Annotated in this window: 53 protein-coding genes and 1 pseudogene (2 of these 54 only partly in view); 22 read left to right on the top strand and 32 right to left on the bottom strand. The window is 32.3% G+C overall.

Annotated features, from left to right (window positions below):
• The 5 genes from ACKTTV_RS16390 to ACKTTV_RS16370 form a co-directional block, all read right to left on the bottom strand.
• A protein-coding gene (locus ACKTTV_RS16390) for a helix-turn-helix and ligand-binding sensor domain-containing protein (protein WP_408031947.1) crosses the window boundary here: on the bottom strand, window positions 1-1133 show its beginning. The gene continues 1669 nt to the left of window position 1, outside the view; the window shows 1133 of its 2802 coding nt (coding positions 1-1133); its start codon is at window positions 1131-1133; its stop codon lies off the left edge, out of view.
• Window positions 1134-1237: 104 nt separating this feature from the next.
• Window positions 1238-1786: a DUF4252 domain-containing protein gene (locus tag ACKTTV_RS16385; protein ID WP_408031946.1), complete on the bottom strand. Its 549-nt coding sequence runs from the start codon at window positions 1784-1786 to the stop codon at window positions 1238-1240.
• Between the two features lie 64 nt (window positions 1787-1850).
• Window positions 1851-2351: a DUF4252 domain-containing protein gene (locus ACKTTV_RS16380; RefSeq protein WP_408031945.1), complete on the bottom strand. Its 501-nt coding sequence runs from the start codon at window positions 2349-2351 to the stop codon at window positions 1851-1853.
• Window positions 2352-2399: 48 nt separating this feature from the next.
• On the bottom strand, window positions 2400-2873 hold the full coding sequence (locus ACKTTV_RS16375; RefSeq protein WP_408031944.1) for a hypothetical protein: 474 nt from the start codon (window positions 2871-2873) through the stop codon (window positions 2400-2402).
• The gene (locus tag ACKTTV_RS16370) at window positions 2860-3369 is read right to left on the bottom strand and encodes an RNA polymerase sigma factor (protein WP_408031943.1); all 510 of its coding nucleotides are present in this window, start codon (window positions 3367-3369) and stop codon (window positions 2860-2862) included. The genes ACKTTV_RS16375 and ACKTTV_RS16370 overlap by 14 nt, the downstream gene beginning before the upstream one ends.
• 144 nt (window positions 3370-3513) lie before the next feature.
• Here ACKTTV_RS16370 and ACKTTV_RS16365 point away from each other — a divergent pair, with 144 nt between their 5' ends.
• The 4 genes from ACKTTV_RS16365 to ACKTTV_RS16350 all read left to right on the top strand — a co-directional run bounded on the left by ACKTTV_RS16365 (window position 3514) and on the right by ACKTTV_RS16350 (window position 8072).
• Window positions 3514-4926: a S41 family peptidase gene (locus tag ACKTTV_RS16365; protein WP_408031942.1), complete on the top strand. Its 1413-nt coding sequence runs from the start codon at window positions 3514-3516 to the stop codon at window positions 4924-4926.
• Between the two features lie 177 nt (window positions 4927-5103).
• A complete protein-coding gene (locus ACKTTV_RS16360; protein WP_408031941.1) occupies window positions 5104-6135 on the top strand; it encodes a helix-turn-helix domain-containing protein in 1032 nt (343 codons plus the stop codon).
• A gap of 144 nt (window positions 6136-6279) precedes the next feature.
• Entirely contained in the window at window positions 6280-7464 is a 1185-nt protein-coding gene (locus ACKTTV_RS16355) for a cytochrome-c peroxidase (protein ID WP_408031940.1), read from the top strand.
• Window positions 7465-7490: 26 nt separating this feature from the next.
• Complete coding sequence (locus tag ACKTTV_RS16350; RefSeq protein ID WP_408031939.1) at window positions 7491-8072, top strand: phosphatase PAP2 family protein; 582 nt, start codon at window positions 7491-7493, stop codon at window positions 8070-8072.
• Between the two features lie 126 nt (window positions 8073-8198).
• Here ACKTTV_RS16350 and ACKTTV_RS16345 read toward each other — a convergent pair whose 3' ends face one another.
• On the bottom strand, window positions 8199-9092 hold the full coding sequence (locus tag ACKTTV_RS16345; RefSeq protein WP_408031938.1) for a DUF72 domain-containing protein: 894 nt from the start codon (window positions 9090-9092) through the stop codon (window positions 8199-8201).
• Between the two features lie 26 nt (window positions 9093-9118).
• On the bottom strand, window positions 9119-10042 hold the full coding sequence (locus ACKTTV_RS16340; RefSeq protein ID WP_408031937.1) for a patatin-like phospholipase family protein: 924 nt from the start codon (window positions 10040-10042) through the stop codon (window positions 9119-9121).
• 136 nt (window positions 10043-10178) lie between these two features.
• On the opposite strand from ACKTTV_RS16340, the gene ACKTTV_RS16335 reads away from it, so the two are divergent.
• The 3 genes from ACKTTV_RS16335 (at window position 10179) to ACKTTV_RS16325 (ending at window position 15565) form a co-directional block, all read left to right on the top strand.
• Complete coding sequence (locus ACKTTV_RS16335) at window positions 10179-11222, top strand: WD40/YVTN/BNR-like repeat-containing protein (protein WP_408031936.1); 1044 nt, start codon at window positions 10179-10181, stop codon at window positions 11220-11222.
• Between the two features lie 76 nt (window positions 11223-11298).
• Complete coding sequence (locus tag ACKTTV_RS16330) at window positions 11299-14250, top strand: amidohydrolase family protein (protein ID WP_408031935.1); 2952 nt, start codon at window positions 11299-11301, stop codon at window positions 14248-14250.
• Between the two features lie 19 nt (window positions 14251-14269).
• Window positions 14270-15565 carry an amidohydrolase family protein gene (locus tag ACKTTV_RS16325; RefSeq protein ID WP_408031934.1) on the top strand — a complete coding sequence of 432 codons (1296 nt, stop codon included), beginning with the start codon at window positions 14270-14272 and terminating at the stop codon, window positions 15563-15565.
• Between the two features lie 151 nt (window positions 15566-15716).
• On the opposite strand, the gene dnaK is transcribed toward ACKTTV_RS16325, so the two are convergent.
• Both dnaK and ACKTTV_RS16315 read right to left on the bottom strand, forming a co-directional pair.
• Window positions 15717-17624 carry a molecular chaperone DnaK gene (gene dnaK / locus ACKTTV_RS16320; protein ID WP_408031933.1) on the bottom strand — a complete coding sequence of 636 codons (1908 nt, stop codon included), beginning with the start codon at window positions 17622-17624 and terminating at the stop codon, window positions 15717-15719.
• Between the two features lie 132 nt (window positions 17625-17756).
• Window positions 17757-18362 carry an NUDIX domain-containing protein gene (locus ACKTTV_RS16315; protein ID WP_408031932.1) on the bottom strand — a complete coding sequence of 202 codons (606 nt, stop codon included), beginning with the start codon at window positions 18360-18362 and terminating at the stop codon, window positions 17757-17759.
• Between the two features lie 7 nt (window positions 18363-18369).
• On the opposite strand from ACKTTV_RS16315, the gene pyrE reads away from it, so the two are divergent.
• Window positions 18370-19029, top strand: a complete 660-nt coding sequence (gene pyrE / locus ACKTTV_RS16310) for an orotate phosphoribosyltransferase (RefSeq protein WP_408031931.1) — start codon at window positions 18370-18372, stop codon at window positions 19027-19029.
• 12 nt (window positions 19030-19041) lie between these two features.
• The gene (locus tag ACKTTV_RS16305) at window positions 19042-19431 is read left to right on the top strand and encodes an SRPBCC family protein (protein ID WP_408031930.1); all 390 of its coding nucleotides are present in this window, start codon (window positions 19042-19044) and stop codon (window positions 19429-19431) included.
• A gap of 2 nt (window positions 19432-19433) precedes the next feature.
• Here the strand turns inward: ACKTTV_RS16305 and ACKTTV_RS16300 are convergent, their stop codons facing one another.
• Window positions 19434-20165, bottom strand: coding sequence for a biotin--[acetyl-CoA-carboxylase] ligase (locus ACKTTV_RS16300; protein WP_408031929.1), 732 nt, complete (start codon window positions 20163-20165; stop codon window positions 19434-19436).
• An 85-nt stretch (window positions 20166-20250) separates the two neighbouring features.
• Here ACKTTV_RS16300 and rsfS point away from each other — a divergent pair, with 85 nt between their 5' ends.
• The 6 genes from rsfS to ACKTTV_RS16270 all read left to right on the top strand — a co-directional run bounded on the left by rsfS (window position 20251) and on the right by ACKTTV_RS16270 (window position 24984).
• Complete coding sequence (gene rsfS, locus ACKTTV_RS16295) at window positions 20251-20619, top strand: ribosome silencing factor (RefSeq protein WP_408031928.1); 369 nt, start codon at window positions 20251-20253, stop codon at window positions 20617-20619.
• A 25-nt stretch (window positions 20620-20644) separates the two neighbouring features.
• Window positions 20645-22579, top strand: a complete 1935-nt coding sequence (gene ftsH, locus ACKTTV_RS16290) for an ATP-dependent zinc metalloprotease FtsH (protein WP_408031927.1) — start codon at window positions 20645-20647, stop codon at window positions 22577-22579.
• 13 nt (window positions 22580-22592) lie between these two features.
• The gene (locus ACKTTV_RS16285) at window positions 22593-23180 is read left to right on the top strand and encodes an LUD domain-containing protein (protein ID WP_408031926.1); all 588 of its coding nucleotides are present in this window, start codon (window positions 22593-22595) and stop codon (window positions 23178-23180) included.
• Window positions 23181-23183: 3 nt separating this feature from the next.
• Window positions 23184-23978: a phosphatidate cytidylyltransferase gene (locus ACKTTV_RS16280; RefSeq protein ID WP_408031925.1), complete on the top strand. Its 795-nt coding sequence runs from the start codon at window positions 23184-23186 to the stop codon at window positions 23976-23978.
• A 20-nt stretch (window positions 23979-23998) separates the two neighbouring features.
• A complete protein-coding gene (locus ACKTTV_RS16275) occupies window positions 23999-24271 on the top strand; it encodes an acyl-CoA-binding protein (RefSeq protein WP_408031924.1) in 273 nt (90 codons plus the stop codon).
• Between the two features lie 83 nt (window positions 24272-24354).
• The gene (locus ACKTTV_RS16270) at window positions 24355-24984 is read left to right on the top strand and encodes a YceI family protein (protein ID WP_408031923.1); all 630 of its coding nucleotides are present in this window, start codon (window positions 24355-24357) and stop codon (window positions 24982-24984) included.
• Window positions 24985-25024: 40 nt separating this feature from the next.
• Here the strand turns inward: ACKTTV_RS16270 and ACKTTV_RS16265 are convergent, their stop codons facing one another.
• The 3 genes from ACKTTV_RS16265 to ACKTTV_RS16255 all read right to left on the bottom strand — a co-directional run bounded on the left by ACKTTV_RS16265 (window position 25025) and on the right by ACKTTV_RS16255 (window position 28878).
• Window positions 25025-25825, bottom strand: a complete 801-nt coding sequence (locus tag ACKTTV_RS16265; protein WP_408031922.1) for a class I SAM-dependent methyltransferase — start codon at window positions 25823-25825, stop codon at window positions 25025-25027.
• A 48-nt stretch (window positions 25826-25873) separates the two neighbouring features.
• Window positions 25874-27424: a peptide MFS transporter gene (locus tag ACKTTV_RS16260; RefSeq protein ID WP_408031921.1), complete on the bottom strand. Its 1551-nt coding sequence runs from the start codon at window positions 27422-27424 to the stop codon at window positions 25874-25876.
• Window positions 27425-27948: 524 nt separating this feature from the next.
• A complete protein-coding gene (locus tag ACKTTV_RS16255) occupies window positions 27949-28878 on the bottom strand; it encodes an NAD(P)/FAD-dependent oxidoreductase (protein ID WP_408031920.1) in 930 nt (309 codons plus the stop codon).
• 520 nt (window positions 28879-29398) lie between these two features.
• Here ACKTTV_RS16255 and ACKTTV_RS16250 point away from each other — a divergent pair.
• Window positions 29399-32662: an agmatine deiminase family protein gene (locus ACKTTV_RS16250; protein ID WP_408031919.1), complete on the top strand. Its 3264-nt coding sequence runs from the start codon at window positions 29399-29401 to the stop codon at window positions 32660-32662.
• Window positions 32663-32746: 84 nt separating this feature from the next.
• Here ACKTTV_RS16250 and ACKTTV_RS16245 read toward each other — a convergent pair whose 3' ends face one another.
• The 16 genes and pseudogenes from ACKTTV_RS16245 to kynU all read right to left on the bottom strand — a co-directional run bounded on the left by ACKTTV_RS16245 (window position 32747) and on the right by kynU (window position 44670).
• Window positions 32747-33853, bottom strand: coding sequence for a hypothetical protein (locus tag ACKTTV_RS16245; protein ID WP_408031918.1), 1107 nt, complete (start codon window positions 33851-33853; stop codon window positions 32747-32749).
• A gap of 39 nt (window positions 33854-33892) precedes the next feature.
• Window positions 33893-34120, bottom strand: coding sequence for a hypothetical protein (locus tag ACKTTV_RS16240; RefSeq protein ID WP_408031917.1), 228 nt, complete (start codon window positions 34118-34120; stop codon window positions 33893-33895).
• Window positions 34121-34125: 5 nt separating this feature from the next.
• The gene (locus tag ACKTTV_RS16235; protein WP_408031916.1) at window positions 34126-35208 is read right to left on the bottom strand and encodes an amidohydrolase family protein; all 1083 of its coding nucleotides are present in this window, start codon (window positions 35206-35208) and stop codon (window positions 34126-34128) included.
• 26 nt (window positions 35209-35234) lie between these two features.
• Window positions 35235-35744 (bottom strand): 3-hydroxyanthranilate 3,4-dioxygenase, encoded by a 510-nt coding sequence (locus ACKTTV_RS16230; RefSeq protein WP_408031915.1) that lies wholly within the window; start codon window positions 35742-35744, stop codon window positions 35235-35237.
• 54 nt (window positions 35745-35798) lie between these two features.
• A complete protein-coding gene (locus ACKTTV_RS16225) occupies window positions 35799-36371 on the bottom strand; it encodes a hypothetical protein (protein WP_408031914.1) in 573 nt (190 codons plus the stop codon).
• A 79-nt stretch (window positions 36372-36450) separates the two neighbouring features.
• Window positions 36451-37227: an SDR family oxidoreductase gene (locus ACKTTV_RS16220; RefSeq protein WP_408031913.1), complete on the bottom strand. Its 777-nt coding sequence runs from the start codon at window positions 37225-37227 to the stop codon at window positions 36451-36453.
• Window positions 37228-37668, bottom strand: coding sequence for a GNAT family N-acetyltransferase (locus tag ACKTTV_RS16215; RefSeq protein WP_408031912.1), 441 nt, complete (start codon window positions 37666-37668; stop codon window positions 37228-37230).
• A complete protein-coding gene (locus ACKTTV_RS16210; protein WP_408031911.1) occupies window positions 37661-39103 on the bottom strand; it encodes an aldehyde dehydrogenase in 1443 nt (480 codons plus the stop codon). Before ACKTTV_RS16210 ends, ACKTTV_RS16215 begins: the two co-directional genes overlap by 8 nt.
• Window positions 39100-39792 carry a phytanoyl-CoA dioxygenase family protein gene (locus tag ACKTTV_RS16205; RefSeq protein ID WP_408031910.1) on the bottom strand — a complete coding sequence of 231 codons (693 nt, stop codon included), beginning with the start codon at window positions 39790-39792 and terminating at the stop codon, window positions 39100-39102. The genes ACKTTV_RS16210 and ACKTTV_RS16205 overlap by 4 nt, the downstream gene beginning before the upstream one ends.
• A gap of 1 nt (window position 39793) precedes the next feature.
• On the bottom strand, window positions 39794-40204 hold the full coding sequence (locus ACKTTV_RS16200; RefSeq protein ID WP_408031909.1) for a RidA family protein: 411 nt from the start codon (window positions 40202-40204) through the stop codon (window positions 39794-39796).
• 46 nt (window positions 40205-40250) lie between these two features.
• Window positions 40251-40769, bottom strand: coding sequence for a DUF1697 domain-containing protein (locus ACKTTV_RS16195; RefSeq protein WP_408031908.1), 519 nt, complete (start codon window positions 40767-40769; stop codon window positions 40251-40253).
• A gap of 28 nt (window positions 40770-40797) precedes the next feature.
• Window positions 40798-41113: pseudogene (locus ACKTTV_RS16190) on the bottom strand (GIY-YIG nuclease family protein).
• Between the two features lie 37 nt (window positions 41114-41150).
• Window positions 41151-42560, bottom strand: a complete 1410-nt coding sequence (locus ACKTTV_RS16185) for an FAD-dependent oxidoreductase (RefSeq protein WP_408031907.1) — start codon at window positions 42558-42560, stop codon at window positions 41151-41153.
• A gap of 24 nt (window positions 42561-42584) precedes the next feature.
• Window positions 42585-43025 carry an SRPBCC domain-containing protein gene (locus ACKTTV_RS16180; RefSeq protein ID WP_408031906.1) on the bottom strand — a complete coding sequence of 147 codons (441 nt, stop codon included), beginning with the start codon at window positions 43023-43025 and terminating at the stop codon, window positions 42585-42587.
• A complete protein-coding gene (locus ACKTTV_RS16175) occupies window positions 43022-43411 on the bottom strand; it encodes a DUF4345 domain-containing protein (RefSeq protein ID WP_408031905.1) in 390 nt (129 codons plus the stop codon). Before ACKTTV_RS16175 ends, ACKTTV_RS16180 begins: the two co-directional genes overlap by 4 nt.
• Window positions 43411-44670, bottom strand: a complete 1260-nt coding sequence (kynU, locus tag ACKTTV_RS16170; RefSeq protein WP_408031904.1) for a kynureninase — start codon at window positions 44668-44670, stop codon at window positions 43411-43413. Before kynU ends, ACKTTV_RS16175 begins: the two co-directional genes overlap by 1 nt.
• Window positions 44671-44809: 139 nt before the next feature.
• Here kynU and ACKTTV_RS16165 point away from each other — a divergent pair, with 139 nt between their 5' ends.
• The 3 genes from ACKTTV_RS16165 to ACKTTV_RS16155 all read left to right on the top strand — a co-directional run bounded on the left by ACKTTV_RS16165 (window position 44810) and on the right by ACKTTV_RS16155 (window position 46678).
• Entirely contained in the window at window positions 44810-45592 is a 783-nt protein-coding gene (locus tag ACKTTV_RS16165) for an IclR family transcriptional regulator (RefSeq protein WP_408031903.1), read from the top strand.
• A 5-nt stretch (window positions 45593-45597) separates the two neighbouring features.
• Complete coding sequence (locus ACKTTV_RS16160; protein ID WP_408031902.1) at window positions 45598-46164, top strand: Crp/Fnr family transcriptional regulator; 567 nt, start codon at window positions 45598-45600, stop codon at window positions 46162-46164.
• A 91-nt stretch (window positions 46165-46255) separates the two neighbouring features.
• On the top strand, window positions 46256-46678 hold the full coding sequence (locus ACKTTV_RS16155; RefSeq protein ID WP_408031901.1) for a DoxX family protein: 423 nt from the start codon (window positions 46256-46258) through the stop codon (window positions 46676-46678).
• Between the two features lie 2 nt (window positions 46679-46680).
• Here ACKTTV_RS16155 and ACKTTV_RS16150 read toward each other — a convergent pair whose 3' ends face one another.
• The 3 genes from ACKTTV_RS16150 to ACKTTV_RS16140 all read right to left on the bottom strand — a co-directional run bounded on the left by ACKTTV_RS16150 (window position 46681) and on the right by ACKTTV_RS16140 (window position 52066).
• Window positions 46681-49203 carry a T9SS type B sorting domain-containing protein gene (locus ACKTTV_RS16150; protein WP_408031900.1) on the bottom strand — a complete coding sequence of 841 codons (2523 nt, stop codon included), beginning with the start codon at window positions 49201-49203 and terminating at the stop codon, window positions 46681-46683.
• 18 nt (window positions 49204-49221) lie between these two features.
• Entirely contained in the window at window positions 49222-51123 is a 1902-nt protein-coding gene (gene serA / locus ACKTTV_RS16145) for a phosphoglycerate dehydrogenase (RefSeq protein ID WP_408031899.1), read from the bottom strand.
• 124 nt (window positions 51124-51247) lie between these two features.
• Window positions 51248-52066: a UbiA prenyltransferase family protein gene (locus tag ACKTTV_RS16140; RefSeq protein ID WP_408031898.1), complete on the bottom strand. Its 819-nt coding sequence runs from the start codon at window positions 52064-52066 to the stop codon at window positions 51248-51250.
• A 128-nt stretch (window positions 52067-52194) separates the two neighbouring features.
• Here ACKTTV_RS16140 and gcvP point away from each other — a divergent pair, with 128 nt between their 5' ends.
• The 3 genes from gcvP to ACKTTV_RS16125 all read left to right on the top strand — a co-directional run.
• Window positions 52195-55044, top strand: coding sequence for an aminomethyl-transferring glycine dehydrogenase (gcvP, locus tag ACKTTV_RS16135; RefSeq protein ID WP_408031897.1), 2850 nt, complete (start codon window positions 52195-52197; stop codon window positions 55042-55044).
• Window positions 55045-55384: 340 nt separating this feature from the next.
• The gene (locus ACKTTV_RS16130; RefSeq protein WP_408031896.1) at window positions 55385-57049 is read left to right on the top strand and encodes a hypothetical protein; all 1665 of its coding nucleotides are present in this window, start codon (window positions 55385-55387) and stop codon (window positions 57047-57049) included.
• A gap of 178 nt (window positions 57050-57227) precedes the next feature.
• A protein-coding gene (locus ACKTTV_RS16125) for a TonB-dependent receptor (RefSeq protein WP_408031895.1) crosses the window boundary here: on the top strand, window positions 57228-57671 show its 5' portion. The gene runs 225 nt beyond the window's last position; only the first 444 of its 669 coding nucleotides appear in the window; the start codon lies at window positions 57228-57230; its stop codon lies beyond the right edge, outside the window.

The raw sequence follows: 57671 nt of genomic DNA, 5'->3' as shown, positions 1-57671 counted from the left end.
ACATCCAATAAACTCCATACTTGACCTTGTGTTCCTGCGATTAACTTAAATTCATCATTTGAAGGGTATTTCTTATAAAACAGTCCCTGATTTGTTCCAAGATATAAATTACTGTCAAAAATTATCGATGTATACACAGTTCCTATTTTCCCTTCCTTTTCAGTAAATTTCTTAATTGGAACTTCTGTATTAATGTTATTCACTCCATTATCTAATCCCAACCAAACATTGTGATTTATATCTTCAAATACTGAAAGCACCGTATTATTACTCAAACCATTTTTTTGAGAAATATTATATATAAACTCTCCTCTTTCACTTAAAAATAAAACTCCATCCGATATGCTTCCTAAAGCATAGTTTCCATTTTTTAATTTCGTACTACTATATATAGTTTTATCCTTTAATAGCTTATAAGTGTTATTCCATTCCTTAACTCCATCATTATTAAATGTCATAAAACCTCTTTTATCGGTCAAAATCAAAATTTCACCTCCATTAGAGTACATATCAACAATAACCTGATTTTTAAAAACCTGATTATCTGAAACAAGTATTGCTTTTCCTTTTTCTAATTTATACAATCCTTTTCCAAACTTCTGGAAATATATTTCACTGTTAACTTCCATCAATTTTGTTATCTTAACATCTGAAGAAATTATTTTATGTTCCTTGGTTTTGGTATTGTATAAATATATTCTTTCAAGTGATTGAAATAATATCCATTCTTCGAACTCCAAAATATTCCAGAATTGCTCATCTTCCAAAACAGGAATTTTACTTTCTTTTACAAGTGACGTGTATTTTAACTCCCCGTAACCATCTCTCACCCAAAAGCCAAAGTCCATGTAAAACCCAGTAAAGATTTTATCGTTAACAACTTTTACAGACCTCATAATAGTACCATTCGGCGTATAATATAGTTGCCAACTTGCTCCATTATATTCAAGAAGACCTAAATTGTTTGCTATATAAATAGTCCCTTTTTCTGACTGACTAATGGCCCAATTTTGAGACTCAGCTTTATAATCTTCTGGGTAATAAATATTGATTAGAGGAAGTTCTTGTCCAAAAGAGTGTTTATTGTATAAAAAAAATAAAAGAAAAAAAAGTGGGTATTTGATTAATTTCAAGTCGTTTAGAATTTCTTATATACAATAATACAAATATTTTTTTTTAATTCTTAACGAAAAAAGGGCATCATAATGATGCCCCTTTTGATAAGTTTTAAGGTTCTTTATTTCTTATCGTTCAAAATTGATTTAATTTTTTTAAAGTTTACCCCGCTCTGATCTAAATTTAAATCAGCGTCTTTCAAAAGAGCTATTATTTTTGAAGGATTCATTTTTTCTCCTAAAATTCTCGCTACTCCAATACCTAACTCCTTTCCATATCCAAAAGCAATTATTTCATTGATGGCATCTGCTTCGCCTGCATAGTAAACTTTTATATTATTACCATCTTTTTTAAAGCTCATTAACTTCTTATAAGATGAATCATTAAGTATTTTCTTTAACTTAGTTTTTTCCTCTTCATAAGCACCTTCATCTGCATTCTTAGCAGGAAGTGCCGTTATGTTTACCTTCTTAACACTTTTATAAATTGCCTTGTCTTCTGCACTTAAATTTTCTTCAGCTAATTCAACAACACTGGCCGGAATATCCAATGTAACAAAACCACTCTTATCTTGACTTTCGACCAAATAACTCTGTAATGATTCCTTTTTACTGCATGAGGACACGAAAATGGTTAAACATAGTAATGATAGTATATATAGTTTTTTCATTCTTTTAATTTTTATATTCTTAAATATGGAGTTGGTATTTAACCAACTCCTTTATTTACATTTCTTATTTTTTATTCTCATTAGAGTATTTATTCGCAATCTGAGATAATTTATTCACATCAATCTCACCCGTTAAGGATACAATCACTGACTCCAATTTATTTTGAGAATCTTTCTTTTTCACAAACATCAATACTTCACTGACTAAATCTTTGTTTTTTGTTGCCTTCACATAAATCTTAACTCGTGAATCTTTGTCTTTAACTCTCATTAACTGAGTAAGGTTAGATTTACTTATTGCCGTATTAACCATAGATTCCATTTTTGAAACAACTGCATTATCACTTGAAGAGAACACTTTTAACTCATTCAAATCGTTCGCCATATTAAACACTTCCATATCTTCTGATTTTGCATCTGGAAATTTTTTAATAAGTTCAAATGCATCTTTGGTCATTATAAAAGATGAAACTTCATCTAAATCTTCTAATTTATCAAACATAGACTGTCCAAATGCTACATTCGCTGTAAAAATGAATCCTAGTATAAATAATATTTTTTTCATGACTTTCGTAATTTTAATCTTCTTGGTTTTATTATATTTTGTTTATTGTTAATTCACAGTTTCAATTACTTTATTTACTGCCTTTTCATAGGTATTAAGATATCCAATAGCTTTCTTCCCTTTATTAATGTTGTTCGAAACAGCATATAATGCTTCGTTTCCTTTGTTTAAATTGGTAGAAACCATTTGAAGCGCTTCTTTAATTTGTTCAAATTGCCTTCTTTGTTCTCGCTCTTGGTACTCTCCATACCCAATATAAGTACTGAATAACAAAACAACCGATGCTGCTACTGACAACCATTTCCAGTTCATTTTACTTGTTTTCTCAGATTTTAACTGAATGGTTTTGGTAAATGTTTCGTTTTTGCTTTGTTGAAAGTAATTAAACATGAAACTGTATTCCTCTAAGTGAGGGGCTACCTTTCCTGAAGTAAAATACGTTTGTAATATTTTTTCTTCATTCAAAGTAGTTTCAGCGTTTAAATATTTTTCTAATAATTTTTCTATGTTAGCTAACTCCATAGTTGTGTTTTTTTATTAGTTCTTGTCTTATTGTTTTTCTGGCTCTTGAAAGTGCCACCCTTACAGCAGTTGGTTTCATGTCAACCATTTTGCATATTTCATCAAATTCATATTGTTCAATATCTCTGAGTTGAATAATTATTTTTTGCTGTTCAGGTAATTTTTCAATTAGCCTATGTACTTGGTTTACTGAATCATTATTCTCTACTCTCTTATCTAACGTCGTTCCTTTTTCTTTATAATTACTGTGAACTAAAGTTAGATTACTTGCCTGTTTAGACTTTAATCTATCGAAACAATAATTTTTTGTCATCGTCATCGCAAAAGCTTCCACATTTTTATAATCGGATAGCTTTTCTTTATTCCTCCATAATTTCAAATAAAGTTCTTGTGTAGCATCTTCAGCTTCTTCTGTAGAAACTAAAAGTCTTTTTGCTAAACGAAAGACTTTATCTTTAAATGGTAGAACAGCTTTTAAAAAGTCTGATTGTTTCATTGTTGGTTGATTATTAGGTAAACTTCACTATTTTTTTGTGGGTTTACATATCTACGACGACACAGTATAAAGTTTGTTACACGATTTGAAAAAAAAATAATATTATTCATTAAATTGCGTTGTATTAGTATTAAAATGAGCAGAATGAAATTTTACAAATTACTTTTATTTTTTATTATCCTATTTGGTTTTATATCCTGCAGTAGCAAGGATGAAGCCCCTAGCGAAATCGAAATTAACGATTTTGTTTGGAAAGGATTAAATGCCTACTATTTATGGCAAGGAAATATTTCTGATTTATCGGATAGACGTTTCACTTCTGATCAACAATTATATAGTTACTTATCTGGTTTCAATGATCCTAACACCCTATTTGAGAGTTTGCTTTACCAAAGAGGAACCACTGATAAATGGTCTTGGATTGTTGATGACTATGTGGCTTTGGAACAATCTTTTCAAGGCACAACTCAAACTACAGGTATGGAATTTGGAGTAGTTAAATACCGAAGTCAAGCGGAAAATGTTTTTGGATATGTTAGGTATGTTATTCCAGGTACCGATGCTGCAGATAAAGGAATAACTAGAGGAATGATATTTAACGAAGTTAATGGAACTCAGTTAACGGAAAGCAACTATCGAAGTCTATTATTTTCAAGCGATTCTTCTTTTACCATTACAATAGCTGATTATAGTACTGGTAACCCAACCCCTACAGCCACCACAATAACTTTAACGAAAAGTAGCTATACTGAAAATCCAGTTCACATTGCCAAAACATTAGATATTAACGGTCAAAAAATTGGTTATTTAATGTATAATGGTTTTACCTCTAATTTTGATGCTCAATTAAATCAAGCTTTCGCTCAATTTAAATCAGATGGAGCTACTGAATTGGTTGTAGATCTTAGATACAATGGTGGAGGATCCGTTAGAACTGCTACTAGATTAGGAAGTATGATTACAGGACAATTTACAAATGAAGTTTTTGCTAAGCAATTATGGAACGAGAAATACATGAGTGTTGCAAATCCTGAATCTTTAATTGATAGATTTCCAAATACTATAGAAAATAATGTGGCTATTAATAGTCTTAATTTAACTAAGATATACTTTATTACAACTAAAAGTTCTGCTTCAGCTTCAGAACTTATTATTAATAGTTTAACACCATATATTGATACTAAAACGGTTGGAACAACAACACATGGTAAGTATGCAGGTTCTATAACTTTATATGATTCACCATCGTTTTATTCGAAAAACAATATCAATCCAAACCATAATTGGGCTATGCAACCGATCGTTTTAGAAATTGTAAACAAGGATGGGCAAAATCAAAAAGATGGTATTCCTCCTACTGTTGAATTAGATGAAGATTATGGTAATTTAGGTGTTCTGGGAGAAGCTAATGAGCCGCTTCTTGAAAGAACTATTCAATTAATTACCACTGGAAGCAGAGCTAGTTCTAATTTACCATTTAAATTAGAAGTGATAGATAACTCAAAATCGAACACACCTACCTATAATAACATGTATGTAACATTACATAGAAATTAATGTTTTTATTTGATATTGTTCTCATGTAAAAACATTAGTTCGTTATATAATCAGGTTTATTCTTAATTTAAAGTCAATGAGAATAAACCTGATTATATTTTTAATAAAAAACTATAAACCAACTACTACTCTTAATTATATTAAATGATAAAAACTAACTGGTAAAACCTAATTTCAATGCTTAAAACCATTCAAATTATCGCTCTTTTTCAAGGTGTTTTTTTAATTTTTATCCTTTTTCAGCACAGAAGAAAATATAAGAATATTGATTTCTATCTTTTATTAGCTTCACTTATATCCGTTTTACTGTTTTCTCTTGGCGATGATGAATATAATTTATTTGTTGACAATGCTGACTGGTTTTTCTTTCATGACCCCCTAATTATTACATGCTTTTTTTTATTTGTAAGATATCATAAATCGAATAAAAGTACTTTTCAAAAAAGAGATCTGGCGTTTTTCACTCCTTTTATATTAAGTTCTTTTTTCAATTTTCTTGAAACCTACAGCTTCTTTCACAGGAATACGTTTTTTCAAATTGTTAGCGTAATAGTTGAAGGTATATTCCTTGCTATGTTGATATATATGATTTACGATATTATTCATAAAAAAAAGGAAAAATGGTTACTCCTTTTTGTTATTCCATTAACGATTATTTTTATTATTGATGAATTCACCTATCTTTTAACTCAATCAAATGAGTCTCCCTTTTCATTAGATAGCTATGGAATTATATTGATGGCTATTTTCCTATTTTATTACGTATTATATAAATTAATTATCTCACCAACCGAAGTACTTCCTAAGAGTGATATTGTTAAATACAAAAGTTCTAACTTAACAAAAGACTCAATACTTAAAATCAAAAAGCAACTAAATCAATTAATGAACGAAGAGAAGATTTTCAAAAACCAAAAACTATCTGTTGACGATGTTGCTAAAGAATTAAACGTTCCAAGGCAAAAGGTTTCGGAGGTTTTGAACGCATATATGAAAATTAGCTTTCAAGATTTTTTGAATGAATATAGAGTTAATGAATTTGTTTCAAACTTATCCTTAAAGAAATATGAAAACTACACACTTTTGGCTATAGCCTATGAAAGTGGCTTTAGTTCAAAGTCTACTTTTAATACCGTTTTTAAGAAACTTAAAGGTACTACTCCAAGTAAATTTCGCAAAGAGGTTTTAAAAAATTCCAACAACGAATAAGTCCTTTTTTAAAAACAATACATCACCATAACAAATTAAGGTTTTAGTTTAATAAAAGGTTTAGAAAACGCATCCTGAACCACTTCGCCTTTTAAGTAAGAATCCTTCCTTCTACTTTTGATCACCAGAAGTAAAAACATTAAAATGAAGGATTTAAGAAATTACATTTCTATAAAAAGAATAACATTGTTTAGTGCACTCATTGTTGTGCTATTCATTTCAGAAGGCTGTGGAGAAAGCGAAGTATTTAATGAAGTTGAAAACATTCAAGATATCATTGCTCCCCTTCCCGAGTACACTCCAGTACCAGAGAACAACCCTCAAACAGCTGAGAAAATTAATTTAGGTAAACAACTGTTTTGGGACCCTATCTTATCTGGAAATAAAGATGTTGCTTGTGCTACTTGTCACCATCCTGAAAAAGGATATGCCGATGCTCTAGATTTATCGATTGGAGTAAACGGTATTGGACTAGGAGAACAAAGAAGAGGTATCGTATTAGCTAAGCGAAATGCTAATACCATCATAAACACAGCATATAATGGTATTAAAAATGATGACAGCTACACTCCTCAAAGCGCCCCTATGTTTTGGGATAACAGAGCTATGAGTTTAGAAGAGCAAGCTTTACTTCCTCTTTTATCCAAAGAAGAAATGAGGGGAACTGCTATTCCTGAAAATATTCTTTACGATTCTATTATTAACAGATTAAATCAAATAGAAGAATATAAACTCGCTTTCAAAAATGTTTTTGGTGAAGAATCTATTTCTATGGAAAAAGTAGCTCAAGCAATTGCTTCGTTTGAAAGAACAATCATTGCTAACAATAGCCCTTTCGATCGCTATATTAGAGGAGATGTAAACGCTATGAATCAACAACAAATTAATGGTATGAATGCCTTTATAAATGTTGGTTGTGCAGAATGTCATAGCGGACCAATGTTTTCTGATTTTGAACTTCATACTATCGGTGTTCCCGATAACCCAAAACTACCGAGTACTGATTCCGGTGTAAATACGTATACATTCAGAACTCCAAGCCTACGAAACTTACCGTTAACCGCTCCATATATGCATAATGGTATGCACGCTTCACTTCAAGAAGTGATGAATTTTTATGAAGATGTGGCAGAAGGTGATACCGATGATATTAACGTACATATTAGCATTAATGATATAGATCCTTTAGCCAGACAACTTGAAATGGATAACGATGTAATCGATGAAATAATCGCATTTATAGAAGCCTTAGATGATAACAACTTTGATAAAAGTATTCCGGCAAGTGTTCCTAGTGGTTTGCCTGTAGGAGGAAATATCCATAATTAAAATAAAACTCTATGCTTTTAAGTCGTATGAAAAAATATATTTTCATTTTACTTGGCTTCAATTGGACTCTTTGCAGCGCTCAAATTAACCTAACTGCCAGTGAAGAAAATCATAAGATAGCAGGTGATGTATTAGTTACTTCCCTACCTGCTATAGCTCTTGGTTCAACTTTAATTTGGAAGGATGGCAAAAAAGGCACGCTTCAATTCACCAAAACATTAGCTACAACCGTTCTCTCTACCTATGCATTGAAACTTATTATAAATAAGGAACGCCCAAATGGTGAAAGTTTGAATAGTTTTCCTTCAGGTCATACCTCGATTGCCTTTGCCAGTGCTGGTTTTATGCAAAAACGTTATGGATGGAAAGTTGGAATTCCTGCTTATGCATTAGCTGGATATGTTGGTTACTCAAGAATAAAAGCTAATAAGCACGATGGATGGGATGTTATTGCAGGAGCTATTTTGGGTACTGGTATTGCCTATTTATTCACCGAGTCGTTCTTAGAAAAAAAAGACATAAAAATCACCCTTGGAAATGTAAAAAGCTACACATCGATGACAACAGTTAGAAACTATACTACTCTTAAACTTATTTATCAATTTTAAAACCAATAATACAATATGAATATTCTCGAAATACTTTTACTTTTTATGATTCTAAAACTAACAAGAGGTTTTATATCTCTTATTTATAAGTTACGCAAGGAAATTAATTCAAGTGAAACCATTTAATTATAACAAAGTCATTTGATTATTTTCTTGGCTTTCATTAGGTATTTTCAAGGAAGTATCTAATCTTTTATTTAAATCTTTAATAAAATGACTAGCCAGTAACGGCGATTCAACTTCTAAGTTTTGATGAATAAAAAAGTGGATATTTTCTAATCCAAGCTCTTTCCACTCCTTTAACCTTTCTACCCAATCATTTAATCGTGTATAATCTGATGGATGATTTGCTCCTACATATCTAACAAAAGCCTCGTTCGATGTTAAGCTCATATGAGCCATATCTCTTCTCCCAGCGGTATCTACTATCACGTTAGCAACTTTATTCTCGCTTAATAAATTCACATAATCATTAAAAATAATCTTATCTGAAAACCAATCTGGGTGTCTTACTTCAACTGCCAATGGAATTTCATTTGGCCAACTATTGACAAAGTTTTCTATACGATCAAAATTTTTAGGCCCGAAATTCGAATGTAATTGTAAAAAAATAGTTCCTAGTTTTTCTTCTAGCTGCAACGCACAATCTAAGTAATAATTTACAACATCTTGAACTCCCTCTAATCTTTTCCAATGGCTTATTTCTTGCGTTAATTTTGGAAAAAACTTAAAACCTTCTGGAGTTTTATTTTTCCATTTTGCAAATTGTTCAGCTGGAAACTGTCTATAAAAAGTAGCATTTAATTCTATAGAGTTAAATTGTTTTGAATAATACTCCAACTCATCTTTAGTACCTCTTGGATAAAACCCTTTTAAATCCGCTCTATTCCACTTTGCACAACCTACATAAATATTTGTTTCTTTGCCTTCAACTTCATTTAAAACCTTCAAGGTATTTTCATGAGTTTCAGGTAACGAAAAATCAACTAACTCTGGTTGTTCAACTTTTCCAAACTTCATTTGTTTCCATTTTTAGATTAGTAATTTTAGTCATCAATTAGCTCTGCTCTAAAATCATTCATTGTTTCGTCATCTTTTCGTTTCGCATGATTAAAGCCTTGTACCCACCATTTTGACATTAATTTCTTATCGAAAATTAATGAATTTGTTGTTAACACGGTGGGTGTATAATATAAATTTAACTTTACATCGTTGTGCTTTGCTGACAATTTACCGATTGTTACATTATGTTTTTCAACATGCTCTAACATAAAACCAAAAACATCTAACATCAAAGAAAATGGGTTTTTCGCAGGTAATCGGTTTATCTGTGTTACTTCTGTTTCTAAAATAATTGCATCAATTTCTTTAGCTCCTCTTAAAATAGCCTCCCTGATAGGAACCAAACAACCAAAACCTCCATCTGCATATTGACAACTATTCTTCTCTAATAAACTCATAAAAGGAACATAATTGCAAGACCCCCAGATCCAATCGCAATAATCTTCATAAGTGCATTCTAATATAGATTTATATTCAATTTTGTTCGCTGTTAAATTCGATATAGTAACCACTACCTCTTTGTTCTTAGATCGTATTTCTTCGAACATTTCTTTGGTTATATTTTTCTTTATTAGTTTTCTTAAATTCTTACTTTCTCCAAAAGTCTTTCTTCCATTAACAAAATTCCATAATGTATTTCTATGTCTAATCGAAACTACCTTAGCTCCATGAACTGTTTTAATTTTAAATGGACTATTACTAAAAATAGAGGTTTGATTAACATTAGTATATAGTTCCTTTAAATCTCCTACTCTTTCAAGAGCCAAATGCGAAACCATTAAACTCCCGGTCGATGTTCCTAAGAGTATATCATACTCCTTTTTCTTTTTATTTATAAGAAATTCAGCAACACCACCGGCAAATGCTCCTTTGCTGCCTCCGCCAGAAATAACCAGTGCTTTTTTCATCTATTTTTTTGTTTTAAGGGGGTTCTAAATTCTACCAAAATATTATAAAAATCACAACAAAAGTCTTCTATTTGCTCTCATAACAAAACAATTTGACTGATTTTTATCTATTTTAGTCGTGTAAAAATATCAAAAAATGACACGAATTCTAACTCTTTTTTTAATTGTATTCTCTGTAATTTCATGTAAAACGGATAAAGCGTCTAAAAGTTTCGTTACTGCAAAGATTAAACAGTTTAAAATGGATAGCTGTAGCATCAGAGCTATTCACAGTGTTAGTAACGATACTTTGTATTATGCCGATTCTAAAGGAAACATAGGTCATACTTTTGACAATGGACAATCTTGGTCTAAAACCTCAATTAAATACAACGATAGCCTTGTTCCACATTTTAGAAGTATTGCAGTTAATAATGATACTGTTTTTGCTTTGTCAGTTGCTAATCCTGCCTTGTTATATAAAACTTTCAATAAGTATACTGAACTCGTATATAAGGAAGAGCACTCCAAAGTTTTTTACGATTCAATGCATTTTCTTGACGATGGTAAACATGCCATTGCAGTAGGAGATCCAACTGAAAACTGTCCTTCTATAATTATTTCTTCCGACTATGGAAATACTTGGTGCAAGCTTTCATGTGATGAACTTCCAGAGTTTGAAGAAGGAGAAGCCTTTTTCGCAGCAAGTAATACAAATATTAAAACTCTAGGTAATACCATATGGATTGTTTCTGGAGGAAAAAAAGCAAGAGTTTTAAAATCTTCTGATATGGGTAAAAATTGGAACATATATACTACCCCTATCGTGCAAGGAAATGGCCCTCAAGGAATATATTCAGTTGATTTTTACGATCAGAATAACGGGATTGTTTTTGGTGGTAATTACTCTAATCCAGAAGATAATTGTGCTAACAAAGCCATTACAAAAGATGGAGGAAAAACTTGGACACTTATAGCGGACAATCAAGAACCAGGCTATAAAAGCTGTGTTAAATACGTTCCAAATTCAAACGGACAAGAAATAGTTGCAATTGGTAAAACAGGAATCTCATATTCGAAAAACGGAGGTGAGAATTGGAGTAAAATTAGCGATATCCCTTTTTATACCATACAATTTGTAAATGAGCATTCTGCTTGGTTAGGAGGCCCAGAAAAGTTGGGTAAGCTTATCTTAAATTAATCTTAAGGTTTTGTTAAAAATCCTTTAATAAAATTAAGAAATCCTAATTTTAGTATCTAAATTCAACTCAAACATAATGAAAAAACTTTTTATCCTGCTGCTCTTCTCTAGCTTAATTCAAGTTAGGGCTCAAGAGTATTTTCCTATAAACACAGGAGTAAAAACATCTCAAAACAAGCTAATTGTATTTAAAAACGCTAAAATTTTCATCACTCCTCAAAAAGTCTTAAAAAAAGGAGTGCTAATAATCAAAGATGGAAAAATTGTAGATGTAGGAAAATCTATATCTATCCCGAAAGAAGCACATATAATTGACTTAAATGGTAAATCAATTTACCCATCTTTTATCGATGTCTATTCTGATTTTGGAATCAAAAAAATTAAGAGTTCGTTTAACTTTAGAGAAAGACCTCAATACGATGCTGGTAGAAATGGTTATTACTGGAATGATCACATTCGTCCAGATATTGATGCTTTTGAAGAATTTACTTTTGATAACAAAAAAGCTCAGGAACTTGTAAAATCAGGTTTTGGTGTTGTTAATACTCATGTCGACGATGGAATCATGCAAGGAAATGGTGTATTAGTAGCTTTAAACTCTAAAAGCAATAATGCCTACAGAGTGCTTGACAAAAAATCTGGGAACTATTTGTCATTTTCAAAAAGTAAAAAATCAAAACAAGCTTATCCTACTTCAAGAATGGGTGCAATGGCCTTACTAAGACAAGCATATTTAGATGCCAGTTGGTATGAAAAAGGTAATGCCAAAAACACTGATTTAGCTCTTGAAGCACTTAACAATAACAAAAACTTACCACAAATTTTCAAAGCTGGTGATTATTTAAATGACCTTAGAGCTGATAAAATTGGAGACGAGTTTGGTATTCAATATACGATAGTAGGTGGAGGTGATGAATATGAAAGAATTCAAGATATAAAGAACACCAATGCTACTTTTATAATTCCTATAAACTTCAGAAAGGCATATGATGTTAGCAATATTGCCTTAGCAAAAAAAATCGCATTAAGTGATATGCGTAAATGGAATCAAGAGCCTTCTAATCCAAGTGTTCTTCAAAAAAATAATATTTCTTTTGCCCTAACAACTTATAAGTTGAAATCATTAAAAGATTTCACATCTAATCTGAGAAAGGCAATTACTTATGGATTAGACAAGACTGCTGCCTTAGAAGCCCTAACGACAACCCCAGCCAAAATTTTAAATAATAACCTTATAGGGAACTTAAACAAAGGAAGCTATGCTAACTTTTTAATTTCTTCTGGTGATATTTTTGATAAAGGAACTACTTTATATGAAAACTGGGTTCAAGGATCTAAACATGTTGTTAACTCTATTGATATTAAAAATATAACAGGTGAATACACTTTAAATATTTCAGGGAATAAATACGACATGACCATCTCTGGAAAAGGAGCGAAACAAACAGCTTCTTTGAAGAAAGGTGATGAAAAAGTTAGCAGTAAATTTTCTTTTAATAATGATTGGATACAGCTAACTATTAACGACAAAAATAACTTTTCAAGAATCTCTGGTAAAATTGTCAATTCTTTAGGCGAGTTCAATGGAACTGGTGTAGATAACAATGGCAATACATTAACGTGGTCTGCTTCAAAGAAAGAAAGCAAAAAAGAAAACAAGAAAGATAAAGTTTCAAAAGAAAGTAAAACTCCTGAGGTGGTAGCAACTAGTTACCCAAATCTTGGTTTTGGTAACTATAACGTACCTAAGCAAGAGACTATCTTAATAAAAAATGCTACCGTTTGGACATCTGAAAATGGAGAAGTTTTGGAGAACACAGACGTTTTAATTTCTGAAGGAAAAATTTCGAAAATTGGAAAAAACATTTCGTCGAGAAAAGCAAAAATAATCGATGGTACGGGTAAATACTTAACCGCAGGAATTGTTGATGAGCATTCTCATATTGCCGCTTCAGCGATTAACGAAGCTGGACATAACTCTTCTGCTGAAGTAACAATAGAAGATGTTGTAGATCCTAATGACATTAATATTTATAGAAATATTGCTGGAGGTGTAACTTCTATTCAAATACTTCACGGTTCGGCCAATCCAATTGGTGGACGTTCTGCCATTATAAAACTAAAATGGGGTGAAAACGCTGACAATTTGATCTATAACAATACCCCAAAATTTATAAAGTTTGCTCTTGGAGAAAATGTAAAACAATCAAACTGGGGCGATAATAATACTATTCGATTCCCACAAACAAGAATGGGTGTTGAACAGGTTTATATCGATTATTTCCAGAGAGCTAAAGAATACGACGCTCTTAAAAAAAGTGGTAAACCTTATAGAAGAGATATTGAATTAGAATCTCTAGCTGAAATATTAAATAAGGAACGCTTCATATCATGCCACTCTTATGTTCAATCTGAGATAAATATGCTAATGAAAGTTGCCGATCAATTTAACTTTAACATTAACACATTTACGCATATTTTAGAAGGATACAAAGTTGCCGACAAAATGAAAGAGCATGGTGTTGGTGGATCAACCTTCTCTGATTGGTGGGCGTATAAATATGAAGTTAACGATGCTATTCCTTATAATGCCGCTATAATGCACCACCAAGGAATTGTAGTAGCCATAAACTCCGATGATGCAGAAATGTCACGTAGATTAAATCAAGAGGCTGCTAAAACAATGAAATATGGTAATTTAACCGAGCAAGAAGCTTGGAGTATGGTTACAATTAACCCTGCTAAATTACTTCATTTAGATGATAGAACTGGAAGTATAAAAGTAGGTAAAGACGCCGATGTTGTTTTATGGAGCAACAACCCTTTATCAGTATATTCTAAAGCAGAGAAAACCATTATTGATGGCGCTATATATTTCGATCTTGAAAAAGATATCGAAAAGCGTAAATCAATTAAAGAAGAACGTGCCAAGTTAATTAGCATGATGCTAAAAGAAAAAATAAAAGGCGCTCCAACCCAGAGCCCTGTTAAGAAAGTAAAAAAACATTTCCATTGTGATACAGAATAAGAACTTATTGACACTACAAATGAAAAATATTATTTTATACAGTCTGCTATACTTCTTATTCACTGGAACTATGGTAGCCCAACAAACACCAGCTCCAAAACAAACTATTGACTATTCAATAGAAGGAGCTACTGCACATATTGGAAACGGAACAATCATTGAAAACTCTTTGATTATGTTTTCAAATGGAAAAATTTCCTTCGTGGGAAGTGCTAATTCAAGAATTGCAAGAATCGGAACTATAATCAATGCCAAAGGAAAACATGTTTATCCAGGTTTTATCGCTGCAAATACTACCTTAGGCCTTGCAGAAATTGATGCCGTAAGAGCTACAAGAGATTATGATGAAGTAGGAAGTATGCTTCCTCATATTCGTAGTGTTATTGCCTACAACACTGAAAGTAGAATTGTGGAGTCAATGCGACCTAATGGTATTTTATTAGCTCAAATTACTCCAAGAGGAGGAACTATTTCTGGAACTTCTTCAGTAGTACAGTTAGACGCATGGAATTGGGAAGATGCTATCGTAAAAGTAGATGATGCTATTCACATCAATTGGCCAAGAAACTTTAGTAGAGGTAGATGGTGGCTTGGAGAAGATTCAGGGTTAAAGCCTAATAAAGATTATGCTAAAAACTGTAAGAAAATTAACGAATTCTTTAAGAACGCGAAAAACTACTTAGCCAAGACCCAAAAGAATGTAAATCTTCCATATGAGGCTCTAAAAGATGTTTTTAACGGGAATAAAAAAGTTTTTGTTCATGCTGATGGTCAAAATAGAATTACAGATGCTATTAATCTATTTGATAACTTAGGAATCAAAAACTTGGTAATTGTAGGTGGGCACGAAGCTGAAAATATAGCTAGCACTCTAAAATCTCATAATATTCCAGTAGTTCTGAAAAGAGCACACAGGTTGCCTTCTGGAGAAGATGAAGACTACGATCGTCCATACCGATCAGCTAAAATTCTTTCCGATGCAGGGATTTTAGTTGGTTTAGGAATGAATGGTGCCATGGAAAGAATGAATACACGAAACCTTCCTTTTTATGCTGGTACTTATGCTGCTCACGGACTAGGAACTGAAAAAGCCGTTCAGCTAATTACTGAAAACAATGCTAAAATTTTAGGCATTGACAATATTATGGGTACTCTTGAGGTAGGAAAAGATGCGACTTTATTTATTTCAAATGGAGATGCTTTAGACATGAGAGGAAATATTCTTACCGAGGCTTTTATTCAGGGACGAAAAATAAGTTTAGAAACCCATCAAACAAAACTTTGGAAACGATACTCAAAGAAATATAACAATTAATTTGTTGGTCCCCCCCCTTTATTACGAAGAGCCGTTCATTTTATGGATGGCTCTTTATTTTTAGAAAAGATTAAGCTAGCTTAATACTTATTTAAAAATAAAAAAAGCCCATTGATTTCACAATGAGCTTTTCAACATGTAACTAAATTTATTACTTCACTTCTTCGAAGTCTACATCCTCTACGTTATCTCCTTGAGATTGTCCGTTAGAATCAGCTTGAGCTTGTTGCGCTCCTGCGTCAGCACCACCAGCTTGTTGCTGAGCAGCATACATTTCTTCTGAAGCAGCTTTCCAAGCTTCGTTAATTTTCTCCATTGCAGCATCAATTTGAGCTAAATCTTTAGACTCATGAGCTTTTTTCAACTCTTCTAAAGCAGCTTCTATTGGTTGCTTTTTGTCATCTGACAACTTATCTCCAAACTCCTTTAATTGCTTCTCAGTTTGGAAAATCATTGAATCAGCACCATTAACCTTATCTGCTGTTTCTTTTGCTTTAGCATCTGCTTCTGCATTTGCTTCAGCATCAGCCTTCATCTTTTGAATTTCTTCGTCAGTTAAACCAGAAGAAGCTTCAATACGAATGTTCTGAGTTTTTCCTGTTGCTTTATCTGCTGCAGAAACATTGATAATTCCGTTTGCATCAATATCGAAAGTTACTTCAATTTGAGGAACTCCTCTTGGTGCTGGTGGAATATCAGTTAATTGGAAACGTCCAATTGTTTTGTTATCCGCTGCCATTGCTCTCTCTCCTTGTAATACGTGAATATCAACAGAAGGTTGGTTATCTACAGCTGTAGAAAATACCTGAGATTTCTTTGTAGGAATGGTTGTATTTGCATCGATTAACTTTGTAAATACATTCCCCATAGTTTCAATACCTAATGATAAAGGTGTAACATCTAATAATAATACATCTTTAACATCTCCTGTTAAAACTCCACCTTGAATTGCAGCTCCTAATGATACAACCTCATCTGGATTTACTCCTTTACTTGGAGCCTTTCCAAAGAACTTCTCAACGGCCTCTTGAATTGCAGGAATACGAGTAGAACCACCAACTAAAATAATTTCATCAATTTCAGAAGTTGATAAATCAGCATTTTTTAACGCTGTTCTACATGGCTCAATAGTTCTTTTTACTAAATCATCGATTAATTGCTCAAATTTAGCTCTACTTAATGAACGAACTAAGTGTTTTGGTCCTGAAGCAGTAGCCGTTATATATGGTAAGTTAATCTCAGTAGAAGTAGTACTTGATAATTCAATCTTAGCCTTTTCAGCAGCTTCTTTTAAACGTTGTAAAGCCATTGGATCTTGACGTAAGTCCATGTTTTCCTCAGCTTTAAACTCTTCAGCTAACCAATTAATGATTTTTTCATCAACATCATCTCCTCCTAAGTGAGTATCTCCATCAGTAGCCAATACTTCAAAAACTCCGTCTCCTAATTCTAAAATAGAAACGTCATGAGTACCTCCACCAAAATCAAAAACTACGATTTTTTTATCATCGTTTGATTTATCTAAACCATATGCTAAAGCAGCAGCAGTAGGCTCGTTAATAATACGACGTACTTTTAACCCAGCAATTTCTCCAGCCTCTTTAGTTGCCTGACGCTGTGCATCGTTAAAATAAGCAGGAACTGTAATAACCGCTTCTGCAACATCCTGACCTAAATAATCTTCAGCAGTTTTTTTCATTTTTTGTAATACCATTGCTGATATTTCTTGTGGTGTATATAAACGATCGTCTATTTTTACACGTGGAGTATCATTATCTCCTTTTACCACTTCATAAGGAACTCTATCTGCTTCTCTTTGAGACTCAGAATATTTATTCCCCATAAAACGCTTGATAGAGTAAACTGTTTTCGTTGGGTTTGTTACTGCTTGACGCTTGGCAGGATCACCTACTTTACGCTCTCCTCCTTCAACAAAAGCAACAACAGATGGGGTAGTTCTTTTTCCTTCTGAATTAGGAATTACTACTGGCTCATTTCCTTCCATTACAGACACACATGAATTAGTAGTACCTAAATCTATACCTATAATTTTACTCATAATTTTATTTACAGTTTAAATTTTTAATTCAATTTTACGATATGAATTAGTCAAACTGTATGCCAATAGCTATTCTGCTCTTTTTTGGCAGACACAAAGAAAATAAGTGTCAAGTTCAATGACACAATGTCATTATATATGATTTTTCAAGTAGTTATTATATACCAATTCAATATTAGCATAGGTATTTTGAAAAGCAACTTTTATTTCTTTTTCATTTTTAAAACAGACATCAGTTATGCCTTCTTCCACTTGCGGTTTTAATTCTCCTTTATACTCTGAGTACATCAAATACCAATAGGTTTCTTTCAACCTTTTTTTTCCTCCTTGAATAAACAGATGATATGTATTTAGAAGAAACCCTCTTAATACAACATTTTCAATACCACACTCCTCTTCTACTTCTCGTATTGCTGCTTCTTCTATTTCTTCTCCTTCTTCTATTCTACCTTTTGGTAAGTCCCATTTTTCACCTCTAAAAATAAAAAGTACTTCTTTATTTTCATTTAATACTAAACCTCCACCAGCTACAATGGGCTCATAAATTTCTCGAATTTCTTTCCAGTCTTCATCTAGGTTAGTCGAATATAAATAAACCCCGCTTAAAACATTGGTTTTTATCTTATGAACGATCTCTTCAAAAGCAATATTTTTAAAAAGATATAAGGGATAATCTTCATCCTTATTTAGTGAAGTTGTTAAGATTATTGGCTTATCATTAACAAAAACTTTATACATTTGCGACATGGATTTTAACAAAGATACGGCAAAAAAAACAGCTGAACTCCTTTTACAGGTAAAAGCTATTAAATTGAGTCCACAAGATCCTTTCACGTGGGCTTCGGGATGGAAATCACCTATTTACTGTGACAATAGAATTACATTGTCTTATCCTTCTGTTAGAAATTTTCTAAAAGAAAAGATAGCTAAATTAGTTGAAGAAAAACATGGCAAACCAGACGCCATTGCGGGGGTAGCAACTGGTGCTATTGCTATTGGTGTTTTAGTCGCTCAAGAATTGGGAGTACCTTTTGTATATGTTCGTCCAGAACCTAAAAAACATGGGCGTAAAAATCAAATTGAGGGGTACCTTGAAAGCGGTCAAAATGTAGTGGTAATTGAAGATTTAATTAGTACAGGTAAAAGTAGCTTAGAAGCTGTTAAAGCTTTAAAAGAGGAAAATGCTACTGTAAAAGGCATGGTTGCCATATTTTCATATGGTTTTGATGTTGCTACAAAAAACTTTACTGAGTATAATGTCGAGCTAACTACATTAAGTAATTACGACTTTTTATTAGAGCAGGCTTTAGATAGTCAATATATCTCTAGAGATGAGTTACGAACTTTAGAAGACTGGAGAATGGCTCCTAGTGAATGGAAACAGAACGAAGAACAAAAACCCTAAACAAAGAAATACATGGATATTAAAGGAAATACGGTAACCGTAAATAAATCATCAAAAGAGTTATTCGATTTTTTTACGAAACTAGAAAACTACGAACAGCTAATGCCAGAAAGTACTGAAAAATTTGAAGTTGATGGCGATAGTTTTATTTTTGGTTTAAAAGGGATGCCAGAAATAAGATTGGTTATGAAAGAAAAAACTGAATTTTCTAATGTAACCTTAGGAGCTGCTAGTAGCAAATTACCATTTACTTTAGCTTCGGATATTGAGAAACTAGAAGAAAATCAAAGCAATGTTACTTTGAAATTTAATGGCGATTTTAATCCTATGATGGCTATGATGGTGAAAAAACCTTTAACCAAGTTTATAGAAACATTAACTGAAAATATTTCAAAATTATAGAGTCAGGCGAATGAAACTTCTTTAATACCAAATTCTTGAATAGTTTCGTCATCTAGTTCAATTTGGAGTTTACCTTCTTGAGATACTCCTATAATTTTACCCATAAACAAAACGTTCTGGTCTGTTTTAAACATACTTGGAACGTTTTTTTTATACAATACATCTAAATAACGTTTCTCTAAAGCAAAGTACTTACACTTTTCTAAGTCAAATAAATTCTTCTCAAGCTTATTCAATAAAACGTCCAGAACTTCCTTCAAGTCTAACTTTCTATTCAAACTATCACTCATTGATGTTGCCTTAAAATTCTCCTCAGAAAGAAAACTTTGATTTACATTTAAACCAATACCAATTACAGAAGACAAAATATCCGTTCCTTTTAATGAGTTTTCAATCAATATACCACATATCTTCTTATTACCTGTCATAATGTCGTTAGGCCATTTTATAGACGTTTTAGGTATCTTAAACTCTAAAAGTGTTTCATAAACACTCAAAGCGACACTAAAATTTAAAAACTTTTGATGAATAATATTCAAGCCCTTTGGGCGTGCAAACACGCTAAAAGTAAGGTTTTTTCCTTCTTCAGCAATCCATTGAGTTTGCATTTGACCTCTACCTGCTGTTTGGTTCTTTGCCCAAACGACCGTAAAGTTTTCAACTGCTGAATCTTCTGCCATTTTCTTTAAAAAAGAGTTTGTAGAGTCAATGGCATCAAGTTTGATTATTTTCATAAAAATTTTACAGGTAAAACTAGTGTCAATATTACACAATTTACTCGCAAAAAAATAATAACTTTGCTAAAACTTAATTTTTTTAATGACAAAAAAACAAGCCAGTACAGACGATTTATTAGCTGTGATTATAAAAGGAATTGATGATGTAAAAGGAGAAAACATCCAACTTCTAGATTTAAGAGAAATTGATAACACTGTATGTGATTATTTTGTAATTTGCTCAGGTAATTCAAATACACAAGTAGATGCTATTTCAGGCTCAATACAAAAGGTTGTAAGTAAAGAACTAAGAGACAAACCTTGGCATGTTGAAGGACAAGGAAATTCGGAATGGGTATTAATGGATTACGTAAATGTTGTTGTACATATTTTTCAAAAACATGTTCGTGAATTTTACGACATAGAAAGTCTGTGGGGAGATGCTAAAATAACTCAAATTAACCCCGCTTAATTAAAAACTGATTGAAACAAATTTTATGAGTGATAAGAAAAAAAACACACCTAAGTTTGGCTTTAACTCCTTTTGGATTTACATTCCAATAGCTTTATTATTCATTGGTCTTAGCTTCTTCAATTCGGGAAGTATGGGATCTAGTGATATTTCTAAAAATGAATTTACCAAGATTTTAAATGAAAATGATATTGAACGAATTTTAGTCGTTAATAAATCATTTGCTGAAATATATATCAAAGAGGAGGCTTCGCAAAAAGATCAACATAAGAAAGTTGTAAATAATCCTTTTCACAGAAAAGGAGCACCTCTTTACACTTATAACTTTGGAGATCTTCAGAACTTCGAAAAAGACTTACAAGAAGCAAAAGTTAAAAACGATTTAAATTTTGACTTAAAAAACAGGGAAAGAACTAGTTTTCTTGATAGTATAATTAGCTTTTTACCTTTCATCCTGCTTATCGTTATTTGGCTTTTCTTTATGAGAAGAATGTCAGGTGCCGGTGGTGGTGCTGGTGGTGGTGGTCAAATTTTCAATATAGGAAAATCTCGTGCTACCTTATTTGATAAAGATACCAAAGTAAAAACTACCTTTAAAAATGTAGCTGGTTTGGAAGGTGCCAAAGAAGAGGTTCAAGAAATTGTTGACTTCTTAAAAAGTCCTGAAAAATATACAAAACTAGGAGGTAAAATTCCTAAAGGAGCTTTATTAGTAGGACCTCCAGGAACGGGAAAAACCTTACTTGCTAAAGCTGTTGCTGGTGAAGCTGGTGTGCCTTTCTTCTCTTTATCAGGTTCTGATTTTGTTGAAATGTTTGTAGGAGTTGGAGCATCACGTGTAAGAGATTTATTCAAACAGGCTCAACAAAAATCTCCTTCAATTATTTTTATTGATGAAATTGATGCTATTGGTAGAGCTAGAGGAAAAAATAGTATGACTGGTGGTAATGATGAACGTGAAAACACACTAAACCAGTTGTTAACCGAAATGGATGGTTTTGGTACAGACACCAACGTAATTGTATTGGCTGCTACAAACCGTGCTGATATTTTAGATAAAGCATTAATGCGTGCAGGTCGTTTTGACAGACAAATTTATGTTGATTTGCCAGATCTAAACGAACGTCAAGAAATTTTTGAAGTACATGTAAAACCTTTAAAATTATCTGATAGTGTAAATGTAGAGTTCCTAGCTCAGCAAACACCAGGTTTTTCAGGTGCTGATATCGCAAATTTGTGTAACGAAGCGGCTTTAATTGCTGCAAGAAACAGTAAAGATTCTATTGAGCATCAAGATTTTTTAGATGCGGTTGATAGAATTGTTGGAGGACTAGAAAAGAAAAACAAGGTAATTACTCCAAAAGAGAAAAAGGTAATTGCATTTCACGAAGCAGGTCATGCTACAGTTAGCTGGATGTTAGAGCATGCAGCACCTTTAGTTAAAGTTACCATTGTACCAAGAGGTCAATCTTTAGGTGCAGCATGGTATCTTCCTGAAGAAAGAAAAATTGTTCAAACTGAACAAATGTTGGACGAGATGTGTGCAACTATGGGAGGTAGAGCAGCTGAGAAATTGGTTTTTGATAAAATTTCAACTGGGGCTTTAAGTGATTTAGAAAAAGTAACTAAACAAGCTAGAGCAATGGTTACTGTGTATGGTCTTAATGACAAAGTTGGTAATATTACTTATTATGATTCTTCAGGTAATGATGCTTTCGTAAAGCCTTATAGTGACTCTACTGCTAAAGTAATTGATGAAGAAATTTCAGAAATTATTGAAGGTCAATATCAAAGAGCTATTAAAATTTTAGAAGAACATAGAGATAAATTAACTTTACTAGCTGAAAGATTGTTAGAAAAAGAAGTTATCTTTAAAGACGATCTTGTAAAAATATTTGGTAAAAGACCATTTGAAAAAGACGAAACAACTGAAACTCAAAATCAAGTAACAGAAGAATAAGTTTTTTGTTTTAATGAATTTTTTTAAAAAATTATTTAAATCATATACCGAATCATCTAAGGAAGAAATTAACCATCAACCGGTTAACCTTTCCTTAGATGATTTGTTTGTACACAATTTTATAAACAAAGGAGGTAAGTTTTTATATTCAACAACGATCGACGAAGTAATTGTAAATCTTGAAAATATCCTTAAGGAAAATAACTGGAAACAGATTACATGTTCCGACTTTGACTTGGTTAAATTGGTACAACAAATTGCTATTAATGTAGAAAGTACTCCTAAACAGTCGGTTCCTTTTTTTACTCCATGTGAGCATTTGATTGCAAACAAAGGTGACATTTTATTTTCCTCAAATCAATTAGGAAGTCATAAAATAACTGAATTACCTGAATGCTTTATTGTTTATGCCACAACGAGCCAATTAGTAAAAAATACTAGTGAAGGTTTAACAGGAATAAAAACACATTTTAGTGGAAACATTCCTACTAATATTAGTTCGGTAACCAATTATACAATACAAAAGAATAATGACGATTTTTTGAATTACGGGAATAGTAATTCTAAAAATCTTTACTTACTTCTTTTTGAAGACTTATAAACTATGCAAAACTTAGTAACAAGAAGTATTTCTGCACTTGTATATGCAGCTTTGTTTATTTCAGCTACTGTTTATTCTTTAGAATCATATACGGTTTTAATTGCCTTATTTTCTGCCGTATGTTTATGGGAGTATAACAAAATAATCAACTTTAAAAGCTTCATTCCTTTTATTATACTTCCATTGGCTATATTTTACCAGAAATCATATTTAACTGATAAAGTAATTATTTTCTTGCTAGCCATTACTCTTTTATGTTCTATTCGATTGATCATAAATCTATATTCGAAAAACGTAAAATACCCACAAAATAATTTTGATAAATTCGACTCTTCTATCAGATACATTATATTTCCTTTCCTATTTTTGATGCAACTACCAATTATAAAAGGGACTTATAACCCTTATTTAGTTATCTATATTATTGTTCTAATTTGGACTAATGATAGTTTTGCTTTTTTAGTTGGGAAAAGCTTTGGTAAAACCAAATTATTTGAAAGTGTATCACCTAAAAAAACAATTGAAGGCTTTATTGGTGGTTTCGCCTTTGCTATTATAGTTGCATGTATTATTAGTTATTATTCTTCATTATTTTCATTAGTTGACTGGATATTGATAGCTATTATTGTTTCGATTTTTGGAACATTTGGAGATCTAGTCGAGTCGAAGTTTAAAAGACAGGCGAATGTTAAGGATAGTGGAACCATTATGCCAGGACATGGAGGCTTACTAGATAGACTAGATAGTTTATTTTTCTTGAGTCCTTTTGTATATTTGTACATCCATTTTATAATGTAATTAACAACTTTTTCGCTTTTATGGTAAATGATGATATTGATGCTAAGTTTAAGGAAGCCTTCGAAAAAGCTTCAAATATGGAAAGTAAACTTCCACCCGATGTAATGTTACGCTTGTATGCTTATTATAAACAAGCAGTAAAAGGAGATCAATTTTCTGTTCATACAGATACAAAAGGGTTGCGAAATGCATTTAAATTTAATGCTTGGATTCAATTAAAAGGGATGAACCCTAATGAAGCTAAAAAAGAATACATAAAACTTGTTAATTCTATTATTGAACAAAACGATTAATATATTTGTTTTTTGATTAACGCTGCGTACCTTTACAGTTATATACTTTTGTAAACTATAAATTAGATCATAAATCAATTATCATGAAAAAACTAGCTTTGTCTTTATTAGTTTGTTTCGCTATGATTCAAATAACCTCTTGTAAAAAAGAAGCTAATAACACTACAGAACAAAAAGAAGTTACTGTTGAAAAAAAACAGGCAGCATTTTCTTTACAAAACGCTGAAAACACCATTAGCTGGACAGCCTATAAAACTACTGATAAAGTACCTGTAAAAGGACACTTTAAAAAAGTAAATATTACTTCAGGTGGTGAAGGTGATACTGCTAAAGAAGCTATTAATAATGCGGAATTCTCTGTTCCAGTTAGTAGTATATTTACTAATGACTCAAGTAGAGATTTTAAGATTAGAAAATTTTTCTTTGGAGTAATGGATAAAACTGAACTATTGTCAGGTAAATTAGTTTTAGAAAATGACTCGATAGGTAACACAGACATCACAATGAATGGTGTTACTAAAAACTTACCTTTTAATTACACGTTAAACGGTAAAACATTTAATTTAAAGGCTACTATGAAAATTGGTGACTGGAAAGCAGAAAAAGCTCTTGATTCTTTAAATACTGTATGTAAAGATTTACATAAAGGTGCTGACGGTGTTTCAAAAACTTGGGACGATGTTGCTATTGAAATTACAACAGTTTTTAAATAACATTTCAAATAACATATATAACAAAGCCTTAGATTAACATCTAAGGCTTTCTTGCTTTTAGAGTGAAGATTAACGGATATAGTTTATCTTTTGTAACGAATTTATTAGCTCCTACTTCAATTAAATTGGGTAATACATTATAAGGACTTTCGTCATGCTCTTTTAAATATTCAATAACTAATCCTTCAGCGGCTAAAGCTGAAACGACATCACCTAAACCATGATTCCATCCATACTCTTTGCTAACAATTTCACTTTCAGAATCCGCGTAAGTACCAGAATACTCTTCATAAATGGCCTCTTCTTGATTGTATCCATATGCTAACTTTGGCTCTTCACCTAAGTAATCAAACATCCAAACGATCGGGTGAAATTCTGCCATAAAAAACACACCTCCATTCTCTAATTGCGATGCTATTACTTTAGCCCATGGTTTTAAATCTGGTAACCAACCAATGGTTCCATAACTTGTAAAAACAATATCGAATTTGTTATTGACATACTTATTTACATCATAAACATTGCAACAAACAAACTCGGCATCTAATTCTAATTCATTATTTAACTCTCTTGCTAACTTAATTCCCTCTTCAGAAATATCAATTCCGGTACATTTGGCCCCCATCCTACTCCAACTTAATGTATCTTGTCCAAAGTGGCATTGTAAGTGCAGTAAACTTTTATCCTTTACATTTCCCAGCGCTTCAATTTCATAATGCATAAGTGAAGTTCTTCCTTTTTTAAAGTCCTCCATCTTATACATATCGCTTTTAGCATGAATTGCTACTTTTTTATTCCATGTTTCCTTATTCACATTAAAATAGTACTGATTAGCTTCCATAGTTTAATAATTTCTATGCAATATACGCTAAGTCATTTAATTTTAACTCTAATTTACATTTCCCATCATTTTCTTTATTGGAGACGAAAGAACAACTACTAATAAACCAATTGTAATGGTTAACACACCAAACCCTGAATATACCGAAACATAAGTGTAAAGCTGATGAAATACGGCTTCCTTGAGTTGAATTTCACTAACCGATAGTCCAGTAACAAATTCAGTAATATCTCCTAGTATACCTCTTGAAAACAGTCCCAAATCTCCATCTGGTACCGAAGTAAGTTTTGCTATTTTCCCTGCAAAATAATGTCCATAAAAATTTGCTGAAAACCATACCCCCATAATAAATGCCAAATATTTCATCGGAGATAGTTCTGTTATCTTAGATAAACCTATAGGAGATAAAAACAACTCACCAATAGTAAGTACAAGATAGCCAGTTATCAAAAAGAGCATTGGAGTTTTTGCCAGTTCATCAACATAATGTCCAGCCATTCCAAAAATGGCAAACCCACCGCCTAAAAAAATCAACCCGAGTCCAAATTTAATTACTGAATTAGGACTTTTATTAATTCTATTTAGACTGGTCCACAACATTGAGAAAGGGATTGCCAATAAAATAATGAATCCGGAATTTATACTATTGGTTTGTGCAGCATTCATCCCAACCAAATTAACATTTCTATCAGCAAATAACGTCAATGAACTTCCTGCTTGTTCAAAAATGGCAGAAAAAAGCGTATAAAGTATTGTAAAGTATATAGCTACCATTAACTTCTTTCTTTCGGAAGAACCCACATTTTTTAGAATATACACTATATACCCTGTTAAAAACAACGTTACTACCCAGACAATATAATGTTCTATTTCGTGAAAGTATACGATACAAGCAAAAACAGGAATAGAGATAATAGCTCCATAAACTATTAAATTCCCTTGGGTAATTCCCATAATCTTTCTATTGTACACACTATCATCAGGAACAAGTCCATGGTTATCGAATACATTTTTATTTAAACCTCCTTTAAAAACGAGTAGACCAAGAAGCATTCCTATACCAGCAAGTACAAATCCAAAATGCCATCCATATAACTCTGCTAACCATGCGCACAATAAAGGAGCCACGGCACCTCCAATATTAATTCCCATGTAGAAAATTGTGAAACCAGAATCTCTACGTGTATCACCTTCTTTATACAGTTTCCCAACAAAAGAAGATATATTAGGTTTGAAAAAACCATTCCCTATAATAATTAAAGACAGCGATCCATAAAAAAATATTGGATGCTCAAATGTTAAAAAAAAATGCCCCAATGCCATCAAAACTCCTCCTAACATTATTGCCTTTCTAAAACCTAATATTTTATCGGCTATCATACCTCCTATCATTGGAGTTACATAAACCAATGACATATAAGCAGCATATACACCAAATGCCATTTGATCTGAGTACAACAAATACTTGGTCATGTATAACACCAATAATGCCCTCATTCCATAAAAAGAAAAGCGCTCCCATAGTTCTGCAAAAAATAAATATAATAATCCTTTAGGATGCCCAAATATGTCGTCTCCTTTTGTGATATTTTGTTCCATTAAATATTGTTTTGGAGCAATATATGTATCGGAAACATCGGGAAGAATTGTTGTTGCAAATTGTGATAAAAAATAACAATTGTGAGTATTTGTAACACTGAAAAACAACCATTTAACAAACTATCAACCGATTATATTAAAATAAAATATTAAGAACTTATAAGCCAAATCACAGTCAATTTTAACCTCTTGTTTCATCCGTAAACGAAACAATTGTCGCGGTATACACCTCATAACTAACAAATTGAATTAACACAGATTATACTACCTCAATTGCTCAATCATTCTCTTTTTAGACATTTTCTTTCTTCTTTAACAATATATAATCATCAAGCATACTACATATCCCTCAAAATGAGGAAACTGACATACCTTTGACTCGTAATTGTTTTAAATGCAATAGATTCCCCAATTATCAATTGCAAATAGTATTAATAGTTTTTTTTCATGATAAGCTATCGAAACTAACATATCACTTGTGATATTCCCCCCAGTAGTTTTGATAGCTTTTTTTATACTTTATTTTAAAACGCCCATTTCTCCATAATTATTTGATGGGTTATAGCCGAACCAACTTTACTTCCTTCCGCTACTGAAACAGCTACTCCGCTCCAACCTGTTTGGGCATCTCCTATTATATACAAACCCTTCACCATCGTTTCTTTATTTTCATCTATAATATAGGCTGACATTCCGAACTTTCCTTCTTCAGTTGGTATCTTCATTTTCTGAGCAAAGCTTGTACTTTCTGAAGAATGAGTATCTGGTAAGAAACCTCCTTCTCTATCTATAGACCTACCTCCTTCTAGCTCAATACTAAGTAACTCTCCTTTTGATGAATGAAGCTTTGTTATTTTATCCTCGATAATATCAATATTTTTTGATTTTAGCTCCTTTTTTAAATCTAAATCGACAACTTTATTTCCATTTGTAAATACAATTACATCATTAGACCAATGAGAAATTACTTTTGAAAACATTGGAGCCTTTGTTGCATCTCCAATTACAGCTAATTTTTTATCCGCCATTTCAAAGCCGTCACAAAACGGGCAAGGATATACCGATTTACCATACACCTCAACCAAACCATCAATACCTATTGACTCAATATTATCTTTATGTCCTGTTGCTATTACAACTCTTTTAGAAGTATATACTTTTGATTCAGTCTTTACTTGAAACCCACCTTCTATTTTTTTCAAGTCAATAGCCTTTTCATTTTTATATGTTACGCTTTTATATTTATTAAGCTGTTGTTTTGCTTCCTTAAAAATTTCCGTAGGATGTTTTCCGTCTTGAGTTAAAAAACCATGAGAATGTTTTGTGACAGCATTTCTAGGTGTTTCTGTGTTTATTACTAAGGCATGTATTCTGCTTCTTCCCAAAACCAACGCAGCACTCATCCCCGCTGGACCACCACCAATCACTATTACCTCAAATTTATTGTTTGCCATGATTAATTTATATCTGTTTACTTACAATAATACCTTAAAAAGTAATTAACAAGGTCTATTTTCAATTCACATTTCAAATATTTAAATAAACTTTAACTATAGAATTCTCCATTTTCATTCATTATTCGGGACTAATTTGAACCAAAAGCCTGATTTAAATCCTGTTGAATTCATTCATCTACAATTCCTTTAGATCGACATACCCCAATCTGTTTTCTCTTTTTGGACATTTTGTTGCGTTTTTATCTTCAGCTATACATCAATAGTACGACATCTGATTTTTAGAAAAATATACAAGGGTATGTTTGCCCCCTTTAATTGTTTTATTACAAACAAGTTACGGCCGGCTATAATTACGTAATTTGATTTTTTCACGTAAGCTAACAAACTAAAACAACCCTTCACTCCCCCCATACATTCGTTGTGGTAGCTTTCTTCGCTTCATCATTAGAAAAACAAGTATTCACTTGTGTGATAAACAATTGAAATAAAAATCAATTTAAACATTTTAACAAACAACATGAGAAAAGTTAAATTAAGTTTAGTCTTATTGACTATTATCTTTACTAATTTAATGTATGCTCAACAGGGGGTTACTCAGCGGGAGAAAGCTCTTATTATTGAGAAGTACAAAAAAGGGAGTAAAAATCATCAGTTTTCAAAGTTAGAACTGAATGTTATTTATGACTATTTAAAAAGTCAGGACACAAAAAAGGTCGATGAAGCCTGTACCAAATTAAACAAACGTAATTTTAAAAAAGAAAGTAAAAATCAAAAAGAAAAAAGAAATGCAACACTAAACACCAGACAGAATAAAGCTCCAATTAGCTTACCAGATAATGCAATTTTTCCAGGAGAATTTGAGGAGATTCAGGGTGTATTTGTTAATTATCCATATTCATGGTGGGACGAAAACGGATCTCTTATATTAACAGAGCATGCCGATGGAGCTCCTTCCTATTCAAAGTTTTTCAGAGAGCTTATTAATGCCATCCAAGAAGCTGGAGTTAAAGTATATATTAATGTTAGAACTCAAGCCGATACAGCTCTTTTAATTAGACATTTTCAAGATAAAGGAACACCTCTTTCTAATTACGAATTTCTAGTAAATCCAACAGATTCATTTTGGACGAGAGATTTTGGTCCGATTAATTTCTATTACGGAGCAGACGACAAAATTGGATGGGTAGACTTAGACTATGGAGGTAGACGTAATGATGATGACTTAACTCCTTTGTGGGCTGAAAAATTCGGAATAGCTCATACGTATATGCCACTTGTATTTGAAGGAGGAAATATAATTATGAACGGTTATAAGTCTTTAACCACTAGCGACAGAGTTTACTTGAATAACAATGAGCATTCTAAAGCTCATGTAGATGCGACATTGAAAGCAGCATTCAATTTAGAAAACTTGAACATGCTTAAGGCGCTAACTTATGATGGTGGAACAGGGCATGTAGATTTATACATTGATATGGTAAATGAAAACCGTTATGTATATACTGAACAACCTTCAGAAATGGCAAACATTCCCGATTATACCGATTATCAGAAAATTATTGATAATGTAGACTATTTATCTACATTAACAAGTCCAGGAGGTACGGGTAAACCATATTTATTTGGTACAGTTCCTTTTCCTACGAAGGATGATGGAACTCAATACGATGATGCATGGGATATATATAATTCTAGTAGAACTTTTAGCAACCATTTAATTGTAAACAAAACCATTATACAACCTGTATTCAATAATGGTCAAACAGGTGACATCGCGTCAGACAATGCTGCTTTGGATATTATCCGTAAAGAATATCCAGGATATACTATTATTCCAATTGATAGTAGAGCTCTTATTGGAACTGGTGGATCAATACATTGTGTTACAAAAGAGTTTCATGCAGAAAATCCATTAAGATTTAAGCATTACCCGTATTACGGTAAAATTGAAAACTGTCGAACTAGCTATCCAATTGATGTTGTTATTACAAATAAGAGCGGCATTAATAAAGCTACGTTATTTTCAAGAGCTAAAGGAAGTTCTAATTGGAACCAAACTAGCATGACAAAAGGTGATAACAACCATTGGACTGCGGATATTACATTGTCATCAGGAACAAATCAAGTTACGGAATACTATATTTCTGCTACTTCGAATAACAATAAAACCATGACATATCCGATGACTGCAGATCAAGGAGGTGCTTTTACCTTTTGGTGCTCTTCTCAAACAGATACAGAAGCTCCTTCTGCTCCGACTAATTTAACTGCTTCCAATATAACTCAAACATCATTGGATTTATCTTGGACAGTATCTACGGATAATGTTGCTGTAACTGGATATGAAATATATCAAGGAAATACGATGATTGGAACCACCGCAGCTATTGCTTCTTTTCCTGTTAGCAATTTAACTCCAAATACGTCCTACTCATTTTATGTAAAAGCAAAGGACGCAGCTGGAAATATATCAGCTTCAAGTAATGTTATAAATGTTACAACGAAAGAGGACAATACAAATCCTAACGACTGTTCTAACATACCAAACTATCAAGGTAATGTGAACTATACAAATGGAGACAGAGTTGTTTATCAAAATAAGGTTTACGAAATGATTAATAATCAATGGGTATTCCAATTTGATTGTGATGCTACTCCAGTTGATACTGAAGCTCCAACTGCACCAAGTAATTTAAGTTCTGAAAACATCACTGAAACGAGTGTCGATTTATATTGGACAGCATCAACAGATAATACTGCTGTAGTAGCTTATGATATTTACCAAGATAATAGTTTGATAGGGAGTACGACCTCATCTACTACTTCCTTCAATGTTTCTAATTTATCAGAAAATACCAGTTATAGCTTCTTTATTAAAGCAAGAGATGAAGCTGGGAACGTTTCTTCTTCGAGTAATACCATCTCAGTTAAAACGCTTGGTACCATTACAAATCCAAATGATTGTAGTGTAATTCCCGATTATCAAAGTGGAACAACATACAACAATGGAGATCGTGTGGTATATGCCAATAAGGTATATGAAATGACCAACGGTCAATGGATTTATTTATTCGATTGTAATGCAACGTCTGATACACAAGCACCCACAGCACCTAACAACTTAAATGCATACAATATTACTGAAACAACTTTGGAGTTATCTTGGAATGCTTCAAATGATAATGTAGCTGTCACGGCTTATAGTATTTATCAAGGAAATACACTTATTGGAGAGAATTCTTCAGGTACAAACACTTCCTTTAGTGTTAATAACCTTACTGAAAACACCTCATATAGTTTTACAGTTTACGCGAAAGATGATGCTGGCAATGTTTCACCTGCAAATAACACGATTACAGCAACAACTTTGAGTTCCACAACTGATCCTAACGATTGTAGTAATATTCCAAATTATCAAAGTGGAAGAACCTATTACAATGGTGATCGCGTAGTTTACTACGGTCAAGTTTATGAAAAGATAAATGGACAATGGACATATTTATTTGATTGTACTTCTTCTTATAGAACTGCAACATCAAATACCAAGTCTAATACTACTATTTATCCAAATCCTGTAGAATCGAAATTCTCAGTAGCTTCTGACCAATCAATAAAAGGAGCATCTTATGTTATTTTCGATGGAAATGGTAGAAAACTAAAATCAGGTAAATACCAATCGGATATTAACGTTCAGGAATTGAATCTAATTTCAGGAACTACTTATTACATCAAATTTTATTTGAATAATGAGATAATCGAAAAGAAGTTTATAAAGAAATAACCCTTCTTACTTTTTATAGTAGAGCCTATGCATCGTATAACGGTGTATAGGTTTTTTTATTACTACCAGCTTTAAGAACAAAATCTATTTCGACTTATCAAACTCTGCTGCTAAAGCTTCATCTATTAAGATGTTTTCAGGTAAAATACGAAGTCGGTATTTACTATCCCCTACGAACGTAATCAAATCTTTTCGTTCCAATCTATTTTCCTCACTCAACTCAAGAATTGTATTTATATTTTCAATAATACGAGTGATGTATGTTTGGCTTTTTATTTCGCCTCCATATCGAACTTCAATACATTGTTCAGCGGCATGATTAAACTTTCTTCTAATTCCAAAATTAAGCAAGTTCTTATATTGAGTCGTTTTAGAACCAAAATCAATTTTTTCATTTATTATTCCCTTTGAAGGAATGGTTAGCTCAATTAATGACCAATCTAAAAATTTAATTTTTATCTCATTCGGCTTTGGAGTATGAGCTAATTGAATTACCCAACTGGTTGCCAAAACCAAAAATAGAGACACTAAAGATGTTTTTGTTATAATTCTAATTAATTGGTTTATAAAGTCATTCCCTAGTTCTACAAAAACATCTGATAATTGTGATACGAATAATAAGAAAACAATAACCACAGATAATATTGCTACTAGCTTTAACCCACGAAACATAAAGGTTCTGTAAAAGGAAATTGCCATCAAATAGCAAAGAAATGTCGTCAATAAAAAATCAGGAATTCCCATTAATTTTACTCCAGAATACACCTCATTCCTCAAAACGAATGATAGTAACAAAGTCAACCCAAAAACTATGGCTATAATCACTGAAATGATTTTTACATTCTTTTCATTTCGATAAATAAACAAAGGAGAATAATACATATAATACAAAGCCAACAACCAAAACAAGTTGTTAATGGTTGAAAACATATTAACTCCTATTTGATACATTAAGGAATCATGAAAAGAAAAGTAATTCGCTAGTAAAGCCCAAGTTCCAGAAAAAACCCACACCAACATTCCACAGCTAAAAAACAAAAGTCCTCTATCGACTCTTTTAATTGAATTACCCTCTTCTAAAACCGATCGGAACCTCTTTCGAATATTATAATATATCGCAAGCAGCAATATAGCACCAATAAACGAAATAAAAATATGAGATAAATTATGAAACTGAGTTACTTGAGACATCTTAAATTAATTTCTATTGCAAAGAACAGGATGAAAATACTATTCTTTTATAAAATAGAACGCCACTACAATAAAAAACACCAACATTATTAATTTAAAAACGTAACCAACTACCGTATTTTTTCTCAGATTCTTTTCGTTATAGTAATGAGAAAAGCCCTTTTTACCAAACCCAAAAAGATATCTTATAATAGCTCCAAACCATTCAGAGGTCGCTAGTTCTCCATTCATTGAAACAATTTTTTCTTCTTCTTTTTCCTTTTTCATAAATTTTACGTTATAATTTTATTTACTAAATCTTTTTTTAATTTCTCGTTATCTCCAAACAGCCATTGCAGTACATTATTCTCCCACATAGCATCTCTCTGGTTTTCCGTAATAATTTCTCTTTTAATGGCTAAATCCAATATTTTCCCTGGATATGATGACTGTTTATCACTTTCCATTTCTCCTAACGGATAAGGATCGTCTAAACCTATTAACACTTGATCTGACCCTTGATTTTTTATCAATAATTCTAATGATCCAGTGTCATGTACTAACGTATCAAAGAAAATATTCTTATGACCTACTGCTTTTCTAGGATGTTCTTTTCCTTCGAATAAATCTGGTCGTCCATCAAAACCTTGAATCCTACGTCCTAGATTCATTTGCGCTAACTGTCCTCCATGAGCAAAGCAGATTCTCATATTGGGGTATTTATCGTAATAACCATTTAATGTTAAAAAGTGATAAGCATCAGCACATTGCGCTAACATCCATATTAAATGAAATCTCCATGACGTATTTTCTAATTTAATAAACTTCTCTCCATCATAAGGATGAATCTCAACTGCTAAATTGTATTTGTTTGCTAATTCGAAAATAGGTTCATTTTCCTCATCAAAAATACAACGCCAAGTACCAATCGTATCCATATAATGTGTAGGTAAACATAGTAAACGCATTCCTAACTCTTCAACACATCGTTCTATTTCCCAACAAGCACCTCTTACAAATCCAGGATGCACCACAAAACCACACGTGAATTTAGAAGGATGATCTTGCTGTATTTTAGCATTAAAATCATTTTGGAAACGCAAGGCTTGTTTCATCTCTTCCAAACGCAAACCATTCCCATATAACTGAGAAAGATTCAATACTACTGCATGGTCAATATTAAAATGTTCCATCCAAGCCAATTTCTCATTTAAAAAGAAACTCGAATCAGTAACTGGACGTTTCCAGTTTTTCTGCAACATGAACTTTTTATCCTTGTCTACCCAAAAAATACCTTTGTCTTTCATAAACTGAGGAATCTCTTCAGGATATGGTAATAAATGTGAATGCCCGTTAATGCGAAGTTTACGTTTCATTGTCTGATGTTTTATAGCTAGTTTTTTTAGTTTTTGTTAGCTTTTCTATTTTGTTGAATTTCCTTTTTTATTTTGTTGTTATACCTATCAAAAATAGCTGGCATATCTGTCTCTATATTATCCAAGGTAAATTCTTCTTCATATATTAAACTTCCATCTTCGTCAGAGTACCATTGTAACTTATCTTTTACACCTTCTGGTCTCGGATATTCAATTACCAAACCTACTGTATTTGCATTACGTTGTGGAGAGTGAGGAATCTTTGGAGGTAATAAAAAGATATCTCCTTCCTTAATATGAATATCTCTCGATTTACCATCTTCCATCACTTTCAAAACCATATCTCCTTCTACTTGATAGAAAAATTCAGGAGTTTCATTATAATGATAATCGGTTCTTTCATTAGGGCCTCCAACGACCATTACAATAATATCAGCATCTTTCCAAACTACTTTATTACCAACAGGTGGTTTTAATAAGTGGCGATGATCATCAATCCATTTTTTAAAATTCAATGGTTGTACTAGTTTACTCATATGATTTTGTTTTAGAAGAGCCTCCTTTCCAAAAGAAGGCTCTATAAATTATACTTAGCTAATTATGGCTCGAGTGCCTTTTCTTGAACTTTTAAAAGTAATTGTGTCGTTTAATGCATTTTTATAGGCAAATACACTTTCGCGACCTTTCTTTTCTTCAATTACTTCTTGTGGAAAAATGAATTTGGCAACATCAATACTTCCTCCACTTTCCTCGATTCCTAAACTGAAACCTTCATTTAGATTCTGAAATTCTTCAGTAATTTTTTCATTTAAAATATAAAACTTACTTGTTCCATTTTGATTAACAATAAGCCCCAATTCATTTGAATTAAAACCAAGCAACGATTTCTTTTCAAGAGGTATTGCATAACAAACATCATTGAACTTCATAAGTTTACTAGTGTTGTAGGAATAATTAGATTCCTTCAAAAAACCTTTCATATCCTCAAAAGTTTTTGCTGCATCATTTGATAAACTTTCAATAGCTACATTAAAGCTGTTAAAAGAGTCTTCAAATTTTGATTTGAAAATCTTTTCAGATGAATTTGCAAAAGCTGACATTGGAAACATTGATAATGCTCCAGCTCCCATAGTTGAGGATGCAATAAATTTTCTACGATTCATACTAAGTTGTTTTATTTGGTTATTGTAAGGTAAAAATACTATTTTTTGTTACGTTTCATTTTGCTTTGAAATTACTCTATTATAAACTCTTTGTTCTACCTCCATCAACTGGAACATTTATACCGTTAATAAAACTTGCTCTTTCACTTGACAAAAACACCACAGCGTTAGCTACTTCAGAAGGTTCTGCAAACCTTTTAGCAGGAGAAGCATTCTTCATTAATTCTGCAACTTCTTCTTTTGCTTTCCCCGTTTTCGATGCCTTATTGTTTATAATTTCATTTAAGCGCTCTGTATTGGTTGCTCCAGGAAGCACATTATTCACTGTAATTTTAAACTGACCAAGTTCATTAGCCAAAGTTTTCGACCAATTAGCTACAGCTCCTCTTATTGTATTAGAAACCCCCAATCCATCTAACGGTTGTTTCACTGATGTGGAAATAATATTAATTATTCTCCCATACCTTTCTTCTTTCATAAAAGGAACTAAAGCCTGAACTAATACATGATTACATTTCAAATGCTGAGTAAAAGCACTCTCAAACTCACTTAATTTTGCATTAAAAACTGGTCCACCAGCCGGTCCGCCCGTGTTATTAACCAAAATATGGAAATTCAAACTCGATTCTTTTAATCTATTTGAAAGTTCTTCTGGGTTTGAAAAGTCGGCCACAATATAACTATGTTCTTGCCCTTCATTTAATAACTCATTTCTTACTTTTTTCAACTTTTCCTCATTTCTAGCCACTAATGTTACATTTGCACCTTCATTTGCTAATAAAATTGCTGTTGCTTTTCCTATACCCTGTGTACTTCCGCAAACAAGTGCATTTTTTCCTTTTAATCCTAAATCCATTTATGTATATATTTTTTTTGCTGTGTCATTCATTTTTTCCATAAGCATATTAGGTCTTTTTACAAGTTCGAAACCAAACTTTTCATAAAGAGTATGAGCATCTTTTGTTGCTAACATCCACTTATGAACATTTTTGAGTTCTGGAACGTTTAAAATTTCGTTTACCAAAATCTTTGAATACCCTTTACCTCTTTCTTCTTCAGTAACAAAAACATCGAGTAGATATGCAAAAAATACCTTATCAGTCATTACTCTTGCAAAAGCTATTTGTTTTTCATTATGAAACAACCCAAAATTCAAGGTATTTTCAATTGCTTTTTTCTGCTCTTCAAAAGTTCTTCCCTGCCCCCAATATGACTCTTTAATAAAACCGTAAATCATATCTAGGTCCATGTCGCTATGACTAGTTGAAAATAAAAGATCATCCTTAATTTTAATCATAGCTAATGCACACATTTTTAGGTTCAGTAAAAAAACGTAAGGCCTCGAAACCTCCTTCTCTCCCTACTCCGCTTGCCTTTACGCCGCCAAATGGTGTTCTTAAATCACGCATCAGCCATGTATTTACCCAAACAATTCCAACTTGTAATTGTTTACTCATTTTCATAGTTCGATTTAAATTATTCGTCCATAACGTTGCTGATAATCCATACTTCACGTTATTTGCCAATTTTAAAACCTCTTCTTCATTTTTAAACGGCATAATAGTTACCACAGGTCCAAATATCTCTTCCTGATTTAATTTACAATCATTGTTACTTACTTCTATAATTGTTGGTTGTAAGTAATACCCATTTTCACTCCCAGAAACAATAACTTTTTCACCTCCATAAAGGACCTTTCCTCCTTCTTCCTCTACAATATCGATATATGACTTTACTTTTTCTAAGTGGTTTTTAGACACCAATGCTCCAATATCTGAATCCTCATCAAAAGGGTTTCCTATTGTGAGTTGAGATACTTTTCTAATAAAGTCTTTTTTAAATCTTTCATAAATATTTTCTTCAACAAAAATTCTACTACCACATAAACAAATCTGTCCCTGGTTTGCAAAAGAAGATCGTAATGTAGTACTCAACATTTTTTCATAGTCACAGTCTGCAAAAATTATATTTGGATTCTTCCCTCCCAGTTCTAATGATAACTTTTTAAACATTGGAGCAGCTGTTTTGGCAATATGTGCTCCTGTAGCGGTTCCTCCAGTAAAAGAAATTGCCTTAATATTAGCATGTTCAATAATTGCCTGACCAGTGGTTTGACCTAAACCATGTACAATATTTAAAACCCCAGAAGGTAATCCTGCTTTATTACATATTTCACCTAATAAAAAAGCAGTCATGGGGGTAACCTCACTTGGTTTAGCAACGACACAATTTCCAGCAGCTAATGCAGGAGCAATTTTCCAAGTAAATAGATACAAAGGTAAATTCCAAGGTGAAATACAACCTACAATACCAATTGGCTGTCTTAATGTAAAATTTATCGCGTTTAATCCAATACTCTCATGAGCTTCAGATGGAAACTGAGTAATAGCGTCAGCAAAAAACTGAAAATTAGACGAAGCCCTCGGAATATCTATTTTAGTTGCCAAACTTAATGGTTTTCCATTATCCTTAGATTCTGCTTTGGCTAATTCAGGCAGTTTATCAAAAATACCTTTTGCTATTTTCGATAAAATTTCACTTCTTTCATTTAATGTTGTATTTGACCAAACTGGAAATGCTTTTTTAGCAGCAGTCACTGCCAATTCAATATCTTCTTTTGTTGAATTAGGAATTTGACCATATACCTCACCTTTCGAAGGATTATAATTATCAATCCATTGATCCGCAATAGGGTTCAAAAATTTTCCATCTATGTAGTTTTGAATTTTCATACTACTTGTTTTTTCTCCAACCATTGTGGTGGAATTTCTTTATTACAAAATTCAATATGAATTACGGCTCTATCCTTATCCGATATCGATTTATCGGATGCATGAAGTAACAAAGGTTTCATAAGCATTACTCCTCCCGATTTCACTTTACAAACGAACTCTTTTTCGTAATTATCCTGATCAAAATCTTCATCAATTCTTACCAGTCCTTTTGTATGTGATTTTGGAAGAACTTTAAGCGCTCCATTATCATCATTTGTATCATCCAAATGAAGCCTAAAAGTGATTGTACTCTCCAATACATCAATCGGTGGTATTACTCCTAATTGACCTTGTTTATTTGTCCATTGCGTGTATTCTTCTGAAACTATTCTTTTTTTCGCACTAATACTTAAATCTTGATGATACGAAACAAACCAATTAGATTTAGCGGGTTTATTAAAGTAAATTGCTTTAGAAATAAAATAATCACTTCCACAAACACTATCATATAGTTCTTTGAACTTAGCATTACGAAATAATAAAGTACTAATCTCGGGACGTTTTTCTAAAAGCTGTCGAATTGCATAAGTCCCACTATTGACCTTAAGGCAATTTTTAAGTTCGTTCACTTCTGTTTTACTAAAAATATTTTCAGAAATAAAATAGCCTTTATCATTAAACTCATTATGTAATTCAGTCACAAACATTCTATTGTTTCTTATAAGCTACTGCCTTTATTTCTATTAATAAATGAGGATGTGGCAATTGGTGAACTGCAACAGTTGTTCTAGTTGGACCATTATAATCGAAATATTCTGCATAAACTTGATTATAGCCCCCAAAATCATTCATATTTACCAAAAAGGAAGTAATATCAACAACATCTTCCAAATCGGCACCTACCTCTTTTAAAATATCTCTAATATTTTCGATAACAGCCCTTGTTTGCTTGCGAATATCCAAGTTGGTAGTTCCAAACTCATCTACCTCAACTCCTTCAAATGAATTATCGGGTCTTCTTGAACTCGTTCCAGAAACATAGATAAAATCTCCTACCTGCTTTACATGTGGAAATTTACCTCTAGGAATTGCTTTACCTTTAATTACTTTACTATCCATTTATTTTAAATTTTTCTCGAACCTTTTCTTTTAGATTCATATTTCGTTACTCCATTGCTAGTTCGAGTAACTTTAATGTTGTTTTTAAATTTCTTGTTGTTGCTGTAACTCTTAATTTTTTTTCAAAAAAAACATTAGACAACTTGGTTTTACCGTAACCTCCTACTGCATTCACATACACAACATCATTTATAATTTCAAACTCATCATCTTTGGCATCTATTTCAATAACTACTTCTTCCGGAGTTCCTGACAAAAACGTAAAGTATTGTTGTTTTTCTTCAACACTTTTATAAGGATTCTTTTCAATAGCCTCTTTCCATTCTTCAATAGTTCTTACTAATGTTGGCACTTCATAGTCAAACTTATTTTTAATAGAAGCTTTAATATTTAAAGCTATTACCTCCTTACTATCATCAGATTTTAAAATGACATTACCGCTTTGAATATAAGTCTGTACATCCTTATAATTAATGTCTTCCAGTAACTCCTTTAGATCTTTCATTGGTAGTTTGTTCTTTCCAGAAACATTAATACCTCTTAATATGATAATGTATGTTTTCATTATTTGTCAGGTCGAGCGCAGTCGAGACCTATTTATTTGGTTTATATTTATAATGTGTAGCATTTCTGCATTCCGATAATATTTGTAATAATTCGAAATCACGATGTGCTAAAGCTAATTTTTTCTTAGAACTCCACTTTTTAATTTTCTTTTCAAAATAAATTGCTTGCTCAACATTGTTAAATTCTTGCTTAAATATTAATTTTAAAGGTCTTCTTTTAAAAGTAAAAATTCTTAACTATCCCTTCTTTATGTTCTTCAAACCTTCTTACAATATTATTAGTAATTCCTACATATAATAAGTTGTCAAAGCACTCAATAATATATACATAATATTTTTTCATAAAAAAACCACTCGACTGCGCTCGAGGTGACATTAAATTACAGTCCCGCTATTTTATCTTCTTCCAAAACTTCATTTGTTTCTTTTTGAACCTTTTCAAGAATGGTTGCTAAACTTTCTTTTGAAACCATTTCTGATGCTGAAATTTCATTATCAGAAATCATGTTTAACAAGGCTTTATCCTGAGCATTCCCTCTTCTCATCGCCTCATGATACCCTATTTCTTCATTGAAAGTTACCATCGAATATTTTGAAAAATACTCTTCTGGAAAATTACTTTCCAGTTCCATTTCTATCTTTCTTTTTTCTTTGAATAAAGGATTGGCTACATGATCTCTCATTTCATAATAATTCTCCACCGCTAAAGTGCCAATAGCATCAGCATCCTTTTTTCTTCTTTCTTGATACACTTTAAAAACTTGATCCCAATCTCCTTCAAATTCGTTTAAAACTTCGTCTAAGACATAAACATCCTCAAAGGAAGCATTCATTCCTTGTCCATAAAAAGGCACTACTGCATGTGCGGCATCACCAATGATCAATGTATTTCCTTTATAATACCAAGGAGAACATTTTACAGTTCCCAAAGCACCAGTTGGATTGTTAGCAAATTCTTCCGATATATTTGGTATCAACTCTAATGCATCTGGAAATTGCTCTTGGAAGAAATCTTTAATCTTTTCTTCTGATGTTAAATCTTTAAAATTATATTTTCCTTCTTCATGACCTAAAAACAATGTTACGGTAAAACTACCATCCAAATTGGGTAGGGCAATTAGCATGTACTGCCCTCTTGGCCATATATGTAAATGATCTTTACTTATTTGATGATTACCGTCTTTATCTCCTGGTATTTCTAATTCTTTGTACCCATGAGTTAAATACTCTTGGCTATAACTAAACAAAAACTTTTTTTCTAAATAATAACTTTTTCGAAGTACCGAGCCAGCACCATCAGCTCCAAAAATCACATCAGCATCAACAGTAAACTCCTCTTTTGTTTCGTAACTTTTGAAATAAGCTTTAGTGTTTTCAATATCTACTGACAAACACTTAGAGTTAAAGTGAATCGTAACATTTTCATGGGATTCTGCTTCTGTCAATAAAATACCATTTAAATCTCCTCTAGAAATTGAATTGATAAACTCTCCTTCTCTACCAGAATAATTCGACGCAAATGTATTTCCTTCAATATCATGAATCAATCTACCGTACATTGGGATACAAATCTCCTTTGCTTTATCTTCAACACCTGCCATTCTTAGCGCTTTAAATCCTCGATCAGAAAGCGCTAAATTAATGGAACGTCCAGCAGAGATATCTACTTTTCTAAGATCGGGTCTGCTCTCATAAACAGTTACTTTATAACCTCTTTGTGCTAACCGAAGTGCTAATAAACTTCCACATAGTCCTGCTCCGATTATTAATATATTGTCTTGTTTCTTCATAGTTTCAATGAACATTGTTTAGAGTTAATTTCTATTAACCACTCCAGTTCTAAGATTTATTCCTGTATATAAATATGCCTTTAATGAACAAATAAAGTCTGTCCAGCCTTGTGTTTGCTGCATCACCTTTGTAATCCCTTCATCTGTTTTTTCATATTGTTTTTCTTCAATTTTAATACTAGTTTGATTTTGTGATAATTCTTCTAATAGAATCTTTACTTTGGTTCTCACTTGATTTGCTGACCACATGAATACTATTCTTTCATTTTCTCGGATTTCTACTACCTCCACAATATGTTCAGCACAAACATCTTCCCAATTCCAAGTAACCAGAGCACCTTCTATTAAATTTGAGCTTGAAGACGTTACGAAGTATTTCGCAATCTCCTCTTTATCAATTATCGCTTTAAAAACTTCTTTGATATTTCTTTTAATATTTGATTTCACTTCAACTAGTAAACTCATAACGTATCTGTTTTAGTTTTTAAATTATAAATACCCCATAACAACAATATTAATTCTCCTATTAATCCTAAGCTATATTGCAGAGATACTCCATCAAATATGGTACTTATTAATCTACCAAATGCCAAACCTCCCATAAATAACACATTTGTTATTGTGGAATATTTCCAATGATCCGAGTTGAAAATTCCATAAAACCAATATCCTGCAAAAGCAAGATACAATCCCATTACTGCTCTGAATATATTTTTAAGCTCAAGTACTTCTACTTTAAATTCAAAGAACATTGGCAATATTTTTTCTGGATTCAATCCATAAACTAATGCTGCTGCTAAAACGATGACAGCAGACACAAATAAATGAGCATTTTTATGGAGGTGCGACATTATAACAGGCTTTTTAAAATTTCAACCATGTTAAACACATCCTGAAAACTATTGTACATCGGCACAGGAGCACAACGAATTACATCCGGTTCTCTCCAATCGGTTATAACATTGTTTTCTGTTAATTTTTGATGTAAGCTTTTATCTGCATTTTTCACCTGAATTGACAATTGACACCCTCTTTCTTTTGGATTTGATGGTGTAATAATTCGAATTCTGTCCGTATCAATTTGTTGAATTAAATATTCAAAGTAAGCTGTGAGTTTTTCTGACTTTTCTCTTAAAGCGGTCATCCCAACTTCATCAAACATATCCAAAGAAGCTCTAATGGCTGCCATTGACAATATCGGTGGATTACTCAATTGCCATCCCTCGGCTCCTGCCATTACATCAAATGGTTGGCGCATATTAAATCGAGTTTCTTTATTATGGTTCCACCATCCAGCAAAACGAGGTAGTTCTTTATTATGGGCATGCTTTTCGTGAACAAATAAACCTGCCAAACTTCCAGGTCCAGAATTCAAATATTTATAGGTACACCAAGCCGCAAAGTCGACATCAGATTCGTGCAGTTCAGGAGAAACATTCCCTGCTCCATGCGCTAAATCTATTCCAACCATGCAATTCTTAGCATGACCGATTTCTGCAATTCTTTTTAAATCTAAATACTGTCCGGTATAGTAATTTACACCTCCTATAAGCAATAAAGCAATTTCATCACCTTGCTCTTCAACAATACTTTCCAAATCTTCAATTCTAAGCAACTCTTCTCCTTCCCTAGGTCTCCATTCAATCAAACCGTCTTCTATATCAAAACCATGGAATTTTAATTGAGACCCTACTGCATATCTATCCGATGGAAATGCATCCGACTCAATTACAATTTTATATTTCTTCTTTGTTGGTTGATAAAAAGAAACCATTAATAAATGAAGGTTTGTTGTAAGTGTATTCATTACAACCACCTCTAATGGCTTAGCCCCAACAACCTTTGCCATTTTATCTGTTAAAAACTCATGATATGGTAACCACGGTGTTTCTCCTTCAAAATGACCTTCGACTCCGTATTTCGCCCAATCATCAAGTTCTTGCTGTATATAATGTTGTGTTCTCTTTGGTTGTAACCCCAATGAGTTACCTGTAAAATAAAGCCAATTATTCCCTTTTTGATCCTTTGGCACATGAAATTCATCCCGAAGATGGGCTAGTTTATCTTCTTTATCTAATTGAATAGCGTAATCTAAAGTATTCTTATACATTAATATTTATTTATGACAAAGTTACTAAATAGCATAGTTTGATTCTTTTTCAAATCGTTTCACTATTTAAAACGGTGTTTTATAAATCTAATATTTTTTTTATACTTTAGCAAATAATCAGACAAGAATGATTAGCTCTATGCCAGATAGTAACGATAAAAAAATTAACCAATCTATTATAAAAGCGTTCAAACTTTTAGATGCTTTTACTGAAGAAAAAAAAACTTGGGGAGTTAGGGAACTTGCACAAAAAACGGCTTATAATAAGAGTACCGTATATCGACTATTACACACATTAAGTTCCTTGAATATTGTTCATCAAAATAGTAATGACAAATACAGTCTTGGTAGTAAACTTTTCGAATTAGGCAATAGAGTTTCAATCTATAAAGCTATTACAAACCTTACAAGAACTCCCATAAAGCAAGTTGCTTTAGATATACAAGAAACTGTATTACTAAGTATTTTAAAAGAGCGACAAGTATTTCACATCGACAAAGCAGATAGCCTTCATGGTTTAAAAATCAACACCTCTATTGGTTCTTACCAACCAATACATGCAACTGCATCGGGTAAACTTCTATTTTCATTCTTGAGTAGTATTGAAAAAGAAGATATTATTAATAGTACTAAATTTCAATCTTACACTCAAAACACTATTACATCAAAAAGCAAATTACTATCTGAACTAGATAAGATTAAAGATCAGGAATATGCTTTAGATATGGAAGAATTAGAATCTGGTTTAGTATGCATTGCTATTCCTATTCGAAACAAAAAAGGAAATGTAATTGCCTCTTTAAGCGCCTCTGGGCCTTTAAGTAGATTTAAAATGGAAAATGTTTCCAATTATATTAGCATTTTAAAAAAAGGTATAAAAGATATTGAAAGAGCTTTTTCTGATTTTGAAAGCCTGCCATAGACTACATGAATGAGTTACATACTTTGTTACGATCAATTGCAGATATTTCTGATAAAGACTGGTTGCTTTTTTCTTCTAAATTAAAACGAATTACCTTTAAGAAAAAAGAGCTTATTTTATCAACTGGTGAAACAGAAAGTTATTTATCTTTTATTGAACAAGGTTTAGTCAGATTCTTTATACCGAAGGTAGAAAACGACATGACCTTTGCCTTTGTTTTTGAAAACAACTTTATGAGCGCTTACGATTCTTTTCTTACTAAATTACCAAGTCAATATTGCATCCAAGCACTTACCCCCACAACACTATACAGATTGACTTTCGATGATCTCGAAAAAATATATCAAAACACTAACATCGGAAATGAAATTGGAAGAAAATGCGCTGAAGAGTTATTCCTTATTAAATCAAAACGGGAATTATCATTGTTAAATTCCTCTGCTGAAGAACGATATTTAAATCTATTCAAAGAACGCCCAGAATTAATCAAAGAAATACCGCTTAAATACATAGCTTCTTATATTGGCGTTACTCCACAAGCTCTAAGTAGAATACGAAGACGAATTTCTTAACTCAGGTTCATTGTTTCATGACATTGCTTTTCTCAACTTTGAAAAAATTCAAAACATAATGAAACCTCTACTCGTTCTACTTCTAAGTTTTTTGCTAAGTATAATAATTCAAAAACTACTTAATCAAGATATCAACTTTGCCTTTGCAGGAAGATTAGCATTATCTGTAATGTTGATTTTTACAACGATTGGCCATTTTATATTTACGGAAGGTATGAGTAAAATGATTCCTCATTTTATACCTCTAAAAAAAAGTATTGTTATTTTAACCGGTTTTCTAGAACTACTAATTTCAGTTGGTATATTTATCCCAAACATCAGATTATTATCCGGATGGGGACTAATAGTATTTCTAATTATTATTGTACCTACTAATATAAAAGCCAGTATTGAAAATCTAAATTATCAAACTGGCTCTTATGACGGAAACGGACTTTCATACTTATGGTTCCGAATTCCTCTACAATTATTTTTTATTTGTTGGACCTATTTTTTCGTCATTCTCAAGAAATAATTTTACTTACGCAATAAGGAGAAATGACCTTCGTACTTGTAATTATTTTCACTCACATCCGTTAAGCTAAGTGAAAACCAATAGTCATTACTAGGTAAAGCAACTCCTTGAAAACTCCCATCCCAGCCTAAACCAAAAACAGAGTCTTTATAAATTATTTTTCCAAATCTATTGAATACAACAATCTCTCCTTGTTTAAACAAATTCTGATCTAAGCCCTTTATTACCCATGTATCATTTTCTCCGTCATCATTAGGTGTAAAAAACTTTGGAAATCTTAAGATGTTAAAATCAAGCTCAGCGTTTGGCTGACATCCGTTGGCATCCCGAACGACTAATGTATATTTACCTGCCTTTAGATTTCTAAATTCTGGTAACATTTGAAAAAGTGTTTGGGTTCCATCTTCATATTCTAAACTAAACTCATAATTACCAACTCCCAGATTTTCTTTCAAAATTTTAATCTTATACTCATTTGAAGAACCATGAAAGTCATCGAATATTACAATATCATCTCGATCTATTACTGGACTGCTAGACAACTTAACTTCTACATATCTCACATCGACACATCCTGTTACCGTATTTGTTACTGCCAATTCGTATTCACCTGCTTGCGAAATCACCAACTGATTAGTAGTTCCTAAAATAGACGATGCATTTTTATAACTCCAACGATAAGACACATTTTGAATAGATGTAACATTCGCCTCTAACATTGCTATAGAGTTCCGACATAGATATTCAGGAGCATTAATAGAAAACTCAGGTAATGGATCCACAGTTAAGGTTATATGATGACCTAGACCTAAACAATCATTATCTAAATCACTATCAACTCTCACATAAATATTTTGTTGAAATGGCGAGTTCTCATTTCTATAGTTAGAAATATTAGAAATGGCGTTGATCTCTGCTAAAGCATCTGATTGACTCTCATAATAACTTACATGTATTTGTTGCCCCAAAGCTGTAAACATGTTTTTAATTTCTATATCTACAGAACTAAAATCAAAAACAGCTATACCATCTCCAGAAATATCATTGTCACTCTCAACATAATCACAACTTTGAAACTCCCTCATAAAACTACTAGGAATATTTGTTGTTGAAACTGTCAGATTAATTTCATTGGTTTTATAACAGCCATTTGCATTTTCCACGCGACTCCATATTGTTGCACTCGATGGTGTGTTGTTTTGATAAGCAGTAATGTCAGAGATTGCATTTATACCATTTTGAGCATTACTTAAACTTTCATAGAATGTGATTGTTTCAGACATGTAATTGACAGAAATCTTACTCTTCACCTCTTCTAAGTTAAATAATGTAATAGCATCCGTATCATCATCACATTGTTTCAACTCAACATTACTAGAAACTTCTGGAGAAGACAATGTAACTAGATTAGCCTTCACTGTACTTATACAAAAGTTATTTGATGAATTTACAACTCGAACATAAATCTCTTGTTGATTTTGTACAATATTTGTATAGGGGCTGTTTAGACTTCCTACATCATTCTGAGCATCAGCCTCTGTTAAATGATATGAAAAATTGTAATCACTTGGATTACTCGAAACCAAAACTTTAGCATTTAAATTGGTTAAATTAAAACTTGTAAACCCATCATTATCTTCATCACACTCTTCAATACTATCTTCTTGCACAGGCGGACCATTAACTACATTTAAAGTAAAAGAAGAAACATTATAACACCCTGTGACAGTATTTTCCAAACGGGCATAAATTGTTTGGTTATTCAATGTATTTAAAAATGCATTTGCGTTGGTTATTTGATTTTCACCTGTATTCGCAAAAGTATTATTTGTATAATAACTAATAACAACGTTAGCCTGACTCCCTACTATAAAATCATTTTGAGTTAAATCGAAAACTGTTGCTTGATCATCATAAGGTGCTGTACTATCACATTCTTCTAAATCAATAGTTATACCTGAAGGTATTTCAACTTCCGGAGCATCATTAAACTCGGCAGTTCCTGTCCAATCAATTGTAAAATTACTACTTCCGATGGGTCTATCAATTACAATAAAATAACGTTGTCCTGCCAGTGCATCAATTGCTGCTACAAAACTAGTTCCATCGGGACCTGGCCCTTCAGAAGCATCATTTTCAGAAATAGACATTCCTGTATGATTAGAAGATAATCCTGCAGCTACAGGGTTTGTTGTTGAACATCGAATAGCTTGACCAAGGTTAGTACAACTTGCATTCGGACCAAAAACAAAAAAATCGAAATCCTCATTTATATCACTTGATTCCGGTTTTAGAGTAAAGGCCAATTTCCCTCCTGTTTTAATAGTCACATCAAACCATAAGCTATTGTGCTCTTGACTAGCACAAGAGTTAGTACCTACTAATTCTTGTGTTCCTGGACCAGAAACTTCAATATTATCAAAACCTTCATTTCCACAAACTACTAGCGGTGTTGCACAATCGTTTTGTCCCAGCAAAATTTGACTCGTACATAGTAACACGAGTAATCCAATAATTTTTTTCATATTTTTAATTAAGGGCGACTAGTACAAAACTCTAAATCTAATCGTTCCTTCAACTTTTTTAAGATCCCTTATAACCTCTTGGTTATATTTTTTATCTACATCGGTAATTACATACCCCACCTTTTCGTCAGTTGATAAATACTGCCCAGTAATGTTTAATTCATATTTGGCTAAAACTTCATTGATCTTAGCCATAACTCCTGGAACATTTTTATGAATATGTAAAAATCTATGTGCATTTTTATGTTTTGGCAACCTAATATTAGGGAAATTAACCGCATCTACAGTATTCCCAGAATTGATATAAGCCATAATTTTACTAGGTACAAAATCGGCAATATCTCTTTGCGCTTCCTCTGTACTTCCTCCAACATGAGGTGTTAGAATCACATTATTTAAACCTTTTAACTTTGTATAAAAATCGCCATTTTTCCTCGGCTCTTCAGGATAAACATCAATGGCCGCACCAGCAATTTTTCCAGACTCAAGAGCTGCAACTAACGCATCAATATCAACAACAAAACCTCTAGAAAGGTTTACTAAATGAGCTCCGTCTTTCATTTGAGCTATTTCTTCTTCACCTATAAAATTTCTATTAGCGGCATTATCATCAATATGTAAAGTAACCACGTCTGAAATACTTAATAATTCATTTAGTGAATTTATTTTAGTTGCATTTCCTAGAGCTAACTTATCTTCAACGTCATAGTAATAAACATCCATTCCTAAAGCTTCTGCAAGTACAGATAATTGTTTACCAATATTACCGTACCCTACAATACCAAGTTTCTTACCTCTAACTTCTCTTGATCCCTGTGCCGTTTTATTCCATTGCCCGTCATGAATTTCAGTACTTCTTTGGAAAACGCTCCTCATTAACATAATTATTTCTCCTATAGCCAATTCAACTACTGAACGTGTATTGCTATATGGAGCATTAAAAACAGCTATTCCCTTCTCTTTACAAGCTTCCAAGTCAATTTGCTTGGTTCCAATACAAAATGCCGAAACTACCATTAACTTATCAGCAGCTTCAATTACTCTCTTAGTTACTTGAGTCTTTGAACGGATTCCTAAAACATGAACATCTTTTATTTTTTCAACCAACTCGTCTTCAGATAAACTTCTCGAAACAGTTTCAACTGAAAATCCATCTTCTGTTAATCTCTTTTTAGCATCTGCATGAACATTTTCAAGCAAAAGCATTTTAATTCTATTCTTAGGGTATGATATATTTCTTGGCAAATCGTTTACAAATAAAAATTCATCTAAATTAGGTGCAACGTGGTCAGCGTTTGCAACCGTTTTATCTCTTAATACATTTTCGGTATATGCGAAAAATTTATCCGCTACTCCGGCTTCTTTGGTTACATAATCACTATAACCATCTCCAATAACCTGAATTTCTCCTTCAAGCTCTAAATCTTTCAAACATTTAATTTTACCATTGTGTTTTGATAAAACATTATCTCTATCAAAACCAATGATTGTTCCATTTTCATCAAATTCAAACGTATTCGCATGAACTCTGTCTGCAGGAATATTATATTCTGCTACAATTGGAACAATAAACTCCTTAAATCCAGCAGATATTACGTAAATATCATCGGAGTAATTTTCAAAAAACTCCTTGTTTCTTTCTATGGACTTTGAAACTTTCTTCTTTAACTCGTCAATCAAAAGTGTTAAATCCGATTTTTTCGCATTTAATAATTTAATTCTTCTCTCTAACGATTCTGTAAATGAAATTTCCCCGTCAATTCCAAGGTTAGTAAGATTAACAATCCCCTGAATAATTTCATCTTTTTTAGGATTGTTTGTTAAAGTAATTTCAGCCAAAACATCTAATGCCTCAACTTTGGTCAATGTACTGTCAAAATCAAATATAAAATTTCGTTTTATAGTACTCACTGTATTCATGGTTTAGTGTATTGTGTTGTGATGTGCAAAGTACAAAGGATCTGTTAAAAAAGTATCACAAAACCATAACATTTTTAATCTAACTAGTTTTTACTTAAAAAAAATCATTTTTAGCTTCAATAAGCTATAAAATTATAAGTAAAAGCCACCATACAATAGGAATCGCTTCCACTCCTAAAGAACTGTAAAACGGTGTTTGCTCTTCTGAAGCCCTCATTAACAAGAACAAAGTAGTGCAAAAAATAATTAAAAAGCTTTTCGAGAAATTCATTCCACCATCCACTAAAAACTCTAAAACCAAACAAATAGAAAGAATAATAAATCCTATTTTCTTGGTTTGTTTAACTCCTATTCTTTTAGGTATTGTTTGCAGTGATATTGCATCATATTTCATATCGCGTATATCAAACGGAAGTATTAATACAAAGACAAACAAAAACCTTTGCAGTGCCATCAATAGAGTTTTAATTAAATCTAACTTCTCTAAACCATAATCATAGGCAGGTAAAATTACAGTTACAACACTCCAAACCAATGAAACAATAAGTATTTTTAGATAACTTATACTCCGAAGATTTTTTCTAAATCCTCCAAAAAAAGGAACTGCATACAACAAAGTTACAATTCCAAAAGGCACGATTAAAAATAGTGTTTCTTGTTTTAAATGAAAAAAATAGTAACTAAACAACAAAAAACAACAAAATGAGAATATTTGAATTAATTTTAAATTATTTGTTAAACTTCTATGATGTAGCTTGGCTACTCCGGCATATTTAACAAAATTATAAGCTGTAATGGTTCCAAAAAAAACAAAATTAAGAAGCCACTCGTTATTTGGAAGCCCTAAATATAATTCTGTGATTTTCAAAAAACTACACACAGAAAGGGCAACATGAATACTTGAATTTATGTAAAATTTTATGGCTGTTTTTAAGTAATTCATTAAACAAAAATAACATATCTGTTCATTATTTAATATAATGATAATAAATAATCAATTTGCTATGAAAAAGATATGCTAGAAATCAGCAATTTTCGCTATTTTTGAACCACCTAAAACAAACAGCACAAATGAACACAAATTCATTTCAATTAAGACATATTGGTCCACGCTCTTCGGATCAAGAAAAAATGTTAAAAACAATAGGTGTTGACTCTTTAGACACATTAATTTATGAGACAATTCCTGATGATATTCGTTTACATGAAGAACTAGATTTAGCACCAGCATTGAGTGAATATGAGTATTTAAATCATATTAATGAGCTGGCTAAAAAAAATAAAGTTTTTAAAAGTTACATTGGTTTAGGATATCATGAAGCTATTTTACCAAGTGTAATACAAAGAAATATATTAGAAAATCCAGGTTGGTATACCGCCTATACTCCTTATCAAGCGGAAATCGCACAAGGAAGATTAGAAGCTTTGTTAAACTATCAAACATTAATTTGTGATCTTACCGGAATGGAGTTGGCAAACGCTTCTTTACTAGATGAAAGTACTGCCGCTGCTGAAGCAATGGCTCTTCTTTTTGATGTAAGAGAAAGAAGTAAGAAAAAAGCAGGAGCAAATAAATTTTTCGTTTCAAATGAAATATTACCTCAAACTTTATCTGTTCTTAAAACTAGAGCTATTCCAATTGGAATAGAATTAGTAATAGGAAACCATGAAGATTTTGATTTTTCAGATGAATTTTTTGGAGCAATTGTTCAGTATCCAGGAAAACATGGACAAGTATATGATTATACTGAATTTATAGCCTCTTCAAATGCAAACAACATTAAAGTTGCTGTTGCTGCTGATATTTTATCACTTGTAAAATTAAAAGCTCCTGGAGAATTTGGTGCTGATGTCGTTGTTGGTACTACACAACGTTTTGGTATTCCTTTAGGTTATGGAGGGCCTCATGCAGGTTACTTTGCCACTAAAGAAGCTTATAAAAGAAGTATTCCTGGAAGAATTATAGGAGTTACTAAAGATAAAGATGGTGGACGCGCACTTAGAATGGCATTACAAACACGTGAGCAACACATTAAGCGTGAAAGAGCCACTTCTAACATCTGTACAGCACAAGTTTTGTTAGCTGTTATGGCAGGAATGTATGCTGTATATCATGGAAAAGAAGGTTTAGAGTACATTGCCAATCGAGTTCATAATGCAACAACTACACTTGCAGCTGCTTTAGAAAGGCTAGGTTTTAAACAAAAGAATACATCTTATTTTGATACTATCTTAGTTGAGGTTGAAGCTAAAAAACTAAGAGTAACTGCCGAAGCTAACGGTGTTAATTTTAATTATATTGATGATAATCATGTTTCTATTTCGTTAAATGAAACTGTTGGTTTGAATGAAATTAACGACATTGTAGATTGTTTCGAGCAGGCTTTCAATATTCAAGACATTACAATTGCTGAATTTAGTTCTACTAGTCCTATTTCTGAAAACCTATTAAGAAATACTGACTTTTTAACAAATGACGTTTTTAACACGTATCACTCTGAAACAGAAATGATGCGATATATAAAGAAATTAGAGCGTAAAGATTTAGCTTTAAATCATTCTATGATCTCTTTAGGATCATGTACTATGAAATTAAATGCCGCTTCCGAAATGCTACCTTTGAGCAACCCACAATGGGGTAATATTCACCCTTTTGTTCCAGTTGATCAAGCACAAGGTTATCAAGAAGTATTGAAAAACTTAGAAAACCAACTTAATGTAGTTACAGGTTTTGCGGGAACTTCTTTACAACCTAATTCAGGAGCACAAGGTGAGTTTGCTGGTTTAATGGTTATAAGAGCTTACCATCAAGCAAATGGTGATGACAACAGAAATATTTGTCTTATCCCTGCTTCTGCACATGGAACCAACCCCGCTTCAGCTGTAATGGCAGGCATGAAGGTTGTTGTTACCAAAACTGACGAAAAAGGTAATATTGATTTAGAAGATCTACGTGCCAAAGCTGAATTACATAAGGATAATCTTGCTGCACTAATGGTTACATACCCATCTACACATGGAGTTTACGAAAAAGCCATTAAAGAAATCACGCAAATTATACATGACAACGGAGGGCAGGTTTATATGGATGGTGCAAATATGAATGCTCAAGTAGGACTTACCAATCCTGCAACTATCGGAGCTGATGTTTGTCACTTAAACTTACACAAAACGTTTGCTATACCTCATGGAGGTGGAGGACCAGGTGTTGGTCCAATTTGTGTAGCACCTCAATTAGTACCTTTCTTACCAACAAATCCTGTAATAGCAACAGGAGGAGAAAAAGCAATTACAGCAATTTCAGCTGCTCCTTGGGGATCGGCATTAGCTTGTTTAATTTCTTATGGATACATTACCATGTTAGGTGCTGATGGTTTAACCAATTCAACAAAGTATGCTATTTTAAATGCTAACTATATGAAAGAGCGTTTACAAGGACACTTTGACACACTTTATACTGGAGAAATGGGAAGAGCTGCTCATGAAATGATTCTTGACTGTAGATCCTTCAAACAAAATGGTATTGAAGTTGTTGATATTGCTAAGCGTTTAATGGATTATGGATTCCATGCGCCAACGGTTTCATTCCCTGTAGCTGGAACTATTATGGTTGAACCAACTGAAAGTGAAAGTTTAGAGGAGTTGGATCGTTTTTGCGATGCTTTAATTTCTATTAGAAAAGAAATTGATGGCGCTTCTTCTGACAATACAGATAATGTATTGAAAAATGCACCTCATACACAGGAAATGCTTACTTCGGATGAATGGAACCTACCTTACACACGTAAAGAAGCTGCTTTCCCTTTAGATTATATTGCGGAAAACAAGTTTTGGCCAACTGTGCGTCGTGTCGATGATGCATACGGAGATCGTAACTTGATCTGTTCTTGTAATCCTATTGAAGATTATATTGAAGCTTAATAATACTAAAAGGAGTAACTTGTGAGTTACTCCTTTTTACTTCTCTTTTATACATTTTATCCTTTCTTTTTTCGAAGTTTAGTTTAATGAGTGCAGATTATCGCTAGATTAACCATTCATCTTAACTTACTGACTATTAACCGAAAAACCCCTATCACTTACGGAAAACCGTACGAATTAACTTTAAATACTTCGTATCTTTAGAATAGAAATCAGATCCACCCAATCTGAAATCTTATAAATTTTACAAATGAAATAACCCCTAATTTATAAAATTTAGCAAATCAAAAAGGTAAGGCTTACTACCCCCCTAAAAGTTCAACCTTAACCTTAACCTTAAATGAAAAATTATGCATTATTATTGTTATTTATAACAATATTTGGAAGTTGTGCCCATGAAGATGAATTAGCCCCCGAGCAACCTACAGAACCAGATCAAACTGTAGAAGTTTTAGAAATTATTGCAAAAATTAATTCTCCTATTCAAACGAGAGATTACTCTTACTCGGATAATGGAACCAACGGAATTTTTGAAAACCCTGAAGAAAAAAAATTGTTTCAAGGAAGTGTTCAAGTAAATTACTCGAACGAATCATCAAATCTCACTAATACTGATGTTGAAATAGTTTGGAAAAGTAGTATTGATGGCGTACTTTTTAAAGGTACTCCAAACAATTACTTTGAAAGTGACCTACACAAAAAACTAAGCCAAGGTTTACATACAATATATTTTGAAGCATCTATAAACGGAAAGGATATTATTTCAAAAGATTCTATTATGCTTTCCAACAACATCAAATTAACCGCAGATAACACTAGCAAATCGGTAAAATTAAACTGGACAAAGTACAATGGAGATGATTTTGTTTCATATCAAGTATTTAGTGAAAACTTCACCCCTATTACGGAAATTTATGATATTAATACACTAGAATACAATTGTGAAAACTTTGAATCTCTTACGGAAGATAAAGATTATCAAATTGTCGTAAAAACTGAAACACCAAAGGACCATATAATCGGCAGTAATATTGAAAGTATGCATCCTGGTGAATTTATAGAGTTTCCATATTACTTAAGAAAAATAATCAAAGACCCTATTAGACCAAAACTTTATGCCCTAGTAGGACATAAAGACTATACAGCAAGTAACTATGGATTAGTTGTTATCGATAAAACTGAAGATACTTTTGAAATCTCATCCCACATACTAACAGAAGATTTTTTTACTGATTTAGTAATTTCTCAAAACGCTTCTTATCTTTTCTTATCTCAAATTGATGGCGATAAAATAACAAAGCTTGACCTCAATAATTTGGAGGCTTCAACATTTACAACACATACGGAAGGATGGGGTATTGAAAGAATAGAAATAGCTATGAATAACACATTGCTATGTTATAGTAATTCACCTACAATGAATGGCTCAAAGTTTACTATTTACGATGGTAATTCTGGAAGCAAACTAATTGGTCCAATCGTAAATCCAATGACATTCTCTGGAATAAAATTTAGCTTTCTAAATAACGCAATCTATGCCGGTAAAAGTGGCTCTAATAATGGTCAGTTATATAAATATTCTGTTAGCAATGACTTAATGACATTAAACACTACTCCAATTAGTACCACTATAGTTACCAATGAAACACCTGAACTATTCCTTACACGAGACACACAAAACATTTTTTGGGAAAACCATCAACTTGATCTTAACTTAAATATCATGAGAACATTTGATGCCCCAGTAAAAGCTTGCAGCCCTTCAAACAAATTTCTAGCAGATCTTAATAGAGTTTTCGACTATCACGGTTTATTTACTATTTTCGAATTTCCAAACTTTCCTGAAACAAACTCTAATGTTACTAATTCTTTAGTTTTTCCAGATGAATCTAATGTTGTTTATTGCAGAGCAAGCCAATCAAATGTAATGAATAATGGAGAAGAATTCTATCCGGCGAGTACACAAATATTCAACTTTAGAATAGGCAAATCGAACGTTTATTAACAACATAGGGAATCATCATTACTATCTTTTGATTTCACCTATTCTTTTAACCATGAAACAAGCTTCCTGACAAGAAGCTTGTTTTTTCTATTGATTAGTCTATCATTAGTTTTCGCTTAAAAATTAGGTTGATAATGAACAATAAAATATTTTTGCACCAAATTTAAAAATCAGTCTTATGAAAAGACTATTATTAATTGCTATAACCTTATTTATAACTACACACTCCTATTGTCAAAAAGGCAGGCAGGTTACAACAATCTATCGCGGTGACTGGTACATATCAGGAGGGTTGGCTTTTACTTCAGAAAACAGAAACATAAATAATATTGACAGGTCACCGGAAAGCAAAACATTTGGCTATAGTGTTTCTCCAAAATTCGGTTATTTTTTTAATGATAATTTGGCTGCTGGGTTTGGTGGAAGTATAACTCATAATGACAATGAAAATTTTAACGGTACCAACTTCACATACAATAAAAAGTATAACTCATATAGTGTTTTTGCATTCTTAAAGAAGTTTTTCAATGTTGACAAAAAGCTTTTATTCTCTTTACAAGGAGAGTTAAGATATTCTCATATCACTAAGAAAATTGAGAGTATTCAAACTTTTCCAAGCGAT

The sequence above is a fragment of the Tenacibaculum xiamenense genome, assembly GCF_964513065.1.
GTDB lineage: Bacteria > Bacteroidota > Bacteroidia > Flavobacteriales > Flavobacteriaceae > Polaribacter > Polaribacter xiamenense.
The sequence above is the reverse complement of the archived record's forward strand: the minus strand, read 5'-3'. Positions and strand labels throughout refer to the sequence as shown.

Excerpts from the sequence above, each read along its gene's own strand:
- kynU (WP_408031904.1), bottom strand. The coding sequence starts at position 44,670 with ATGTATAAGAATACTTTAGATTACGCTATTCAATTAGATAAAGAAGAT.
- serA (WP_408031899.1), bottom strand. The coding sequence starts at position 51,123 with ATGAATACAGTGAGTACTATAAAACGAAATTTTATATTTGATTTTGAC.
- ACKTTV_RS16345 (WP_408031938.1), bottom strand. The coding sequence starts at position 9,092 with ATGAAGTTTGGAAAAGTTGAACAACCAGAGTTAGTTGATTTTTCGTTA.
- ACKTTV_RS16385 (WP_408031946.1), bottom strand. The coding sequence starts at position 1,786 with ATGAAAAAACTATATATACTATCATTACTATGTTTAACCATTTTCGTG.
- ACKTTV_RS16230 (WP_408031915.1), bottom strand. The coding sequence starts at position 35,744 with ATGAGTAAACTAGTACAACCATTGAATTTTAAAAAATGGATTGATGAT.
- ACKTTV_RS16225 (WP_408031914.1), bottom strand. The coding sequence starts at position 36,371 with ATGAATCGTAGAAAATTTATTGCATCCTCAACTATGGGAGCTGGAGCA.
- ACKTTV_RS16375 (WP_408031944.1), bottom strand. The coding sequence starts at position 2,873 with ATGGAGTTAGCTAACATAGAAAAATTATTAGAAAAATATTTAAACGCT.
- ACKTTV_RS16315 (WP_408031932.1), bottom strand. The coding sequence starts at position 18,362 with ATGTATAAAGTTTTTGTTAATGATAAGCCAATAATCTTAACAACTTCA.
- ACKTTV_RS16140 (WP_408031898.1), bottom strand. The coding sequence starts at position 52,066 with ATGAATTACTTAAAAACAGCCATAAAATTTTACATAAATTCAAGTATT.
- ACKTTV_RS16270 (WP_408031923.1), top strand. The coding sequence starts at position 24,355 with ATGAAAAAACTAGCTTTGTCTTTATTAGTTTGTTTCGCTATGATTCAA.
- ACKTTV_RS16380 (WP_408031945.1), bottom strand. The coding sequence starts at position 2,351 with ATGAAAAAAATATTATTTATACTAGGATTCATTTTTACAGCGAATGTA.
- gcvP (WP_408031897.1), top strand. The coding sequence starts at position 52,195 with ATGAACACAAATTCATTTCAATTAAGACATATTGGTCCACGCTCTTCG.
- ACKTTV_RS16150 (WP_408031900.1), bottom strand. The coding sequence starts at position 49,203 with ATGAAAAAAATTATTGGATTACTCGTGTTACTATGTACGAGTCAAATT.
- ACKTTV_RS16370 (WP_408031943.1), bottom strand. The coding sequence starts at position 3,369 with ATGAAACAATCAGACTTTTTAAAAGCTGTTCTACCATTTAAAGATAAA.
- ACKTTV_RS16165 (WP_408031903.1), top strand. The coding sequence starts at position 44,810 with ATGCCAGATAGTAACGATAAAAAAATTAACCAATCTATTATAAAAGCG.
- ACKTTV_RS16245 (WP_408031918.1), bottom strand. The coding sequence starts at position 33,853 with ATGTCTCAAGTAACTCAGTTTCATAATTTATCTCATATTTTTATTTCG.
- ACKTTV_RS16235 (WP_408031916.1), bottom strand. The coding sequence starts at position 35,208 with ATGAAACGTAAACTTCGCATTAACGGGCATTCACATTTATTACCATAT.
- ACKTTV_RS16365 (WP_408031942.1), top strand. The coding sequence starts at position 3,514 with ATGAAATTTTACAAATTACTTTTATTTTTTATTATCCTATTTGGTTTT.
- ACKTTV_RS16335 (WP_408031936.1), top strand. The coding sequence starts at position 10,179 with ATGACACGAATTCTAACTCTTTTTTTAATTGTATTCTCTGTAATTTCA.
- ACKTTV_RS16265 (WP_408031922.1), bottom strand. The coding sequence starts at position 25,825 with ATGGAAGCTAATCAGTACTATTTTAATGTGAATAAGGAAACATGGAAT.
- pyrE (WP_408031931.1), top strand. The coding sequence starts at position 18,370 with ATGGATTTTAACAAAGATACGGCAAAAAAAACAGCTGAACTCCTTTTA.
- ACKTTV_RS16275 (WP_408031924.1), top strand. The coding sequence starts at position 23,999 with ATGGTAAATGATGATATTGATGCTAAGTTTAAGGAAGCCTTCGAAAAA.
- ACKTTV_RS16350 (WP_408031939.1), top strand. The coding sequence starts at position 7,491 with ATGAAAAAATATATTTTCATTTTACTTGGCTTCAATTGGACTCTTTGC.
- ACKTTV_RS16195 (WP_408031908.1), bottom strand. The coding sequence starts at position 40,769 with ATGAAAACATACATTATCATATTAAGAGGTATTAATGTTTCTGGAAAG.
- ACKTTV_RS16355 (WP_408031940.1), top strand. The coding sequence starts at position 6,280 with ATGAAGGATTTAAGAAATTACATTTCTATAAAAAGAATAACATTGTTT.
- ACKTTV_RS16300 (WP_408031929.1), bottom strand. The coding sequence starts at position 20,165 with ATGAAAATAATCAAACTTGATGCCATTGACTCTACAAACTCTTTTTTA.
- ACKTTV_RS16220 (WP_408031913.1), bottom strand. The coding sequence starts at position 37,227 with ATGGATTTAGGATTAAAAGGAAAAAATGCACTTGTTTGCGGAAGTACA.
- ACKTTV_RS16205 (WP_408031910.1), bottom strand. The coding sequence starts at position 39,792 with ATGTTTGTGACTGAATTACATAATGAGTTTAATGATAAAGGCTATTTT.
- ACKTTV_RS16210 (WP_408031911.1), bottom strand. The coding sequence starts at position 39,103 with ATGAAAATTCAAAACTACATAGATGGAAAATTTTTGAACCCTATTGCG.
- ACKTTV_RS16340 (WP_408031937.1), bottom strand. The coding sequence starts at position 10,042 with ATGAAAAAAGCACTGGTTATTTCTGGCGGAGGCAGCAAAGGAGCATTT.
- ACKTTV_RS16330 (WP_408031935.1), top strand. The coding sequence starts at position 11,299 with ATGAAAAAACTTTTTATCCTGCTGCTCTTCTCTAGCTTAATTCAAGTT.
- ACKTTV_RS16305 (WP_408031930.1), top strand. The coding sequence starts at position 19,042 with ATGGATATTAAAGGAAATACGGTAACCGTAAATAAATCATCAAAAGAG.
- ACKTTV_RS16130 (WP_408031896.1), top strand. The coding sequence starts at position 55,385 with ATGAAAAATTATGCATTATTATTGTTATTTATAACAATATTTGGAAGT.
- ACKTTV_RS16240 (WP_408031917.1), bottom strand. The coding sequence starts at position 34,120 with ATGAAAAAGGAAAAAGAAGAAGAAAAAATTGTTTCAATGAATGGAGAA.
- rsfS (WP_408031928.1), top strand. The coding sequence starts at position 20,251 with ATGACAAAAAAACAAGCCAGTACAGACGATTTATTAGCTGTGATTATA.
- ACKTTV_RS16215 (WP_408031912.1), bottom strand. The coding sequence starts at position 37,668 with ATGATTAAAATTAAGGATGATCTTTTATTTTCAACTAGTCATAGCGAC.
- ACKTTV_RS16280 (WP_408031925.1), top strand. The coding sequence starts at position 23,184 with ATGCAAAACTTAGTAACAAGAAGTATTTCTGCACTTGTATATGCAGCT.
- ACKTTV_RS16360 (WP_408031941.1), top strand. The coding sequence starts at position 5,104 with ATGCTTAAAACCATTCAAATTATCGCTCTTTTTCAAGGTGTTTTTTTA.
- ACKTTV_RS16250 (WP_408031919.1), top strand. The coding sequence starts at position 29,399 with ATGAGAAAAGTTAAATTAAGTTTAGTCTTATTGACTATTATCTTTACT.
- ACKTTV_RS16185 (WP_408031907.1), bottom strand. The coding sequence starts at position 42,560 with ATGAAGAAACAAGACAATATATTAATAATCGGAGCAGGACTATGTGGA.
- ACKTTV_RS16260 (WP_408031921.1), bottom strand. The coding sequence starts at position 27,424 with ATGGAACAAAATATCACAAAAGGAGACGACATATTTGGGCATCCTAAA.
- ACKTTV_RS16255 (WP_408031920.1), bottom strand. The coding sequence starts at position 28,878 with ATGGCAAACAATAAATTTGAGGTAATAGTGATTGGTGGTGGTCCAGCG.
- ACKTTV_RS16180 (WP_408031906.1), bottom strand. The coding sequence starts at position 43,025 with ATGAGTTTACTAGTTGAAGTGAAATCAAATATTAAAAGAAATATCAAA.
- ACKTTV_RS16325 (WP_408031934.1), top strand. The coding sequence starts at position 14,270 with ATGAAAAATATTATTTTATACAGTCTGCTATACTTCTTATTCACTGGA.
- ACKTTV_RS16200 (WP_408031909.1), bottom strand. The coding sequence starts at position 40,204 with ATGGATAGTAAAGTAATTAAAGGTAAAGCAATTCCTAGAGGTAAATTT.
- ACKTTV_RS16285 (WP_408031926.1), top strand. The coding sequence starts at position 22,593 with ATGAATTTTTTTAAAAAATTATTTAAATCATATACCGAATCATCTAAG.
- ACKTTV_RS16160 (WP_408031902.1), top strand. The coding sequence starts at position 45,598 with ATGAATGAGTTACATACTTTGTTACGATCAATTGCAGATATTTCTGAT.
- ACKTTV_RS16175 (WP_408031905.1), bottom strand. The coding sequence starts at position 43,411 with ATGTCGCACCTCCATAAAAATGCTCATTTATTTGTGTCTGCTGTCATC.
- dnaK (WP_408031933.1), bottom strand. The coding sequence starts at position 17,624 with ATGAGTAAAATTATAGGTATAGATTTAGGTACTACTAATTCATGTGTG.
- ftsH (WP_408031927.1), top strand. The coding sequence starts at position 20,645 with ATGAGTGATAAGAAAAAAAACACACCTAAGTTTGGCTTTAACTCCTTT.